The 57,049-nt window shown below is 67.9% G+C and carries 49 protein-coding genes and 1 riboswitch (1 of these 50 cut by a window edge); of the genes, 28 read left to right on the plus strand and 21 right to left on the minus strand.

The annotated features are described in order from the left end of the window. The first annotated feature begins 171 nt into the window (after positions 1–171). Entirely contained in the window at positions 172–366 is a 195-nt protein-coding gene (locus HDC96_RS00005; RefSeq protein ID WP_179458228.1) for a hypothetical protein, read from the plus strand. Between the two features lie 345 nt (positions 367–711). Here the strand turns inward: HDC96_RS00005 and gcvP are convergent, their stop codons facing one another. Further along, a complete protein-coding gene (gene gcvP, locus HDC96_RS00010; protein ID WP_179458229.1) occupies positions 712–3,591 on the minus strand; it encodes an aminomethyl-transferring glycine dehydrogenase in 2,880 nt (959 codons plus the stop codon). 88 nt (positions 3,592–3,679) lie between these two features. Continuing rightward, positions 3,680–3,781, minus strand: a riboswitch (glycine riboswitch). A 280-nt stretch (positions 3,782–4,061) separates the two neighbouring features. Between gcvP and HDC96_RS00015 the strand changes: the two genes are divergently transcribed. Together HDC96_RS00015 and HDC96_RS00020 are read left to right on the plus strand one after the other, a co-directional pair. Continuing rightward, entirely contained in the window at positions 4,062–5,285 is a 1,224-nt protein-coding gene (locus HDC96_RS00015; protein ID WP_179458230.1) for a multidrug effflux MFS transporter, read from the plus strand. Between the two features lie 71 nt (positions 5,286–5,356). Continuing rightward, complete coding sequence (locus tag HDC96_RS00020) at positions 5,357–5,743, plus strand: hypothetical protein (RefSeq protein ID WP_176989172.1); 387 nt, start codon at positions 5,357–5,359, stop codon at positions 5,741–5,743. Between the two features lie 139 nt (positions 5,744–5,882). On the opposite strand, the gene HDC96_RS00025 is transcribed toward HDC96_RS00020, so the two are convergent. The 4 genes from HDC96_RS00025 to HDC96_RS00040 form a co-directional block, all read right to left on the minus strand. Next, entirely contained in the window at positions 5,883–7,865 is a 1,983-nt protein-coding gene (locus tag HDC96_RS00025; protein WP_179458231.1) for a M2 family metallopeptidase, read from the minus strand. Positions 7,866–8,425: 560 nt separating this feature from the next. Continuing rightward, entirely contained in the window at positions 8,426–10,078 is a 1,653-nt protein-coding gene (locus HDC96_RS00030) for a phosphoethanolamine--lipid A transferase (protein WP_179458232.1), read from the minus strand. Then, complete coding sequence (locus HDC96_RS00035) at positions 10,075–10,845, minus strand: phosphatase PAP2 family protein (RefSeq protein WP_179458233.1); 771 nt, start codon at positions 10,843–10,845, stop codon at positions 10,075–10,077. The genes HDC96_RS00030 and HDC96_RS00035 overlap by 4 nt, the downstream gene beginning before the upstream one ends. A 101-nt stretch (positions 10,846–10,946) precedes the next feature. Next, a complete protein-coding gene (locus HDC96_RS00040) occupies positions 10,947–12,656 on the minus strand; it encodes a glycosyltransferase family 39 protein (RefSeq protein ID WP_343202986.1) in 1,710 nt (569 codons plus the stop codon). Between the two features lie 130 nt (positions 12,657–12,786). On the opposite strand from HDC96_RS00040, the gene HDC96_RS00045 reads away from it, so the two are divergent. The 3 genes from HDC96_RS00045 (at position 12,787) to HDC96_RS00055 (ending at position 16,170) form a co-directional block, all read left to right on the plus strand. After that, entirely contained in the window at positions 12,787–13,488 is a 702-nt protein-coding gene (locus HDC96_RS00045; RefSeq protein ID WP_179458235.1) for a response regulator transcription factor, read from the plus strand. Continuing rightward, the gene (locus HDC96_RS00050; protein ID WP_179458236.1) at positions 13,475–14,806 is read left to right on the plus strand and encodes a HAMP domain-containing sensor histidine kinase; all 1,332 of its coding nucleotides are present in this window, start codon (positions 13,475–13,477) and stop codon (positions 14,804–14,806) included. Before HDC96_RS00045 ends, HDC96_RS00050 begins: the two co-directional genes overlap by 14 nt. A 113-nt stretch (positions 14,807–14,919) precedes the next feature. Next, complete coding sequence (locus HDC96_RS00055; RefSeq protein WP_179458237.1) at positions 14,920–16,170, plus strand: DUF819 family protein; 1,251 nt, start codon at positions 14,920–14,922, stop codon at positions 16,168–16,170. Positions 16,171–16,311: 141 nt separating this feature from the next. Here the strand turns inward: HDC96_RS00055 and HDC96_RS00060 are convergent, their stop codons facing one another. Then, positions 16,312–16,536 (minus strand): CstA-like transporter-associated (seleno)protein, encoded by a 225-nt coding sequence (locus HDC96_RS00060; RefSeq protein WP_019183464.1) that lies wholly within the window; start codon positions 16,534–16,536, stop codon positions 16,312–16,314. Next, a complete protein-coding gene (locus tag HDC96_RS00065) occupies positions 16,536–18,617 on the minus strand; it encodes a carbon starvation CstA family protein (protein ID WP_179458238.1) in 2,082 nt (693 codons plus the stop codon). The genes HDC96_RS00060 and HDC96_RS00065 overlap by 1 nt, the downstream gene beginning before the upstream one ends. A 227-nt stretch (positions 18,618–18,844) precedes the next feature. Here HDC96_RS00065 and HDC96_RS00070 point away from each other — a divergent pair, with 227 nt between their 5' ends. Then, positions 18,845–19,696: a pirin family protein gene (locus HDC96_RS00070; protein ID WP_179458239.1), complete on the plus strand. Its 852-nt coding sequence runs from the start codon at positions 18,845–18,847 to the stop codon at positions 19,694–19,696. A gap of 124 nt (positions 19,697–19,820) precedes the next feature. Here the strand turns inward: HDC96_RS00070 and HDC96_RS00075 are convergent, their stop codons facing one another. The 4 genes from HDC96_RS00075 to HDC96_RS00090 all read right to left on the minus strand — a co-directional run bounded on the left by HDC96_RS00075 (position 19,821) and on the right by HDC96_RS00090 (position 24,422). After that, positions 19,821–20,282 (minus strand): hypothetical protein, encoded by a 462-nt coding sequence (locus tag HDC96_RS00075; RefSeq protein WP_179459558.1) that lies wholly within the window; start codon positions 20,280–20,282, stop codon positions 19,821–19,823. Positions 20,283–20,512: 230 nt separating this feature from the next. Further along, complete coding sequence (gene aqpZ, locus HDC96_RS00080; protein ID WP_179458240.1) at positions 20,513–21,235, minus strand: aquaporin Z; 723 nt, start codon at positions 21,233–21,235, stop codon at positions 20,513–20,515. Between the two features lie 114 nt (positions 21,236–21,349). Further along, positions 21,350–22,213 (minus strand): pirin family protein, encoded by an 864-nt coding sequence (locus tag HDC96_RS00085; RefSeq protein WP_179458241.1) that lies wholly within the window; start codon positions 22,211–22,213, stop codon positions 21,350–21,352. A gap of 145 nt (positions 22,214–22,358) precedes the next feature. Continuing rightward, positions 22,359–24,422 (minus strand): 3-hydroxyacyl-CoA dehydrogenase NAD-binding domain-containing protein, encoded by a 2,064-nt coding sequence (locus HDC96_RS00090; protein WP_179458242.1) that lies wholly within the window; start codon positions 24,420–24,422, stop codon positions 22,359–22,361. A 238-nt stretch (positions 24,423–24,660) separates the two neighbouring features. Between HDC96_RS00090 and rpoE the strand changes: the two genes are divergently transcribed. From rpoE to recO, 9 genes are all read left to right on the plus strand, one after another. After that, positions 24,661–25,281, plus strand: a complete 621-nt coding sequence (rpoE, locus tag HDC96_RS00095; protein WP_176989186.1) for an RNA polymerase sigma factor RpoE — start codon at positions 24,661–24,663, stop codon at positions 25,279–25,281. Beyond that, a complete protein-coding gene (locus tag HDC96_RS00100; protein WP_179458243.1) occupies positions 25,278–26,171 on the plus strand; it encodes an RseA family anti-sigma factor in 894 nt (297 codons plus the stop codon). The genes rpoE and HDC96_RS00100 overlap by 4 nt, the downstream gene beginning before the upstream one ends. An 85-nt stretch (positions 26,172–26,256) precedes the next feature. Further along, positions 26,257–27,783 (plus strand): DegQ family serine endoprotease, encoded by a 1,527-nt coding sequence (locus HDC96_RS00105; protein ID WP_179458244.1) that lies wholly within the window; start codon positions 26,257–26,259, stop codon positions 27,781–27,783. 168 nt (positions 27,784–27,951) lie between these two features. Beyond that, entirely contained in the window at positions 27,952–29,742 is a 1,791-nt protein-coding gene (gene lepA, locus HDC96_RS00110; RefSeq protein ID WP_179459559.1) for a translation elongation factor 4, read from the plus strand. A gap of 100 nt (positions 29,743–29,842) precedes the next feature. Further along, positions 29,843–30,637 (plus strand): signal peptidase I, encoded by a 795-nt coding sequence (lepB, locus tag HDC96_RS00115; protein WP_179458245.1) that lies wholly within the window; start codon positions 29,843–29,845, stop codon positions 30,635–30,637. A 32-nt stretch (positions 30,638–30,669) separates the two neighbouring features. Next, positions 30,670–31,053 carry a DUF4845 domain-containing protein gene (locus HDC96_RS00120; RefSeq protein ID WP_179458246.1) on the plus strand — a complete coding sequence of 128 codons (384 nt, stop codon included), beginning with the start codon at positions 30,670–30,672 and terminating at the stop codon, positions 31,051–31,053. Beyond that, positions 31,043–31,723 (plus strand): ribonuclease III, encoded by a 681-nt coding sequence (gene rnc, locus HDC96_RS00125; RefSeq protein ID WP_179458247.1) that lies wholly within the window; start codon positions 31,043–31,045, stop codon positions 31,721–31,723. Before HDC96_RS00120 ends, rnc begins: the two co-directional genes overlap by 11 nt. After that, positions 31,720–32,616 (plus strand): GTPase Era, encoded by an 897-nt coding sequence (gene era / locus HDC96_RS00130; protein WP_121038751.1) that lies wholly within the window; start codon positions 31,720–31,722, stop codon positions 32,614–32,616. The genes rnc and era overlap by 4 nt, the downstream gene beginning before the upstream one ends. Positions 32,617–32,647: 31 nt before the next feature. Further along, positions 32,648–33,373, plus strand: a complete 726-nt coding sequence (gene recO, locus HDC96_RS00135) for a DNA repair protein RecO (protein ID WP_179458248.1) — start codon at positions 32,648–32,650, stop codon at positions 33,371–33,373. Between the two features lie 10 nt (positions 33,374–33,383). On the opposite strand, the gene HDC96_RS00140 is transcribed toward recO, so the two are convergent. After that, positions 33,384–34,118 carry a response regulator gene (locus tag HDC96_RS00140; protein ID WP_179459560.1) on the minus strand — a complete coding sequence of 245 codons (735 nt, stop codon included), beginning with the start codon at positions 34,116–34,118 and terminating at the stop codon, positions 33,384–33,386. A gap of 137 nt (positions 34,119–34,255) precedes the next feature. Here HDC96_RS00140 and rlmD point away from each other — a divergent pair, with 137 nt between their 5' ends. After that, positions 34,256–35,590, plus strand: coding sequence for a 23S rRNA (uracil(1939)-C(5))-methyltransferase RlmD (gene rlmD, locus HDC96_RS00145; RefSeq protein ID WP_179458249.1), 1,335 nt, complete (start codon positions 34,256–34,258; stop codon positions 35,588–35,590). Positions 35,591–35,602: 12 nt separating this feature from the next. Here the strand turns inward: rlmD and HDC96_RS00150 are convergent, their stop codons facing one another. After that, positions 35,603–36,214, minus strand: coding sequence for a hypothetical protein (locus tag HDC96_RS00150; protein WP_179458250.1), 612 nt, complete (start codon positions 36,212–36,214; stop codon positions 35,603–35,605). Positions 36,215–36,292: 78 nt separating this feature from the next. Here HDC96_RS00150 and HDC96_RS00155 point away from each other — a divergent pair, with 78 nt between their 5' ends. From HDC96_RS00155 to HDC96_RS00190, 8 genes are all read left to right on the plus strand, one after another. After that, positions 36,293–36,796, plus strand: coding sequence for a CYTH domain-containing protein (locus HDC96_RS00155; protein WP_179458251.1), 504 nt, complete (start codon positions 36,293–36,295; stop codon positions 36,794–36,796). Positions 36,797–36,841: 45 nt separating this feature from the next. Continuing rightward, positions 36,842–37,534 (plus strand): DsbA family oxidoreductase, encoded by a 693-nt coding sequence (locus HDC96_RS00160; protein WP_179458252.1) that lies wholly within the window; start codon positions 36,842–36,844, stop codon positions 37,532–37,534. A 67-nt stretch (positions 37,535–37,601) separates the two neighbouring features. After that, a complete protein-coding gene (gene nagZ, locus HDC96_RS00165) occupies positions 37,602–38,609 on the plus strand; it encodes a beta-N-acetylhexosaminidase (protein WP_179458253.1) in 1,008 nt (335 codons plus the stop codon). Then, positions 38,609–39,163 (plus strand): hypoxanthine-guanine phosphoribosyltransferase, encoded by a 555-nt coding sequence (locus HDC96_RS00170; RefSeq protein WP_019183441.1) that lies wholly within the window; start codon positions 38,609–38,611, stop codon positions 39,161–39,163. The genes nagZ and HDC96_RS00170 overlap by 1 nt, the downstream gene beginning before the upstream one ends. Then, positions 39,163–39,909: an S-methyl-5'-thioinosine phosphorylase gene (locus HDC96_RS00175; protein WP_179458254.1), complete on the plus strand. Its 747-nt coding sequence runs from the start codon at positions 39,163–39,165 to the stop codon at positions 39,907–39,909. The genes HDC96_RS00170 and HDC96_RS00175 overlap by 1 nt, the downstream gene beginning before the upstream one ends. 88 nt (positions 39,910–39,997) lie before the next feature. After that, positions 39,998–40,204 carry a cold-shock protein gene (locus tag HDC96_RS00180; protein WP_019183439.1) on the plus strand — a complete coding sequence of 69 codons (207 nt, stop codon included), beginning with the start codon at positions 39,998–40,000 and terminating at the stop codon, positions 40,202–40,204. 63 nt (positions 40,205–40,267) lie between these two features. Beyond that, the gene (locus tag HDC96_RS00185; protein ID WP_179458255.1) at positions 40,268–41,515 is read left to right on the plus strand and encodes an NAD(P)/FAD-dependent oxidoreductase; all 1,248 of its coding nucleotides are present in this window, start codon (positions 40,268–40,270) and stop codon (positions 41,513–41,515) included. A gap of 256 nt (positions 41,516–41,771) precedes the next feature. Then, positions 41,772–42,041 (plus strand): hypothetical protein, encoded by a 270-nt coding sequence (locus tag HDC96_RS00190; protein WP_176989201.1) that lies wholly within the window; start codon positions 41,772–41,774, stop codon positions 42,039–42,041. A gap of 44 nt (positions 42,042–42,085) precedes the next feature. Here the strand turns inward: HDC96_RS00190 and pdeM are convergent, their stop codons facing one another. From pdeM to HDC96_RS00210, 4 genes are read right to left on the minus strand one after another with little or no spacing between them, the layout of a single operon-like run. Further along, a complete protein-coding gene (pdeM, locus tag HDC96_RS00195) occupies positions 42,086–42,730 on the minus strand; it encodes a ligase-associated DNA damage response endonuclease PdeM (protein WP_179458256.1) in 645 nt (214 codons plus the stop codon). Next, positions 42,720–45,167 (minus strand): ligase-associated DNA damage response DEXH box helicase, encoded by a 2,448-nt coding sequence (locus tag HDC96_RS00200; protein WP_179458257.1) that lies wholly within the window; start codon positions 45,165–45,167, stop codon positions 42,720–42,722. Before HDC96_RS00200 ends, pdeM begins: the two co-directional genes overlap by 11 nt. 14 nt (positions 45,168–45,181) lie before the next feature. Beyond that, positions 45,182–46,786 carry an ATP-dependent DNA ligase gene (locus HDC96_RS00205; protein WP_179458258.1) on the minus strand — a complete coding sequence of 535 codons (1,605 nt, stop codon included), beginning with the start codon at positions 46,784–46,786 and terminating at the stop codon, positions 45,182–45,184. Next, positions 46,783–47,790, minus strand: a complete 1,008-nt coding sequence (locus HDC96_RS00210; RefSeq protein ID WP_176989205.1) for a ligase-associated DNA damage response exonuclease — start codon at positions 47,788–47,790, stop codon at positions 46,783–46,785. Before HDC96_RS00210 ends, HDC96_RS00205 begins: the two co-directional genes overlap by 4 nt. A 109-nt stretch (positions 47,791–47,899) precedes the next feature. Between HDC96_RS00210 and HDC96_RS00215 the strand changes: the two genes are divergently transcribed. Continuing rightward, a complete protein-coding gene (locus tag HDC96_RS00215; RefSeq protein WP_179458259.1) occupies positions 47,900–49,531 on the plus strand; it encodes an isovaleryl-CoA dehydrogenase in 1,632 nt (543 codons plus the stop codon). 67 nt (positions 49,532–49,598) lie between these two features. On the opposite strand, the gene HDC96_RS00220 is transcribed toward HDC96_RS00215, so the two are convergent. The 3 genes from HDC96_RS00220 to HDC96_RS00230 all read right to left on the minus strand — a co-directional run bounded on the left by HDC96_RS00220 (position 49,599) and on the right by HDC96_RS00230 (position 51,794). Then, positions 49,599–50,003: a hypothetical protein gene (locus tag HDC96_RS00220; protein WP_179458260.1), complete on the minus strand. Its 405-nt coding sequence runs from the start codon at positions 50,001–50,003 to the stop codon at positions 49,599–49,601. A 149-nt stretch (positions 50,004–50,152) separates the two neighbouring features. Next, positions 50,153–50,494, minus strand: a complete 342-nt coding sequence (locus tag HDC96_RS00225) for a hypothetical protein (protein ID WP_019183430.1) — start codon at positions 50,492–50,494, stop codon at positions 50,153–50,155. Positions 50,495–50,618: 124 nt separating this feature from the next. Then, the gene (locus HDC96_RS00230) at positions 50,619–51,794 is read right to left on the minus strand and encodes a thiolase family protein (protein ID WP_179458261.1); all 1,176 of its coding nucleotides are present in this window, start codon (positions 51,792–51,794) and stop codon (positions 50,619–50,621) included. Positions 51,795–51,970: 176 nt separating this feature from the next. On the opposite strand from HDC96_RS00230, the gene HDC96_RS00235 reads away from it, so the two are divergent. Continuing rightward, positions 51,971–54,838: an autotransporter serine protease gene (locus tag HDC96_RS00235; protein WP_179458262.1), complete on the plus strand. Its 2,868-nt coding sequence runs from the start codon at positions 51,971–51,973 to the stop codon at positions 54,836–54,838. A gap of 81 nt (positions 54,839–54,919) precedes the next feature. Here the strand turns inward: HDC96_RS00235 and HDC96_RS00240 are convergent, their stop codons facing one another. Further along, positions 54,920–56,017, minus strand: a complete 1,098-nt coding sequence (locus HDC96_RS00240; protein ID WP_179458263.1) for a Glu/Leu/Phe/Val dehydrogenase — start codon at positions 56,015–56,017, stop codon at positions 54,920–54,922. Between the two features lie 287 nt (positions 56,018–56,304). Between HDC96_RS00240 and HDC96_RS00245 the strand changes: the two genes are divergently transcribed. Next, positions 56,305–57,049, plus strand: partial view of an HDOD domain-containing protein gene (locus HDC96_RS00245; protein ID WP_179459561.1) — the 5' portion only. It continues 371 nt past the right edge of the window; the window shows 745 of its 1,116 coding nt (coding positions 1–745); its start codon is at positions 56,305–56,307; its stop codon lies beyond the right edge, outside the window.

Raw genomic sequence — 57,049 nt, forward strand, 5'->3', positions numbered from 1 at the left:
CCAAGCTACATGGCGATCGCTCAGATCCAGGCTCGTACGGCGGCCCACGCCGGCTCTCGGCACCTAAGCTGCCAGATTCCGAACAGATAAGGCTCGTGTGTTGCCATCCATGGCAACACACGGTCCCGCCAACCCACCCATGCCCACCCTTTGACAGGGGGCTGGTGGGCAATGGAAAGTCCAAAGCAGAAAGCAGAAAGCAGAAAGCAGAAAGCAGCCGAGCTGGCGCTGCGCTGCTCGCTTCTCGAATCTGATTGCTCACCGCTAGGCGCTCACCGCTCACCGCTCGGCACTCAGTACTCAACGCTCGACGTCAGCACCAGCACCGGTGCCGATGCCGATGCCGATGCCGATGCGATTGGCTGAAAAGCAATGCGACGACCGCAGGGCGTGCCGAGGCTCGTCTCCGTCGCGCGGCATCTGCGTTTGTTTTCTCATAGGCGACCGACCCATTGTCGAGGGGCGGGGGTGTGTGGGTTGGCGGGACCATGAGCGCCATGGATGGCGCGACATGAGCCTCCATGGATGGATTCACGGCGTGTCCCGCGAACCCACACACCCCCGCCCAGCCTGCAGAATCTGAGGGCCGCTCTCCTCCAAAGCGCGCGGGAACCGGGAGTCGGGAGGCGGGAGGCGGGGAGTCGGCAGCAGCCCATAACAAAAACGGCCCGCTTGCGCGGGCCGTCTGCTGTTGCATCCGGGCAGGAGGGCTTAGACCTCCACGCCCTCGTCTTCCTTGTACGCATCGACCGGGATGCAGGCGCACATCACGTTCTTGTCGCCGTAGACGTTGTCCACGCGCGCCACCGGCGGCCAGTACTTCTGCTGGCGCAGGCTGGCCAGCGGGAAGGCCGCCAGCTCGCGCGGGTAGGCGTGGGCCCACTCGCTGGCCGAGACCGCCGTGGCGGTGTGCGGCGCGTGCTTGAGCGGATTGTCTTCGCGGTCCAGTCGCCCGTCTTCGATCGCGGCGATTTCCTCGCGGATCTGGATCATCGCGTTGATGAAGCGATCCAGCTCGTGCAGCGATTCGCTCTCGGTCGGTTCCACCATCAGCGTGCCGGCGACCGGGAAGCTCAGGGTCGGGGCGTGGAAGCCGAAGTCGATCAGGCGCTTGGCCACGTCCTCGGCGCCGATGCCGGAGGTCTTCTCCAGCGGACGCACGTCCAGGATGCACTCGTGTGCCACCAGCCCGTTGCGGCCGGTGTACAGGGTCTTGAAGTGCGGGGCCAGGCGCTTGGCGATGTAGTTGGCGTTGAGCAGCGCGACCTGGGTCGCCTTGCGCAGGCCGGCGGTGCCCATCAGCGTGATGTACATCCAGCTGATCGGCAGGATCGAGGCGCTGCCGAAGCTGGCCGCGCTGACCATGCCGACATCGCCTTCGCCGCCCAGCACCTTAGGCAGGAACGGGGCGAGGTGCGACTTGACCGCGCACGGGCCGACGCCCGGGCCGCCGCCGCCGTGCGGGATGCAGAAGGTCTTGTGCAGGTTCAGGTGCGACACGTCCGAGCCCCACTTGCCGGGCTTGGCCACGCCGACCAGGGCGTTCATGTTGGCGCCGTCGGTGTACACCTGGCCGCCGTGCTTGTGCACGATCTCGCAGATCTCCACCACCTCTTCCTCGAACACGCCATGCGTGGACGGGTAGGTGATCATCAGCGCGGCCAGGCGGTCGCTGTACTTCTCCGCATTGACGCGGATGTCCTCCAGGTCGACGTTGCCGTTGGCATCGGTCTTGGTCACCACGACCTTCATGCCGCACATCTGCGCCGAGGCCGGGTTGGTGCCGTGCGCCGAATCCGGGATCAGGCAGACATCGCGGTGGCCTTCGCCGCGCGAACGGTGGTAGGCGCGGATCGCCAGCAGGCCGGCGTATTCGCCCTGCGCACCGGAGTTCGGCTGCAGGCTCACCGCGTCGTAGCCGGTGCACTCGACCAGCATCGCTTCGAGGCCGTCGATCAGTTCCTTGTAGCCGGTGGCCTGGTCGGCCGGGGCCAGCGGATGGATGTTGGCGAATTCCGGCCAGGTCACCGGGATCATCTCGGCGGTGGCGTTGAGCTTCATGGTGCAGCTGCCCAGCGGGATCATGGTGCGATCCATGGCCAGGTCCTTGTCCGCCAGCGAACGCAGGTAACGCAGCAGTTCGTGTTCGCTGTGGTGGGTGTTGAACACCGGGTGGGTCAGGAAGGCGCTGGTGCGCACCAGATCGGTCGGCAGCGCATCGGCGGTGGCCGCATCCAGTGCGTCCACGTCGACGGTTGCACCGAACAGCTGGCCGAGCGCGACGATATCGGCGCGGGTGGCGGTTTCATCCAGGCTGATGCCGACCGCGTCGCTGTCGATCGCACGCAGGTTGATGCGCGCTGCGGCGGCCTTGGCGTGGATCGCCTTGGCGTCGATGTCCTTGACGTGCAGGGTGTCGAAGAAGTGCTCGCCCACGTTGACGCCGGCGCTGCGCAGGGCAGCGGCCAGGATCGCGGCCAGGCGGTGGGTACGGCGGGCGATGCGGGTCAGGCCTTCCGGACCGTGGTACACGGCATACATCGAGGCCATCACCGCCAGCAGCACCTGGGCGGTACAGATGTTGGAGGTCGCCTTCTCGCGGCGGATGTGCTGCTCGCGGGTCTGCAGGGTCAGGCGGTAGGCGGCATTGCCCTGCGCATCGACCGAGACGCCGATCAGGCGGCCCGGCATCGAGCGCTTGTACGCATCGCGGCAGGCCATGAAGGCGGCGTGCGGGCCGCCGAAGCCGAACGGCACGCCGAAACGCTGCGAGTTGCCGACCACGATGTCCGCGCCCCATTCGCCGGGGGCGGCGATCAGGGTCAGCGCCAGCAGGTCGGTCGCCACCGCGACCAGGCCGCCGCGCGCGTGCACGGCATCGGCCAGCGCCTTGTAGTCGCCGATATGGCCGAAGGTATCCGGGTACTGCAGCAGCACGCCGTAGGCTTCGGCGTCCATCGCCTCGGCCGGGGTGCCCACGCGCAGCACGATGCCCATCGGCTCGGCGCGGGTGCGCAGCAGTTCCAGCGTCTGCGGGTGCACCGCGTCGTGCACGAAGAAGGTGTCGGACTTCGACTTGGCCGAGCGCTTGGCCAGCGTCATCGCTTCAGCGGCGGCGGTGGCTTCATCCAGCAGCGAGGCGTTGGCGATCTCCATGCCGGTCAGGTCGGCGCACAGGGTCTGGAAGTTGATCAGCGCTTCCATGCGGCCCTGCGAGATCTCGGCCTGGTACGGGGTGTAGGCCGTGTACCACGCCGGGTTTTCCAGCACGTTGCGCAGGATGACGTTCGGGGTCAGCGTGCCGTAGTAGCCCTGGCCGATGAAGGTGCGGAACACCTGGTTCTTGTCGGCGATGGCGCGGATCTTGGCCAGTGCCTGCACTTCGGTCAGCGACTCGGGCAGGTCCAGCGGTGCCGGCGACTTGATCCCGGCCGGGACGATCGCATCGGTCAGCGCGTCAAGCGAGGCGTGGCCGACCACGTCGAGCATCTGCGCGATTTCGGCGTCGTTGGGGCCGATGTGGCGTTCGACGAACGCGTGGCTGTGTTCAAGCTCGCGCAGGGAGGGGGTGTTCTGGGACATGGCTGGCATCTCGGAGAGTGGGCACGCACGTTCGGAAGGCGGTCGGGCCAGGGCGCGTCGCGGGCGACAGCGATCCACCGGACCTTGCGGTCTTCCTGGGTGCCCCTCTGTCCTTTTGCCTGAGAGTTTAAAAGCGCGCATCTGCGTACTTCGTGCCCCTTCGGCGCCGGCATTCGCCGGTCTCTCCAGAGTTTTGATGCGGGTGGTATCGGGCCTGAGCGATTACGGGCGTTGCGCCTTCGGCAGCGGGTGTCCGCTTCTCCCACCATGTAGCCCGGCGAGTATAGCCCAGCGCTTTCGGCCGCTGGGCCTTTCCAATACATGAATACGGGGCCGTCCGGACCCCGGAAACGTGCCCCCGGGCATGGTGCCGGGCGCGGCAAAGGCCTATGATCGCTGGATCCTCGTATTCATCTGGCGCTGCCCGTACCGGGCTGGCGCCCGCCGCGCATTGCGCACGGCCGCTGACGGAAGCCCGCATGACGCCCGCCTCACCCTCGACCCGCCGCCTGGCCCTGCTGCTCGCAGGCCTGGCGATGTTCGGTCCGTTCTCGATCGACACCATTTTCCCGGCCTTCCTGCTGCTGGGCGACCGCATGCAGGTGGACCAGGTCGCGGTGCAGCAGACCATCAGCGTGTACCTGCTGTTCTACGGCCTGATGAGCCTGGCGCACGGCCCGCTCTCGGATGCGTTCGGCCGTCGGCGGGTGATCATCGGCGGGCTGGTGCTGTTCATCGGCGCCTCGATCGGTTGTGCGCTGTCGCGCGACATGACCACGCTGCTGGTGTTCCGCGCGCTGCAGGGCGTGACCGCCGGTGTCGGCGTGATCGTCGGCCGCGCGGTGATCCGTGATCTGTACCACGGCGCCGATGCGCAGCGGTTGATGAGCCAGGTCTCGATGATCTTCGGCGTCGCGCCGGCGATCGCGCCGATCATCGGTGGCTGGATCCTGCTGGGCGGCGGCGACTGGCCGTTGATCTTCTGGTTCCTGGTGCTGTTCGGCGTGGTGCTGCTGCTGGCCACCAGCAAGTGGCTGCCGGAAACCCACCCGGTGGAAGCACGCACGCCGCTGTCGATGCGCGAACTGCTGCGCAGCTACGCGCGCATGGGCTCCAACCCGCGCCTGCTGCGCCTGGCCGCGGCCGGTGCGTTCAATTTCTCCGGCATCTTCCTGTATATCGCCTCGGCGCCGGTGTTCGTGATGCAGCACCTGCAACTGGGCGAGGGCGGCTTTGCGTGGCTGTTCATTCCGACCATCGGCGGCATGACCGTGGGCTCGTTCCTGTCCGGTCGCATGGCCGGGCGGATCGTGCCGCAGCGGCAGATCGCGATCGGCTTCGCGCTGTGCGCGGTCTCGGCGCTGCTGAACTTCGGTTACGTGGTGTCGGTGCCGCAGATCGCATTGCCGTGGGCGGTGATGCCGATCTTCCTGGGTGGTGTCGGCATGGCGCTGATCTTCCCGATCCTGGCGCTGGCCGTGCTGGACATGTATCCGCATCAGCGCGGCCTGGCCTCGTCCATGCAGATGTTCATCCAGCTGATGATCAACACGGTGGTGGCCGGCGTGGTCTCGCCGATGCTCAGCAGCAACCCCCTGCATCTGGCCCTGGGCTACGCGGCGTTCTTCGCCATCGGTGGCAGCTTCTGGTACTGGGAGCGGCACGCCGAGCGCCGCCGTGAACTGCTGACGCCCATCGAGTGATCCCCCTGCCGCACAGGCCCGCCAAGGCCCGTGCGGTATCCTTGGCGCTTTGACGCAGTCCGGATTTTCCCATGTCGACCACCTCCAAACTGCGCCGCGACATCCGCCGGCGCCGCGAAACCCAGGCCGCCAACCGCGAGCAGGCCACCGCTACGCCGGTTGAGCCGCATGCCGAACTGCGCGACCAGCAGCGCACGCTGCTGGCCGGCATCGTCCGCCGGGACGGCGAGTGGGTGCTGGGCATGGATGGTCGCATCGCCGGCCAGACGCCGAGCGCGGCGCGGGTACTGGCCCTGATCATGCAGGCCGCCGAACTCCACGAACGCCAGGGCACCCCGGTGCGCCTGGTGTATTCGGATGCACTGAAGGACGCCGCGCATGCCGAGGCGAAAGCGGACGGCATGGATTTCGAGCAGTTCAAGGTCGAGCTGGCGGCAGCGCTTAAACCGAAATCGTAACGCCGCGCCCTGCGCGAATGCGTTGGGTGGTCGTGCCTGTCCCCCGGATGCAGCCCCCGATGTGCGCATCGAAAAAAACCGGCCTTTCGGCCGGTTTTTCGTTCTACCGCTGTCGCCGGGCGGGGCCCGGCGGCAGCCGTTACGGTGCCTTGGGGGCCACCGGTGCAGCTGCGGTAGTCGGGGGCTGCCAGCCACACATCTGGCCCTGGTTCTGCTGCTTGAGCCACTCGTTGACCGGGGTGAAGTACTCGATCATCGGGCCGGCATCGAGCTTGTCGCCGCCGGTGATTTCCTTCAGCGTGGCCTGCCACGGCTGGCTGGCGCCCTTGCTCAGCATCGCCCAGAACTTCTGGCCGGCTTCCTTGTTGCCGTAGAAGCTGCACTGGTGCAGCGGGCCCTTGTAGCCGGACGCATCGCACAGGCCCTTGTAGAACTGGAACTGCAGGATGCGCGCCAGGAAGTAACGGGTGTACGGAGTGTTGCCCGGCACGTGGTACTTGGCACCCGCGTCGAAGAATTCCTCGCCGCGCGCGCTGGCCGGAGCCACGCCCTGGTACTTGGCCTTCAGGTCCCACCAGGCCTGGTTGTAATGGTCCGGGGTGATCGAACCGTCGAACACGCCCCAGCGCCAGCGGTCGATCATCAGGCCGAACGGCAGGAACGACACGCCGCTCAGGGCCATGCGCATCTGCGCGTTGATGGTGGCTTCGCGGCTTTCCTGCGGCGTGTCGACCAGGCCGATCGAGTTGAGGTACTTCGGCGTCATCGCGAGCACGATGGTGTCGCCGATGGCTTCGTGGAAGCCGTCGTTGGCGCCGCCCTGGAACAACGGCGGCAGCGGGTTGTAGGCCAGGTCGTAATAGATATGGCCCAGCTCGTGGTAGATCGTGGTGAAGTTCTCTTCGTTGGGCTTGATGCACATCTTGGTGCGCACGTCGCCGTCCATGTTCATGTCCCACGCGCTGGCGTGGCAGACCACATCACGGTCCAGCGGCTTGATGAACTGCGTCTTGTCCCAGTACGACTTCGGCAGGGCCGGCATGCCCAGCGAGACGTAGAAGTCCTGCGCGCGCTCGGTCATCTGCTTGGCGGTGCGCAGTTCGGCCTCACGCTGCGCCTTGTACAGCGCCTCCACGTTCGCGCCGCTGCCGGCCTTGGCCAATGCGCCGCTGAGGTTGGTCTGGTACTGCTTTTCCAGTGCGGCGGTGATGTCCAGGTTGCCGGCGCCGGGGTACGGTTCCAGCTGGTCCCACAGGTTGGACCAGTCCTGCTGCCACATGTTGCCGGTCAGGTGCGCGGCGATCAGGCCGCCGTTGACCTCGGCTTTGTCCTTGCCATAGGTGGCGTCGAGCTTGGTACGTGCATAGCAGTGCAGCTGCTCGTACATCGGCTTGACCTGGTCCCACAGGCGGTCGGTTTCCGGCCCGATCTGGTCGGCGGGCATGTCGTAGCCGCTGCGCCACATCTGGCCGGCGTCGGCGAAGCCCATTTCCTTGGCACCTTCATTGACCAGGCTGACGAAGCGTTCGTAATCGGCGCGCATCGGCTTGGTGGTGCCGTGCCAGCCCTGCCAGGCGTCCAGCTGCTGGTCGTAGTCGCGGCTGCGGGCGAGTACCTGTTCCAGATCGCCGAGCTGGCGGCAGGTCTGCGGGTTGGCTTCGTCGGTGCAGTACTTGCCGGAGCCGTAGGCGCCTTCCATGCGGCTGGCGATGCGGGTCAGCTCGGAGAGCTTGGCCGGGTCGCGCGGGGCCGGCATGGAGGTCATCAGCTTGAGCAGGTGGATCTGGCGCTTGGTGTCTTCGCTCATGGGCTGGCCGTCGTATTGGCCGGCCTGGGTGATCCAGCCGTTGAGGACGGTGAGCCAGCGTTCGTTGGCCTTGGCCGCGACGCGCTCGGAATCGTCATTGATGTAGGTGGAGGACAGCCACTGCGCCGATGTCATTTCCGGGTACATGGCCTTGTACTCGGCGTTGACGCGGGCGATGAACTGGTCCGCGGTTTCCTTGGACTGGGTGGCGCCCGCAGCCGGTGCATCGGCGGGGGACGGTTCCTTCTGGCAGGCCGCCAGCGTCAGTGCGGCAGCACTGACTGCCAGGGCCAGCAGGAGCGGGCGGTGGTTCACGGGCACATCCTTGGGTGGTGACAGACCGGCGAAGGCTAGTGAAGCGCCGGGCGCACCGCAAGGGGCAGGGCAGCAGGGTTCGGTTCAATCGTCAACGTCAACGTCAACGGCGAGGAGTCATTGCATCGTGGTTTGGGTCGGTGCGGGTGGGTTGTCGGGACCCGCCGTGAACCCGTCCATGGGGGCTCGATATGCGCCATCCATGGCGCATAACGGTCCCGCCAACCCACCCACACCGCCCCGTCGACAGTGGGTCGGTGCTCATGGGAACAACAACGGCGTTCAGAGCGAAGGTTGGCTGTCTCAGCGAATGTTCTGTCTTTGCCTGCCTTTGCCTGCCTTTGCTTGCCTTTGCTTGCCGTTCCGACAACGCAATCTGTGGGGGCGAGGCAGGCCATACCGTGGCGGGACCGTCGGGCGCCATGGATGGCGCACGTCGAGCCCCCATGGATGGGTTTACGGCGCGTCCCGCCACGGTATGGCCTGCCTCGACCCAAACGGAAGACCGAAAAGCTGGGCAGCTCTTCGCTGAAGGCACCGGACCCTACGCGCCGAACGGATCAAACCTCGCACGACGCAAACAGATCCCGGTCACGTTCATACACCGACGTCTTGACCTGCATCAGTCCGAGTACCGACGGGAACAGATTGTCGTGGTCGGTGTATTTACCGGCGCGCTCCCGCACGCAGGCCAGGTTGAGCCCACGGTTGGCGGCGAAGGACGGCGAGAACCACATCGTCATCGGTACGCGGGTCTGCTCCTGTGGCGCGATCGCATACGGCACGCCGTGCAGGTACAGGCCCTTCTCGCCCAGCGACTCGCCGTGATCGGAGAGGTAGATCATCGCGGTGTCGTAGTCGTCCATGCCCTTGAGGGTGCCGATCGTGCGCGAGAGCAGGTGATCGGTGTACAGCAGCGCGTTGTCGTAACTGTTGGTGATCTGCGCGCGGCTGCATTTGCCGAGGTCCGGTGTGTCGCAGGTGGGGGTGAAGCGGCGGAAGCGTGCCGGATAGCGTTCGAAGTAGCTCGGCCCATGGTTGCCCAGCTGATGCAGCACCACCACGCGGTCACCGGGTCTGGCGCGGACCTGGGCGGCGAGGTCGTCGATCAGGATTTCATCCATGCAGCGCCCGTTGGTGCACAGGGTCGGATGCTTGGCATCGTCCAGTGCCTGCATCTCCAGGCCCTCGCAGACGCCCTTGCAACCGGACTGGTTGTCGCGCCACAACGTGGCGATGCCGGCGTGGTCCAGTACGTGCAGCAGCGATTGGTGCGCGCGGATCTTCTTTTCGTCGTAGTCGTGGCGTCCGTAGGGCGAGAACAGGCACGGCAGGGAAACTTCGGTGCTGGTGCCGCACGAATGCATGTCGGGGAAGTTGATCACCCCGGCCTGGGCCAGTTCCGGCGTGGTCTGCCTGGCGTAGCCGTTGAGGCCCCAGTTCTGCGCGCGCGCGGTCTCGCCCATGACGATCACCAGCAGGCGCGGGCGGCTGGCCGCAGCACGCGGAGTCGCCTTGGCATCCATGCCGATCGGCAGCTTGGGAGCGCGCTGGATCGGATTGTCACCGCGCAGTGCCTTGGGCAGGCCGAGCAGGACGTTGCCGGGCGTGGCCAGGTAACGCACTTCGCGCTGGTTGCGCATCAGCGATGACATTTCCTGGAAGGACAGCATCGCCCCACCGAAGGCGACCAACGCCGACACCACCAGAAAGCCAACACGCCACAGCAGCGCCCTGCCCAGCGTGCGCCGGCGCAGCTGCACGCGCCACAGCAGCAGCATGGGTGCGAAGGCCAACAGCAGCAGCGGCAGGATCAGGGTGGGGGTGATCAGTTCCCGGCTTTCCTTGTGGTCGGTCGCCAGCACGTTGCGCAGCATGTCCGCATCCAGGTAGATGTGGTAACTGCTCATGTAGTGCGCAGCCAGTGCGGTGCCGAGCAGCAGCACGCTGAGGACCACTTTGGCATTCCAGCGCCAGACCAGCAGCCCCATCAGCAGGCTGTGCGCGCCGACCAGGAACAGCAGCAGCGAGAGCGCGAAGCGGAGGCTACCCGGGTGGGTCGCCATCGCGCTGTGCCAGAACAAGCCATTGCAGGCCAGCGCGAAGAACACGCTGGTGAGCAGGATCAGGGTCTCGGTCGTGCACTGCGGGCGCCAGGCACGCAGCGCGGCCAGCGCCGGGAAGCGCGCGGCGCGCGGGAGGGCAGCGCTCATGTGGCCTCTCCCGGCGCGGCGACCACTGCAGCGCTGCGTTCGCCACGCCGTATACGCTGGACCAGCAGATACAGGCCGAGCGACACCGCCCAGCAGGTAGCCAGTGTCCACAGGTCATGCGACAGGAAGTGCGCGCCACGCAGTTGCTGCGACAACCCGAACACGCCGCCGGCCAACAGGCCCGCCGCCAGGCCGCGCCAGCGCCAGGCCGGGCGCACCATCCGGGCGAAGAAGTACAGGCTGACCCATGCGAAACCAGCGCTGGAGTGCCCGCCCGGGAAGCACACGCCACGCGGCATGCCCGGCGGGCGGGGCGAGAGGAGTCCGATGAACTCGCGGGTGCCGCCGTAGCGGGCCAGATCCCACGGGCAGTCCATGTTGGTCAGCGACTTGAGCAGCGAGACCAGGCCCGTGCCCAGCGCGACGGCCAGTACCAGGTACAGCAGCGGCCAGCGCCACGCGGCCGCGCGTTCGCTGCGCCAGGCGTGGGTGCACAGCACGATCGCCAGCAAGGCGGCGGCACTGCTGGCCCACTTGCCGGCCTGATGGATCAGGTGGGTGGTGAACCACGCGTTTTGAAGCGTCCACCGATGGCCTTCGAGCTGGTACAGGTTGTCCGCCAACCACTGGTCGCCGCCGGCACCCATCAGCGTCGCACTGACAAGCAGTGTCACCGCCAGGGGCGCCCAGAGATGGTCGCGAAGGAAGCGCGGCGTGCCCGTGGCGGCTCGCTCGGAGGAAAAGGCAACGGTGGGCGCTGGAAGCATGGACAGAGAGGCCGGCGGGAGATTCCGGCGCCATGGTCGTCAGCGGGGTGTCGGAGAGCGGTCGGAGCGATGTTGGCCGCCGGTTAAGCGCTGCCTCGCGTTCAGTCTTCCTCGTCCTGCGCGGTGTCGGTCGCGGTCACCGCCGCGTGGCAGTCCGGCTGCCACGCGGTGCCCGGGAACAGCAGCCAGCGGTTGCGGTTCGCGCTGCCGATCTCGATCACGGCCGCGGGGTCCACGCAGGGACTGATCGCCTCATCCAGCACCAGCAGCCAGCGCTGTGCGGGCGCCTGCGCCAGCCAGGGGCCGGCGGCCTGCCATTGCTGCTCCCACGGTGTCTTGAAACCGAAATCGGTCACCGGCCGGTCGGCCTGCAGCAGGTTCTGCTCGCGCCAGGCCACCACGCCCAGTTCGGCGCGCGGGCCGATCCGCGCGCCCACCTTCTGCATCACGGCGGAGGCGGAGCTGTACGGATCCAGCGTGGGCATCAGCACCCAGCCATACAGATTCCAGAGCAGGAATGACGTCGCCACCACCAGCGCGCCGACACGGCGTTGCCGCCACCACAGTGCCAAGGCCAGCAGCACCACGCCGAAGGCGAGCAGCCAGCCGCCGAGCACCGGCAGCAGGCTGTCGGGCATGGCGCGCCGCGCCAGTTGCGCGTGCGCCCACGCACTGCCATTCCAGAGTTGCAGGCCGATATACAACCCGGCCGCGCCCAGCACGGCGACATACGCCCACAGCAGCCAACGCAGCCCGGCACGACGCAGCAGCCCGGGCAGCAGGGGCGCGGCTGCCAGGCACAGCGCGGGCAGCATCGGGAAGATATAGACCTCGCGCTTGCCCGGGCTCGCGCTGAAGAACACCAGTACCAGCACGGCCCAGCCCAGCAGCAGCCACCAGCGCCCGTCCAGGCGCTTGAGGCGCCGCCACCATGCCGGGATCAGCGCGGGCAGCAGCAGGCTGCCAGGCAGCCATAGGGTCGCCATCACCTGCAGGTAGTACCAGGCCGGTTTCACGTGGTGCCAGGCATTGGCGTAGCGGGTGCCGGTCTGTTTGAACAGCAGTTCACGCGCATAGCCGTGCAGGGCCGGGTCGGACGAGTGCAGCAGGGCAATGCCCAGCGGTGCCAGCCAGACTGCGGTACCGAGCAGGAACGCCGGCAGCAGCCACCACAGGTCGCGCGCGGTGCCGGCCGGCAGCAGCGTGCCGCGGGCGCGCCACCGCCAGACGGCGAAAGGCAGCAGCACCAGCAGCGGCAGGAAGCCCACGCCCTTGGTGACCGTGCCGAGACCGGCCGCGAAGCCGGCCAGCCACAATGCAGGCCGGTTGCGGCCTTCAAGCAGATGCCGCAACAGGCCCCACAGTGACAGCGTGGTCATGGCGACCAGCACCATGTCGATCTGGGCCCGTTTGGCCATCAGGCCGAACTGCAGGCAGCTGAACAAGGCGAGCATCGCCCACCCGCCGACGCGCCGGGTCCACAGCCGCCGACCCAGATCCCAGGTCAGCCACAGGGTCAGCAGGGCAGCCAGCAGCGAGGGCACCAGGAAGGCAAGCGCCCAGCCGCCGAACAGCTGGTGGCTGGCCGCCTGCATCCACATGAAAACAGGCGGTTTTTCCGCATACAGTTCGCTGCCGCGGTGGGGCAGCAGCCACTGGTCGGAGTCGACCATGGCACGGGCCGCCAGCACGAAACGCGGCTCATCCGGCGGCGAGGGCTGACGCAGGCCGATGCCGGCCCCCAGCGCCAGCAGCAGGGCAACGCAGACCAGCACACGCGGCCAGCGCCGCAGGAGGGAGGATTCGGTCACGCCCAGGCTCATCGGCAAAACAGCCACTGTCTGCCCGACAGCGTAGGAAAAGCGTCGTAACCACCCCATTGCGACCGGATTCCGACATGGTTCCCGCTACCATGCGCGCAACCGGTCAAGAGAGTCTCCCATGCGGCTGCTGGTCATTGAAGACAACCGTCAGCTGGTTGCCAATCTTTTCGATTACTTCGAATCCCGTGGGCATGTGCTCGATGTTGCGCCCGATGGTGTCACCGGGCTGCACCTGGCCGTGTCCCAGCCCTACGACGCCCTGATCCTGGACTGGATGCTGCCGCGCATGGAAGGCCCGGAAGTGCTGCGGCGGCTGCGCGCCGACCACGGTTCGGAAGTGCCGGTGATCATGCTGACCGCCCGCGACGAGCTGCCGGACAAGATCGCCGGCTTCCGTGCCGGCGCCGATGATTACCTGACCAAGCCGTTTGCGCTGCCGGAGCTGGAAGTGCGCCTGGAAGCGCTGATGGTGCGCGCCAAAGGACGCAACCCGCGCAAGGTGCTGGAGGTGGCCGACCTCAAACTGGATCTGGCCACGCTGGAAGCGCAGCGCGACGGCAAGCCGCTGCATCTGTATCCGGCCTGCCGCAAACTGCTGGAAGTGCTGATGCGTGCCAGCCCGGGCGCGGTCACCCGCCAGCAGCTGGAGTTCGCGCTGTGGGGCGACGAGCTGCCCGATGGCGACCTGCTGCGCTCGCATGTCTACGAGCTGCGCCGCAGCGTGGATGGCCCGTTCCAGCAGAAGCTGATCCACACCCTGCCGCGGGTGGGGTACCGCCTGGGCGTGTCGGCTGCGGACAGTTCCGATGCAGTGGCGTAAGCGCACGCGCATGCCAGCGCCGATGCACCGGCGCATGGTGTGGTGGCTGCTGGGCTATCTGGCCCTGATCTCGCTGGCGGTGTTCAGCGTGGGCAACTATGTGCATGAACATGCCGAGCACTCGGCATGGCGCGCGTTGCTCAACTCGGAGCTGGACAGCATCGTCAACCACATCGAACACGAACCGCACTACCGCTGGCAGGATTCGGACACACTGCGGTTGTTCTACATCGATGGCAGCCCTGCGGTGCCGGAGAGCCTGCGCACGCTGCACCCGGGCCTGCATGACGGGGTGGTGGTCAATGACCGCCTGAGTGCCGTGATGATCCGCGAGACCCCTCAACTGGGGCGGCTGGCGCTGGTGCTGGACATCAACGATTTCCATGAGCTGGAACAGTTCGCCACGCGCTGGGTGTTGCTGGCCGGCGTGCTGATGATCATCGTCACCGTGCTGATGGCGTCCTTCGGCGTCGGCCGGTTGGTGCGCCCGCTGAGCTCGCTGGCCAGGCGCATCGATGAGCTGCACCCGGGTGTTCCCGGGCAGCGGGTGGAGGTGGACCCGCGTGCCAGCTCGGAGCTGTACGTGATCGCCAATGCGCTCAACGACTACCTGGCGCGCAACGAACAGTTCGTCGAGCGCGAGCGCGTCTTCATCAGTACCGCCAGCCATGAACTGCGTACGCCGATCGCGGTGATCACCGGGGCCTCGGAGCTGGCGCTCGGCCAGCCTGACATTCCCGAGCGTGCGCGACAGCAGATGCAGCGCGTGCACCGCACCGCGCAGGGCGTGGAGCAGCTGATCCAGCTGCTGCTGGTGCTCGCCCGCGATCCTGCGCGGTTGGCCGCACTGGGCGAACGCATTCCCTTGGACCTGCTGGTACCGGACATCATCGAAGACCATCGTCACCTGATGGGCGACAAGGACCTGCGCATCGAAGTCGACGGTCTGGCCCGGGTGGATATCGTCGCGCCACTGGGCGTGGTCCAGGCGGCGATCGGCAACCTGCTGCGCAATGCGATCGAAAACAGCGGCCGCGGCACGATCCACATCCAAGTGTCGGACCAGGCGGTGGTGACGCTGCAGGATCCCGGGTTGGGCATGAGCCCGGAGGAGATCGCGGCCGTCTACGCCCGCATGGCGCGGGGCGACCGCAACGAGCAGAGCGGGATCGGCCTGGAGCTCATCGCCCGGCTCTGTGAACACCTTGGCTGGGCGTTGCAGATCCAGCCCTGCGTGCCGCGTGGGACCTGCGTGATCCTGGATCTGGGGGCCTCGCTGCCGGAGCGCAGCCGCACGGGCTCGCTGCCTGCGTCGTGATCGCCCTGATCGCTGCACTGCAAAGTGTGGCCTCGTGACGACAATGTTAAGCTCCGGAGGCGCCGCTCTATGCGGCGCTTTTTTTATCCCTTCGATCGACAGAGGATGGCGTGATGCCGACCGAACCCAGTACTGCCCTGATCACCAATGACATCGTCGGCCTCGGCCTGATCGCCGCCACGCTCGCCGTGATTTTCTGGGCCGCCAGCGGCCCGACGCCGCTGCTGAAGAAGGTGTTCGCCTGGGTGCCGGCGCTGCTGCTGTGCTACTTCATCCCGGCCATCTACAACACCGCCGGCCTCATCGATGGCCACAACACCTCGCTCTACAACCCGATCGCCCGTGACGTGCTGCTGCCTGCCGCGCTGGTGCTGCTGACGCTCTCGATCGACCTGAAGGGCGTCATGAAGCTCGGCCCGAAGCTGCTGCTGGTGTTCTGCGCCGGCACGCTGGGCATCATCCTCGGCGCCATCGTGTCGTTCCAGACGATGTCCTGGATCCACCCGGCCACCGTGGCCGGCGATACCTGGAAGGGCATGGCCGCCCTGGCCGGCAGCTGGATCGGCGGCGGCGCCAACATGGTGGCGATGCGCGAAGTATTCGGCGCCGATGCGACCACGTTCGGCCAGTTCGCCGTGGTCGACGTGGCCTGCGCGAGCCTGTGGATGGCGGTGCTGCTGTTCCTGGCCAACCGCGCCCAGCAGATCGATGCGCGCAACGGAGCGGATACCCGTGCCATCGATGAGATGAAAGCCCGGATTTCTGCCTACGAAGCGCAGAACGCGCGCATTCCCAGCCTGACCGACCTGATGGTGATCGTGGGCGTGGCACTGGGTGGTGTCGGCCTGGCGCATGCCATCGCGGCGCCGCTGAGCGGCTGGTTCAAGGCGAACGTGAGCTGGGCCAGCCAGTTCAGCCTGGACAGCGCATTCGTCTGGGTGGTCCTGTTGTCCACCGCGCTCGGCCTGGCCCTAAGCTTCACCCGCGCGCGGCGGCTGGAATCGGCCGGTGCGTCGCGTCTTGGCACGATGTTCCTGTACTTCCTGATCGCCTGCATCGGCATGCAGATGGACCTGCTCTCGCTGCTCGACCGTCCGTGGCTGTTCGCGCTCGGTGCGATCTGGATGCTCACGCACATTCTGGTGCTGTGGATCGCCGCCAAGCTGCTGCGCGCACCGCTGTTCTTCTTCGCGATCGGCTCGCAGGGCAACATCGGTGCAGCGGCATCGGCCCCGGTGGTCGCCGCGGCATTCCATCCATCGCTGGCCCCGGTCGGCGTGCTGCTGGGCACCGTGGGCTATGCCACCGGGACCGGGCTGGCCTATGTGACCGGGCTGATCCTGAAGTGGATGGCCGGCGCCTAAGGCGGGATCGAGGCGCCACGACCCACGTCGTGGCCGGTCCAGGCCGCGGTGCGGCCCAATGAAAACGGCGGCGCTTTCGCGCCGCCGTTTTTTTGTATCGGTATCCCGGCCAACGGTCGGGACCGTGCCGATGCTGCGGCTTCAGCAGCACCGTCCTCCGTTCTTGCCGCTGTAACGCGCCTCCTGGCGCTCGCGGAAGAACGTCTTGTAGTCCATCGGCACGCGGTCCGGATGCTTCTCCAGCACATGCCGGACGTAGTTGTCGTAGTCGGGAATGCCACAGCACAGCCGCGCGGTCTGCACCAGGCGCCGCCAGATGCGGCGGTGGGCCTGGTACTGACCGGCGGGGACGAGTTCGGTACTCATCACAGGTCCGCCATCTGGTGCGGCTCCAGCGCCACGTACGGGGTTTCCCTGTCGGTCCGCTGCGCGGTGCGGCGGGCCATGAAGATGGTCTTGATCGCGTAGAACAGGATCGAGAACACCACGAACAGGAACAGCACGGTCAGGCCGGTGTTGACGTAGGCGTTGACCACGATCTGGTGCATCTGGCCGACGGTCTTGGCCGGCGCGGTCAGGGTGCCGGTGGCGATCGCATCCTGGTACTTGTGCGCCTGGGCCAGGAAGCCCTGTGCCGGGTTGCTGTCGAAGATCTTGATCAGGCCCGCATAGGTGGTGCAGATCAGCAGCCACACGGCCGGTACGCCGGTCACCCAGGCGAAGCGGTCACGCTTCATCTTGAACAGCACCACGGTGCCGAGCATCAGTGCGATACCCGCCAGCATCTGGTTGGAGATGCCGAACAGCGGCCACAGGGTCTGGATGCCGCCGAAGGGATCGACCACGCCCGTATAGAGCAGGTAGCCCCACAGCGCCACGCAGCCGGCGGTCGCGATGATGTTGGCGGTCCACGATTCGGTCTTCTTCAGGGCCGGGATGAAGTTGCCCAGCAGGTCCTGCAGCATGAAGCGACCGGCACGGGTACCGGCATCGACCGCGGTGAGGATGAACAGGGCTTCGAACAGGATCGCGAAGTGGTACCAGAACGCCATCATCGCGTTGCTGCCGCTGGGGATCGCCTCGTGCAGGATCTGCGCGATGCCCACCGCCAGCGTCGGTGCGCCACCGGCGCGGTGCAGGATGGTCGGCTCGCCGATGGCCGCGGCCGTCGCCTCCAGCTGCTCGGGGGTGATGATGAAGCCCCACGTATTGCTGATGTAGGCCGCGGCGGAGACCGCATCCGGACCGATCACGGCGGCCGGCGCGTTCATGGCGAAGTAGATGCCCGGATCGATGATCGAGGCGGCCACCAGCGCCATCACCGCGACGAACGATTCCATCAGCATGCCGCCGTAGCCGATGTAGCGCATGTGGCGCTCATTGGCGAGCAGCTTGGGCGTGGTGCCCGAGGCGATCAGCGCATGGAAACCGGACACCGCGCCGCAGGCGATGGTGATGAACAGGAACGGGAACATCCCGCCTTTCCAGACCGGGCCGTCGCCAGTGGCGGCGAACTGGGTCAGCGCCGGCATCTTCAGTTCCGGCATGACGATCAGGATGCCGATCGCCAGCGCCACGATGGTGCCGATCTTGAGGAAGGTGGACAGGTAGTCGCGCGGCGCCAGCAGCAGCCACACCGGCAGCACCGAGGCGACGAAGCCGTAGCCGATCAGCATCCAGGTGATCTGGATGCCGGTGAAGGTGAAGGCCGGGCCCCAGACCGGATCGGCAGCGACCTTGCCACCGAACCAGATCGCGGCCAGCAGCAGGATCAGGCCGACCACGGAAATCTCACCGATCTTGCCCGGGCGGATGTAGCGCATGTACACGCCCATCAGGATCGCGATCGGCATGGTCGCGATGACCGTGAACATGCCCCAGGGGCTTTCGGCCAGCGCCTTGACCACCACCATCGCCAGCACCGCGAGGATGATGATCATGATCAGGAAGGCGCCGAACAAGGCGATGGTGCCGGGCACCGGCCCCATTTCCTCGCGCACCAGATCGCCCAGCGAGCGGCCGTTGCGGCGGCTGGAGAGGAACAGGATCATGAAATCCTGCACCGCGCCGGCCACGACCACGCCCACCACCAGCCAGAGCAGGCCGGGCAGGTAGCCCATCTGCGCGGCCAGCACCGGCCCGACCAGCGGGCCTGCACCGGCGATGGCGGCGAAGTGGTGGCCGAACAGCACGTGCTTGTTGGTCGGGACGTAATCCAGGCCATCGTTGTTGATCACCGCGGGCGTGGCCCGGGTCGGATCGAGCTGCATCACCTTGTCGGCGATGAACAGGCTGTAGAAGCGATAGGCGATGAGATAGATGGAGACCGCAGCGACGACGATCCACAGCGCATTGATGGGTTCACCGCGGCGCAGCGCGACGGTGCCTAGACAGAATGCGCCAAGCAGTGCGATGACTGCCCAACCCAGTTTCGAAAAACCTTTCATGAGATTGCGTCTCCCTGGAGATCGTCGTAAGAGTCCGCCTTGGCACTGACGGGGTCAATGCAATGGCGGGGGCTTGCCGCTAGTACTTTGGTCGTAGGGTGGGTGGGGGGCGTGCCCGTGCACGTCATCGGAACATCACGCTTGGAACAATCGGTTGCGGGCATGACGGTTGGCCGGCGGGGCCGGCGAGGCCATCTTGTCGATAGATCACCGACCCTGGAGTCACCATGAGCAGCCCAACCCCGGTGCGCGTGCTGCGCACCATCCGTGGCATGGCCACCTCCGATGGCGCCGGCGTCCGCCTGACGCGGGTCATCGGTGGGCCGTCGCTGCCCGACCTGGATCCGTTCCTGCTGCTGGATGAATTCGGCACCGACCGTGCCGAGGACTACATCGCCGGCTTCCCCAGCCATCCGCACCGCGGGTTCGAGACCGTCACCTACATGCTCGAAGGCCGCATGCGGCACAAGGACAACCACGGCAACGAAGGTCTGCTCACACCGGGCAGCGTGCAGTGGATGACCGCCGGACGCGGCCTGATCCACTCGGAAATGCCCGAGCAGGAATCCGGCCAGATGCGCGGTTTCCAGCTGTGGGTGAACCTGCCGGCGCGCGACAAGATGACCGACCCGAAATACCAGGAGTTCGCGCCGGACCATATCCCGGTGACGGCGCCGGCCGAGGGCGTGCAGGTCAAGGTGATCGCCGGGCAGGTGGGTGACACCGTCGGGCCGATCGTGCAGCCGGCCACCGACCCGGTGTATCTGGACATAACCCTGGAGGCGCGCGCGGGCTGGAGCTACACGCTGCCCGATGGCCACAACGCGTTTGCCTACGTGTTCGAAGGGGGGCTGGAGATCGGCGAGGGCGACGATGCGCGCCCGGTGGCCAAGCAGGAAATGGCGGTGCTGGGCGGCGGTGAGCAGCTGACCCTGCGCGCGGGCGACACCGGTGTGCGCCTGATCCTGGTGGCGGGCCGCCCGCTGCGCGAGCCGGTGATGCGGCACGGGCCGTTCGTGATGAACACCAAGCAGGAGCTGATGCAGGCCTTCGTGGATTTCCAGGAAGGCCGCTTCTGAGGCACGGCAGTGCCGGCCGTTGGCCGGCAACCGCATGACACCTGACCGTGTGGGAGGCGCCGGCCAGCGGCCGGCGCTACCGTTGCTTCCGGGATGGGCGCGGCGCACCGTCCCGGCCTCTTCCTCAGCGCCCGGCGGCGACAGCCGAGGGCGTCAGGTTCATCCCCTGCGCCAGCGATTGCAGCGAACCGAGTTCATTGGGATCACCGGCATACAGTGCGATCTGGGCGAAGCGGTTCTTGTCGAACTTCACCACGGTAATGCGGCGGGTGTCGTAGCTTGGCGGTTTCTGGCCGCCCAGGTCGGGCTGATACCAGTACAGCGTTTCGCCCGCAAAACTGCCTTTTTCCTGTCGCAGCGCGCGGTTCAACGGCAGCTCGGGATTGCGGGCACTCAGGGTGAGGCTGAGTACTTCACGCCCATCGGCGGTGCTGGCCCTGCACAGGATCAGATCCCGCTGGGCCAGTTCCTGCCAGTGCAGGCCGCTGCTGGCGGGCAGGGACGGACATTCGGTGGTGGATTGCGCCGCAACGGCGCCGACAGACATCAGCAGACACACACACACGACAGCGCGCAGGACGTTCATGGTTCCCCCAGGGTCGATGATCGCGTCCGTCGCTGACAGGCATTCCGGCGGCCGTCGACAACCCAGGCCGTGGTGGCGCATTCCCCGCGCGCACCGGATGACTCGCTGCCGTCAGTGTCGGACGAGTGACCCGGACCTTAACGGAATGTGACTCAGTGTACAAATAATGGTTTCTGGTGAATCTTTCTCCACGGGAGGGCCGGGCAGCGCGCGGCCGCCCGGCCGGACCCTCAGCGCGGCGCTGCCCCCATCCATTTGTAGACGATGCCGCCGATCAGGCCGCCCAGCAGCGGCGCCAGCCAGAACAGCCAGAGCTGGCCCAGCGCACCGCTGCCGGCGAACAGGGCCACGGCGGTGGAGCGGGCCGGATTGACCGAGGTGTTGGTGACCGGAATGCTGATCAGGTGGATCAGGGTCAGGGCCAAGCCGATCGCGATCGGGGCAAAGCCCGCCGGTGCGTTGCCGTGGGTCGAGCCCATGATGACGACCAGGAAGAAGGCGGTCAGCACCACTTCGCACAGAAACGCGGCCGCGACGCTGTAGCCTCCCGGTGAGAGTGCGCCATACCCGTTGCTGGCGAACGCGCCGGCCTGGCTGCCATCGATCTGGAAGCCGGGCGCGCCGGAGGCGATCTGCAGCAGGATGAAGCCGGCCAGCGCACCGCCGAGCACCTGCGCGACGATGTAGGGGAGCAGGTCACGGGCCGGGAAGCGGCCGCCGGCCCACAGGCCGAGGCTGACGGCCGGATTGAAGTGCGCGCCGGAGACATGCCCGAACGCGTAGGCGCCGGTCAGCACGGTCAGGCCGAAGGCCAGCGCGACGCCCACGAAACCAATCCCCAGCGGATTGCCGTCGCCGCCGAACTTGGCGGCCAGCACCGCGCTGCCACACCCGCCCAACACCAACCAGAACGTGCCCAGAAACTCGGCGGCCAGACGCTTGCCCATGCTCATCGATGTGCTCCACGTTATGCCCGGGGTGGGCAGGCGCAACGTAGCTGAATCGGGGTTCATCGGGGTGACGGCCACGTCAAGACCCGACGAACGGTTGGCCGCCGGGTGTGCGGCTCAGTACGCGGGCAGCGGAATGAACTCTTTGTCGTCCCCCGGAATCGTGCCGAAGCGGCCGGATTCCCAGTCGTGCTTGGCCTGCTCGATGCGCTCGGTGGAGCTGGAGACGAAGTTCCACCAGAGGTGGCGCGGGCCATCAAGCGGTTCGCCGCCCATCAGCATCGCCTTGATCGGGGTCTTGGCGCGCAGGCGGCCGCGGGCGCCGGGCTCGGGGATGATCAGGTGCTGGGCGGGAACGTCCACGCCGTCGAGCTGGGCCTGGCCTTCGAGGATGTACAGCGAACGCTCGGCGTGGCCGGTATCCAGGTCGATTTCCGCATCGGCGTCGAGATCGATGGCGACGTTGAGGGTATCGGCGAACACCTTGACCGGGGATTCTTCGCCGTACGCGCGGCCGGCGATGACGCGCAGCCAGGCACCGTTGCGGCGCTGCTGGGGCAGGGTGTCGGCGGCATGGTGGTAGAACGCGGGATAGGTCTCTTCGGCACTCTTCGGCAGCGCCAGCCAGGTCTGCATGCCGTGCAGCGGATGGTCGTGTTCGCGCTCGATGGCGGGCGTGCGTTCGGAGTGGGCGATGCCGCGGCCGGCGGTCATCCAGTTGACGTCGCCGGGGCGGATGACCTGGTCCGAGCCGAGGGTGTCGCGGTGGCCGATGGCGCCGGACCACAGGAAGGTGACGGTGGCCAGGCCGATGTGGGGATGCGGGCGCACGTCGATGCCGGTGCCGGGGGAGAGCACGGCCGGGCCCATCTGGTCGACGAAAACGAAGGGACCGACGCTGCGCGCCTGCAGGGTCGGCACGGCACGGCGCACCTGCAGGCCGCCGATGTCATGGATGCGGGGGGCGATGATGGTCGTCATGCGGGCGGTCTCGCTGGCGGGGACAGAGCGGGAGGATCGCATGCGGGGTGTGGGGGTGGGAGGCCTGTATTGGTAACAGGGTGTTCTGGTTTCACGCGCGAGCGGACACAAAAAACGCCAGCTTGCGCTGGCGTTATCGCGATCCTCAGATCACCGGCTCACGCAGCACCGGCGAATCCCAGCCCGGGCGTGGCGCGAAACGGTCGCCATGGCGCTGCTGCAGGACCTTGAGGCGTTCGACCAGAGCGTCGGCGCCGGTGGCGCGGATGTACTGGATCGGGCCGCCGCGGAACGGGGCGAAACCGGTCCCGAAGATCACGCCGGCATCGAGCAGGTCGGCATCGGCGACGACGCCGTCGTGCAGGCAGGCCACCGCTTCGTTGAGCAGCGGCAGGATCAGGCGGTCTTCCAGATCGGCCGGCACCGCGTAGTTGGCGGGGACGTCCGGCTTCTGCGTGCGGCCGTTCTCCCACTTGTACAGGCCCTGGCCGTCCTTCTTGCCGCGCTTGCCCTGTTCCACGGTCGCCAGGGCAGCCGGCACCTGCAGCCCGAGGAAGGGCGCCAGTTCCTTGCCCACGCCGGCCGCCACATCCAGGCCGACGGTGTCGAGCAGTTCGATCGGGCCCATCGGCATGCCGAACTTGACCGCGGCCTTGTCCAGCACCGGGCCCGGGACGCCTTCGGCATACGCGGTGGCGGCTTCAAGCATGTACGGAAACAGCACGCGGTTGACCAGGAAGCCGGGCGTGCCGGCGACCGGTACCGGGAACTTGCCCAGCGCCTTGCAGAACGACGCCAGGCGGCGCTCGGTCTCCGGTGCCATGCCGTCGTGATGGATGATCTCCACCAGCGGCATCTGCGCGACCGGATTGAAGTAATGCAGGCCGGCGAACTGCGCCGGACGCTGGATGTGGTCGCGCAGTTCGTCCAGCGGGATCGACGAGGTGTTGGTGGTCAGCAGCGCATCGGCCTTCATCTTCGGCTCCAGCGACTGGTACAGCTCACGCTTGGCCTCCGGGTTCTCGATGATGGCTTCGATCACCAGATCCGCCTGGACCACGCCCTCGCCGGCAAGATCCGCCTTCAGGCGTGCCGCCACGGCCGGGCGCTTGCTGTCGTCCTTGACCCGCTTGGCGAACAGCGCCTGCGCGCGTTCCATGGCCGGGTCGATGAAGCGCTGCTCGCGATCCTGCAGGGTCACGTTGAAGCCCTTGTAGGCCGACCACGCGGCGATGTCACCGCCCATCACGCCGGCACCGACGACGTGCACGTGCTGGATGCCGTGGTCCTTGCCGCCGAGGGCCTTCAGGCGTTCGGTCAGGAAGAAAATGCGGATCAGGTTGCGTGCGGTCGGGGTGCCGGCCAGCTTGACCACGGCGCGGCGTTCGGCATCCAGTCGGGTCTGGATCGGGCTGCCACCGGTGCGTGCCCAGGTGTTGATCAGCGCGTACGGCGCCGGGTAATGCTCCTTGCGCGCCTTGCGGGCGACCTGCTTGGCCATCTGCGGGGCGAGCAGCCTGCGGGCCAGCCAGGTGTTGGTGATCCAGGCGGTCGCGCGCTGCTTGAACGGGCGGGTGGTGCCCTTCAGCGCGAGCGACACGGCGGTATCGAGCAGCACGGCCGGTGCGACGACCTTGTCGACCAGGCCGATGTTGCGTGCGGCCGAGGCCGACAGGTTGCGGCCGGTCAGCATCATGTCCATCGCGGCCGGTGCGCCGACCAGCTGCGGCAGGCGCGAGCTGCCGCCCCAGCCCGGGAAGATGCCCAGCTGAGTCTCCGGCAGGCCGATCCGGGTGGAGGGGTCGTTCGACGCCACGCGGTAACGACAGGCCAGGGCCAGCTCGGTGCCGCCGCCCAGGCAATGGCCGTGGATCGCGGCGACGGTCGGGCAGGGCAGCTCGGCCAGCTTCTGGTAGGTGCTCTGGCCACGGCGGATCGCGTCATTGACGGTGCCGCGGCGGTCGAATTCCTGGAATTCCTTCAAGTCCGCCCCGGCGATGAACCCGGCCGCCTTGATCGACTGGATCACCACCGCCTTGGGTGGGTCCATCGCGATCCGCTCGATCAGGTCGCCCAGTTCGAGCAGCACGTCCTGCGACATCGCATTGACGCTGCTGTCCTGGCGGTCGAGGCTGAGCACGACGACGCCATCGTCACGGATCTGCGGGTGCCAATGCGAGAAGCGGAGCCCATCGAAGCCTGAGAGCATGGGAGCGTTCCATCCGGTTGTGTATGGAGAAGGGGGCTATGATCCAGAGGTTGTTTCCTCCCCGTCAAATCCCTATAGCTGGGGGAGAGAAGCCGTCGATCCATTGCCTGGATCGGAAACCTTAACGGAACGGTGGTTAAAAGCTGGTGCGGCGCGGTGTGATCGCGCGCTGAACTTTTCCCGGGATTGGCAGTCTCATTGCCCGACGTCGGTTGGGCTGACAGGAGTGCGGCCCCCCATGGCCGAGGTTGAAACACCACAGGAGCTGGACCTGGAACTGGTCCGACGTGTGCAGCGTGGCGAAAGCGCGGCGTTTGATGTCCTGGTACGCAAGTACCAGCATCGGATCATCGCGCTGATCGGACGCTACATCGCGGACTGGAGTGAATGTCAGGACGTGGCCCAGGACACTTTCGTCCGCGCGTATCGCGCGATCGGCAGCTTCCGGGGCGACGCCCAGTTCTATACCTGGCTGCACAGGATCGCCGTGAACACTGCCAAGAACCATCTCGCCGCCCACAACCGCCGCCCGCCCACCGATGACATCGAGATCGGGGACGCCGAGCAGTACGACAGCGGCACGCGCCTGCGCGACACCGACACGCCCGAGCGCGAGTTGATGCGCCAGGAGCTGGAGCAGACGGTGATGAAGGCGGTCTCCGCGCTGCCGGAAGAACTGCGGTCGGCCATCACCATGCGCGAGGTGGAGGGCCTGAGTTATGACGAAATCGCGCAGAAGATGGGGTGCCCGATCGGCACCGTGCGGTCGCGGATCTTCCGTGCCCGCGAGGCGATCGACACTGAACTTCGGCCGCTGCTCGATGTGGGCAGCGCCACCCGCGAGAAGAGCCGCGCATGAGCCACGATATGTCCAATGATGCTTCCCGGGGCGCGTCCCCCGATAAATTCGACGCCCATTACCGGCAGCAGCTGTCGTCGTTGATCGACGGCGAGCTGTCGGCCGATGAAGCCCGTTTCATGCTGCGTCGGCTGGAACATGACGAGTCCCTGTCGAGCTGCAACGAACGCTGGCAGATGCTCGGCGATGTGCTGCGCGGGCAGGCCTGCGCACCGGCCCCGATGGATTTCGCCGAGCGTGTGCGTGCTTCCGTGGCAGCCGAACCGGCGCCGGCGATGCAGGTCAAGCCAGAGCGCGGCGTGCAGCGCCAGGAACGTCGTGGTGGATGGCGACGCTGGGGTGGCGGTGCGGCGTTGGCTGCCTCCGTCGCGGCCGTGGCGATGTTCATGACCCGCGAGCAGTTGCCGGCCCCGGCACCGCTGGACGCGCCGACCACCATCATCGCCAGCCAGGCCGAACTGCCTGCGGCACCGGTCACCGAGGCGTCGGCCGCTGGACAGGCACTCGCCGTGGCGGCAGTGCCGGCCGCGGCCGTCGCGGCGGCCAGCCGCCGCCAGGACGTGGCGACGGCACGCCGTGCCAGCGCCACCCGTACCCAGCAGGCCGCGCGCAGCGCCGCCGAGCGCAGCGTGGAACCGCAGCGGGCAGTCGCCAGCCAGGCGCCGTTGACCCCGGCCGTGCCGGCAGCCACCGCGCGGCAGTTCCCGTTCGGTGAGGTCGGCAGTCTGCAGGCCAAGCCCTGGCCACGGTCCAGCCTGGCCCCTGCCGCGGGTGGCGCGCTGAATGCGAGCTTCTCCACGCAGGCCCCGCAGGCCGCGTTCTATCCGTTCGAGCCGCGTCTGCAGGAGTCGGCCGAGTCGGCCGAGCCCGCGCGCCGGCACCGCGACTGAGCATCGTCGCCCTGACGTCCCGCTCCGGCCTGCGCGCCGGAGCGCTTCCCCCCGCTTTGTTCCCTGACCCGGAGGTTCGTGTCTGATGACCGCCCGTATCCGTACCCACGCCCTGGCGCTGATCGCCATGACGCTCCCGCTGGTGGCCTGCGCCCAGTCGCCGTCGCCGACCACCGCAGCCGCCCCGGCGGCGGCTGCCGCACCGCGCGCGCCTGCACCGCAGCTGGTCAGCGGCCTGCCGGACTTCACCAACCTGGTCGAACAGGTGGGCCCGGGCGTGGTCAATGTCGAGACCACCATCGTGCGCAGCAACCGCCAGGCCCGCATGGCCGGGCCGGCCGACCAGGATATGCCCGAGTTCTTCCGTCGTTTCTTCGGCCCGGACTTCCAGATGCCGGGGCAGGGCGCGGACGGCCCCGATGACGGCACCCCGAGCATCCGCGGTCGCGGCATGGGCTCGGGCTTCATCATCTCCGCCGACGGTTACGTGTTGACCAATCACCACGTCGTGGCCGATGCCAGCGAGGTGAAGGTCAAGCTCGGTGATCGTCGTGAGTTCACCGCCAAGGTGGTCGGCAGCGACCAGCAGTACGACGTGGCCCTGCTCAAGATCGACGGCAAGAACCTGCCGACGGTGCGGGTGGGGGATTCCAATACGCTCAAGCCGGGCCAGTGGGTGGTCGCGATCGGCTCGCCGTTCGGGCTGGACCATTCGGTCACCGCCGGCGTGGTCAGCGCGGTCGGCCGCAGCACCGGCGGTCCGGACCAGCGCTACGTGCCCTTCATCCAGACCGACGTGGCGATCAACCAGGGCAACTCCGGCGGCCCGCTGCTCAACACCCGCGGTGAAGTGGTCGGCATCAACTCGCAGATCTTCTCCGCTTCGGGCGGCTACATGGGCATCAGCTTCGCGATCCCGATCGACCTGGCCATGGGCGCGGTCGAACAGATCAAGAAGACCGGCCGGGTCAGCCGCGGCCAGCTCGGCGCGGCGGTCGGCCCGATCGATGGCCTCAAGGCCCAGGGGCTGGGCCTGCCGGACAGCCGCGGCGCGCTGGTCAACGAAGTGGTCGCGGGCAGCGCGGCGCTCAAGGCCGGCATCGAGCCGGGCGATGTGATCCGCTCGGTCAACGGCAGCCCGATCAACACCTTCAGCGATCTGCCGCCGGCCATCGGCGCGCTGCCGCCGGGCAGCAAGGTGCGCCTGAGCGTGCTGCGCGATGGCAAGGAGCGGGAGATCACCGCCACCCTGACCGAGCTGGCCGAAGACGCCGAGCGCGGTCCGGCCCGTCCGGCCGCGGAAGCGGCCAAGCCGGAGACCGGCGCCAATGCCCTGCTGGGGCTGGAGGTGGCCGATCTCACCGCCCCGCAGCGCCAGCAGCTGGGCCTGTCGGCGGGCGAGGGCGTGCGCATCACCCGGGTCAATGGCCAGTCGGCGCGTGACGCCGGCCTGTCGCCGGGCCTGGTGGTGCTGCAGGTCGGCCGGACCCCGGTCGGCAGCGTGGCCGCGCTGAACAAGGCGTTGGGCGGCTACTCCAAGGGCGATGTGGTCATGCTGCTGGTCCGCGCCAACGGCAACAGCGCCTTCGTGGCGGTCAAGGCCGGGCAGTAAGCCCCGCCCCGCCTGCGTTTCCGGGCCCGCTTCGGCGGGCCCGGTCGTTTCTGGCGGGCCGATCACGCCAATCGCGGGCGGCCGCACGCGGGACCGGGCCGGCCATGCGATAATCCGCAGTCATCCTGACGACGCGACGCGCCGCCGCCACCTATGTCTTCTGATTCGATGCGGTTCATCCGCAACTTCTCCATCATCGCCCACGTCGACCACGGCAAGTCCACGCTGGCCGATCGCATCATCCAGCTTTGCGGCGGCCTCCAGGCCCGTGAGATGGAGGCGCAGGTGCTCGACTCGAACCCGATCGAGCGCGAGCGTGGCATCACCATCAAGGCCCAGTCGGTCTCGCTGCCGTACGTCGCCAAAGACGGCCACACCTACCACCTGAACTTCATCGACACCCCCGGGCATGTCGACTTCTCCTATGAAGTCAGCCGCTCGCTGGCCGCCTGCGAAGGCGCGCTGCTGGTGGTCGATGCGGCCCAGGGCGTGGAAGCGCAGTCCGTGGCCAACTGCTACACGGCCGTCGAACAGGGGCTGGAAGTGGTGCCGGTGATCAACAAGATCGATCTGCCCACCGCCGACATCGACCGTGCCAAGGCCGAGATCGAGGCCGTGATCGGCATCGATGCCACCGACGCCGTGGCGGTCAGCGCCAAGACCGGCCTGAACGTGGGCGACGTGCTGGAGGCGATCGTGCATCGCATTCCGCCGCCGGTGCCGCGCGATACCGACAAGCTGCAGGCGCTGATCATCGACTCGTGGTTCGACAACTACCTGGGCGTGGTCTCGCTGGTGCGCGTGATGCAGGGCCAGATCAAGGCCGGCGACAAGCTGCAGGTGATGTCCACCGGCCGCAATCACCAGGTCGACAACGTCGGCGTGTTCACCCCCAAGCGCAAGGTGCTGCCGGCACTGAACGCCGGTGAGGTGGGCTGGGTGACGGCCAGCATCAAGGACGTGCACGGTGCGCCGGTCGGCGACACCCTGACCCTGGCCGCCGATCCGGCCGCCACGCCGCTGCCGGGCTTCCAGGAAATGCAGCCGCGCGTGTTCGCCGGCCTGTTCCCGGTCGATGCCGAGGATTACCCGGACCTGCGCGAAGCGCTGGACAAGCTGCGCCTGAACGATGCCGCGCTGCGCTTCGAGCCGGAAAGCTCCGAGGCCATGGGCTTCGGCTTCCGCTGCGGCTTCCTGGGCATGCTGCACATGGAAATCGTGCAGGAGCGCCTGGAGCGCGAGTACAACCTGGACCTGATCAGCACCGCGCCGACCGTGGTCTATGAAGTGCTCAAGACCGACGGCACCATCATCAACATGGACAACCCGGCCAAGCTGCCGCCGGTGAACATGGTCGATGAGATCCGCGAGCCGATCATCCGCGCCAACGTACTCACCCCCGAGGAGTACATCGGCAACATCATCAAGCTGTGCGAGGAAAAGCGCGGCAGCCAGATCGGCATCAACTACCTGGGCAGCCAGGTGCAGATCAGCTATGAGCTGCCGATGGCCGAAGTGGTGCTGGACTTCTTCGACAAGCTCAAGTCGGTCAGCCGTGGCTATGCCTCGCTGGACTATCACTTCGTGCGCTTCGATGCCGGCCCGTTCGTCCGCGTGGACGTGCTGATCAACGGCGACAAGGTCGATGCGCTGTCGCTGATCGTGCACCGCAGCCATGCCGACCGCCGCGGCCGCGAGCTGTGCGAGAAGATGAAGGAACTGATCCCGCGCCAGCAGTTCGACGTGGCGATCCAGGCCGCCGTCGGCTCGCAGATCATCTCGCGCACCACGGTCAAGGCGATGCGCAAGAACGTGCTGGCCAAGTGCTATGGTGGCGACGTTTCGCGCAAGAAGAAGCTGCTCGAGAAACAGAAGGAAGGCAAGAAGCGCATGAAGCAGGTCGGCCGCGTGGAAATCCCGCAGGAAGCCTTCCTGGCCGTGCTGCAGATGGACAAGTAAGGCCGGATGGCTTTCCCGGCAGCGGCGGGCGGCACCGGATCGGTGTCGCCGGACGCGCAGGGGCACACCACACCGCTGCAATCGTTCCCAAGGACACTGCATGAAATTGTTTGAGCTCCTCCTGGTCGTACTGACGTTGGCCTCGGGCCTGATCCTGCTGGCCGAAAAGCTGTACTTCGCCAAGCGCCGCGCCCAGCGCGCCGGCCTGCTGGACACCGAGCCGGTGATGGTCGACTACGCGCGGGCGTTCTTCCCGGTGCTGGCGATCGTGCTGGTGGTGCGCAGCTTCATCGCCGAACCGTACAAGATCCCGTCCAGCTCGATGATGCCCAACCTGCTGATCGGCGATTTCATCCTGGTCAACAAGTTCTCCTACGGCCTGCGCCTGCCGCTGAACAACGCGAAGGTGATCCCGTTCGACGAGCCCAAGCGCGGCGACGTGGTGGTGTTCCATTTCCCGGGCCATTCGGACAACGATCCGGCCAAGGGCGAGAACTTCATCAAGCGCGTGATCGGCGTGCCGGGCGACCAGATCGAGTTCCAGGGCAACGGCCTGATCCTCAATGGCGAGCCGGTCAAATACGACAACAAGGGCCTGTACGCCGGCCACAACGGCCAGGGCGAGGGCAGTTCGCTGCTGGTCGAGCACCTGCCGGGCCGCACGCATACCGTGCTGGAGACCGATTACGCCCGCGGCGAAGGGCAGTGGACCGTCCCCGCCGGCAAGTATCTGGTGATGGGCGACAATCGCGACAACAGTGACGACGGCCGTTTCTGGGGTCTGTTGCCGGAAGAGAACCTCCGGGGCAAGGCGTTCCTGATCTGGCTGAACTGCTCGGGCTGGTTCTGCAAGGACGGCTTCGAACCGTCGCGGATCGGCACGGCTATCCATTGATCCATGACACACGCGTATCTGGGGAGAACGCAATGAAGAACATGACATCGCAGCGCGGCATCACCTTGACCTCGTTCCTGGTGGTGCTGATCGTGGTCGCCTTCGGCCTGTATATCGGCATGAAGCTGTTCCCGATGTACCAGGAGTACTACGCCGTCCGTTCGGCGATGAAGAGCCTGGCCAAGGAGCCCGGCGTGGGCAACATGGAGCCGCGCCGCATCCAGGACATGTTCTTCAAGCGGCTGTACATCAACTACTCCGAAAACGTGAAACCCGCCGACGTGAAGTTCGATCGCATCGATGGCGGCTGGAACATGAAGGTCTACTACGAAGTGCGCCGTGAAATGATCGGCAACCTGGACGTGGTGGGCAAATTTGATTCAAACCAGGAATTGACCCGCAGCGGTGCCGACTAAGACCTTCCAACGCGGTGACCTGATCGGTCACGCCTTCAACGATCCGGGCCTGCTCCAGCAGGCGCTGACGCATCGCAGCGCCGGCACGCCCAACAATGAGCGGCTGGAATTCCTCGGCGACAGCATCGTCAACATGATGGTGGCCCAGGCGCTCTACGAACGCTGGCCCAAGGCCGACGAGGGCGCGCTGACCCGTGCCCGCGCCGAGCTGGTGCGTGAAGGCGCGCTGGCGGTGATCGCGCGTGAGCTGCAGCTGGGCGAGCGCCTGATCCTGGGCCCCGGCGAGATGAAGACCGGCGGCCATCGCCGCGACTCCATCCTGGCCGATGCACTGGAGGCGGTCGTCGCCGCGATCTACCTCGATGCCGGGTTTGCCGCCTGCGGCACGGTGGTGCTGCCCTGGTTCAGCGCCTCGATGCAGGCCCTGCCGGCCACCGGCAAGCCCGAGAAAGACCCCAAGACGCGGCTGCAGGAATGGCTGCAGGCCCGACAGAAGGCGCTGCCCCAGTACGAGCTGGTGTCAGAATCGGGTGACGATCATGCCAAGACCTTCCGGGTACGCTGCGGCGTAACCGACCCCGCTGTCAGCACCGAAGGCGAAGGTGCCTCGCGACGGCTGGCCGAACAACAAGCGGCTGCCGCCGCCCTTGAGCAACTGGATTCCAAGTGAACGAAGCAACCCCCCATCGTTCCGGCAGCGTGGCCGTCATCGGTCGCCCCAACGTCGGTAAATCCACCCTGACCAACGCCCTGGTGGGCGCCAAGGTCAGCATCGTCTCCAACCGCCCGCAGACCACGCGGCACCGGTTGCTGGGCATTGCCAGCTACCCGGAGGGCCAGATCGTCCTGGTCGACACCCCCGGCCTGCACCGCGCGCAGAAGCGCGCCATGAACCGGGTGATGAACCGCGCCGCGCGCGGCTCGCTCGAGGGCGTGGACGCCGGCATGCTGGTGATCGAGGCCGGCCGCTGGGATGACGAAGACACCCTGGCCTTCAACGTGCTCAGCGACTCGGGCATCCCGGTGGTGCTGGTGGTCAACAAGATCGACCGCCTCAAGGACAAGGGCGCCCTCCTGCCGTTCCTGCAGCAGGTCACCGAAGGCCGCACGTTCGCGGCCGTGCATCCGATCTCGGCGCAGAAGCGCAACGGCCTGGAGTCGCTGGTCCGCGACCTGATGAAGCTGTTGCCGGAAGCCCCGCCGATGTTCGGCGAGGACGAGATCACCGACCGCAGCCAGCGGTTCCTGGCCGGAGAACTGGTGCGCGAGCAGCTGATGCGCCAGCTCGGTGAGGAACTGCCGTATGCGACCACGGTCGAGATCGAGCGCTTCGTCGAAGACGGCAACCTGCTGCGCATCGGCGCGGTGATCTGGGTCGAGCGCGAAGGCCAGAAGGCGATCGTGATCGGCAAGGCCGGCACCCGCCTGAAGGAAATCGGGGCCAAGTCGCGCCTGCAGATGGAGCGCCTGTTCGGGGCCAAGGTCTTCCTGGAAACCTGGGTCCGCGTGCGCGAAGGCTGGTCCGACGACGAAGCCGCGCTCAAGGCATTCGGCTACGAATAAGCCGGCCATCCCGGCCCCGGGCGGTTGAGCCATGCGCATCGAGGATGAGCCGGCCTTCGTATTGCACGCCCGGGCGTGGCGGGAGACCAGCCTGCTGGTTGAAGTGCTGACCGAGCAGTACGGCCGGATCGGGGTGCTCGCCCGGGGTGTCTCCAGCCCGCGCAGCCAGGCGCTGCGCGCGGCCCTGCAGCCGTTGCAGTGGATCCGCCTGACCGCCGTGCAGCGGGGCGAACTGGCCCAGCTGCGTGGTGCTGAAGCGCTTGATGCCGCGCCGCGGCTGACCGGCGAGGCGATGCTGGCCGGGTTCTACATCAACGAGCTGATGATGCGGCTGGCGCCCCGCCAGGACCCGCTGCCCGAGCTCTATGACCACTACGCGCAGGTGCGTGCCCGGTTGCGCGATGGCGAGCCATTGGCCTGGACCCTGCGGCGTTTCGAGCGCGATCTGCTGGAAGCGCTGGGCTTCGGCTTCGATCTGCTGCACGGCAGCGATGACGAGCCGGTCGACCCGGCCGCGCGCTACGAACTGGACCCGCAGGAGGGGCCGCGTCGGCTGCTCAGCGACCGCGGTGTCGATCAGCGCCGTGGGACGGCGACCGGCAGCGCCTTGCTGGCGCTGGCCACCGATGCGATGCCCGGGCCCGAGGATCTGGGCAGCCTGCGCCGGCCGATGCGCGCGGTGCTGATGCACCATCTGGGCGGACGCGGCCTGAAATCCTGGGAAATGCTGGAGGACCTGGCCCGGCGGCGCACGTAGCGCCGGGAATCTACTGCAGCAGCGCGTCGACCGCCACGCGGAAGCGTCCCTGGGCACCGGTGGATTCCGGCGCCTGGTGCAGCTGGCGGACCGCCCGCGCCAGGCGTGCGGCGCCGACGAACCCGCAGCTCGCCTGCAGCCGATGCAGCTGCCCCCGCAGGGCCCGCACATCGTCCTCGCGCAGGGCCTGGGCCACGGCGTCGCGCACCCCCGGCAACTCGGCCAGGAACAGTTCGCGCAGGGCGATCAGGTGGTGGCGCTGCCCATTCAGTGCAGCCAGGGCGGTGGTCTCGTCCCAATCCTGGCGCGGGCTGTCGGCATCGTCCGCGTCCGGGTCGAGCGGGGCCGACAGGCTGCCCGCGGTATGCACCAGCGCACGGCGGACCGCCTTGAGCAGGTGTTCGCGGCTCAGCGGCTTGACCAGGGTTTCGCTGAAGCCGGCGTCGCGCAGGCGCGAGTGGATCGAGGTATCGCCGTCGGCAGTGTGCGCCAGCGCCGGGGTGTCCGGCCGCGAGCGGCGCAGCTCCTGCAGCAGTTGGGTGCCATTGCCGTCGGGCAGGTTGACGTCGATCAGCCACAGGTCATGCTGGCTGCCGCGGGCGCGGTCCATGGCCGTCGCCAGTGAATCGGCGGTATCGACCTGGGCCGGCAGGGTTTCCAGCGCGGCCTTGAAGAAGCCGCGGCTGATGGTGTCGTCCTCGACGAGCAGGAATCGGGGCATGGGATCCCTCGGGGTCATCTGCATATGGGCTGCCTCCATGTCAGCTGCCTCCATAGTAAACGCGAAGGCTCGGCCTGCAAGCGGTTTCAGCGGGCGGCAAGTCAGTTGGCAGTTGGTATCTGCGACAATACGCACCCTTTTTGCCCGCAGCCTGTTGCCACGTGGCCCGAACCCGCTCCCGCCTCGACCGTACCCCCTTCCAGACCGACATCCTCGACCTCAGCCATGATGGCCGTGGCGTTGCCCGCCGCGACGGCGAGGGTGGCAAGGTCACCTTCATCACCGGCGCGCTGCCGGGCGAGGTGGTGACCGCCGAACCGACCGCGCGCAACCGCCATTTCGATGAAGCCCGGACCCTCGAGGTGGTACAGGCCTCGCCGCAGCGGGTGACCCCGCGCTGCCCGCATTTCGGCGTCTGCGCCGGCTGCGTGCTGCAGCATCTGGAGGAGTCGCAGCAGATCGTGGCCAAGCAGCGCGTGCTGATCGACAACCTGACCCGGATCGGCCACGTCAGCCCTGGCACCGTGCTGCCACCGCTGGTCGGTGACAGCTGGGGCTACCGCCGCAAGGGCCGCTTCTCGGTGCGCCGCGTCGAGAAGAAGGACAAGACCCTGGTCGGCTTCCGCGAGCTCGATCCGCGCTTCGTCGCGGACCTGAGCCAGTGCCTGACCGTCATCCCGGAAATCGGCATGAAGGTCGGCGTGCTGTCCGAGTTCATCGAAACGCTGGATGGCAAACGCGATATCCCCCAGATCGAATTCATTGCCGGCGATGACGCGATCGTCCTGACCATCCGCCACATGCAGCCGCTCAGCGACGCTGACCGCGCGGCCTGGACCGCCTTCGGGCAGGAGCACGGCTTCGCGATCTCGCTGCAGCCCGGTGGCGTGGAGTCCGTGCATCCGCTGTGGCCGGCCGAGGTGCCGCTGTCGTTCAAGCTGGCGCCGTGGGATGTGGAGCTGGCGTTCCGCCCGCTGGACTTCATCCAGGTCAACGCCAAGCTCAACGTGCAGATGATCGCGCACGCGCTGGCGCTGCTCGATGCCGGCCCCGACGAGCGCGTGCTCGATCTGTTCTGCGGCCTGGGCAACTTCACCCTGCCGCTGGCGCGTACCGTTCGCAACGTCGTCGGCGTAGAAGGTGATGCCGGCCTGGTCGCGCGTGCGAAAGAGAACGCCGTGCGCAACGGCCTGGAGAATGCCGAGTTCCATGCCGCCGACCTGACCCAGGACCAGCGCCAGGCGTCGTGGATGCGCCAGGGCTTCGACAAGCTGCTGCTGGATCCGCCGCGCTCGGGCGCGATCGAAGTGCTGCAGCAGCTGCCGCTGAAGCAGTTCAAGCGGATCGTCTACGTGAGCTGCCATCCCGGCTCGCTGGCGCGCGACGCCGGCTACCTGGTCAACGAGCAGGGTTTCACCCTGGTCTCGGCCGGCGCGATGGACATGTTCCCGCACACCGCGCACGTGGAAAGCATCGCGGTGTTCGAAAAGCGCTGACCGCGTCCGGGCTCAGCGGCGGTCTTCCGCCGCGGCGTTCTGCCACTTGCCCTGTGCATCGAACACATAGGTCTGCGGGTCGGTACCGCGCTCGGTGCCGTCCCCGGCGGTGACATCGCAGCGGATCTCCGCTGCCTCCGTACTGCGCAGTTCGCAGTCCTCGATCGCCAGGATCTGCAGGCCCTGCTGGAAGGCGCGCAGTTCCTCGCGGGCAGCGGCATCGTCGATGGCCGCGGCACGATGATCGAGCTGCTCGACGAGCAGTTCGCGGACGCGCTCACGCGGAGGAACCGGCGCATCGACATCGGCGCGCTGCATCGCCCAGCCCATCCCCTGCGGGACGAAGCGCAGCATCCGGTAGCGGTTCTTGAGGCCGATCTCCATGCCGACCAGGCACTCGTACGCGCCGGTCACCGTCGTGCTGGCGAAGCACGGCCCGTGCTCGAATCCGCGCGGGGTGAACATCGACTGCAGCACCAGATCCTGGGCGGAGGCGGCCGGCTTCTTCTCGGCCTCGATCATGGCCATGATGGACGCTTCGATCTGCGCGTGCGAGGGCGGCGTTGCGGCCGACACGCCCAGCGGCAGCAACGACAGCAGCAGGGTGGGGAACAGGGGCTTCATCGGGCGTCCTTGCAGGGCAGCTGGCCAGTATAGAAGCAGCGCGTGGCCGCCGTGCCGGGATCGCCGCATACTGGGCGCATGGGCATCGAAATCGAACGCAAATACCTCGTCACCGGCGAAGGCTGGCGCACCGCCGCACACGCGGTGATCCCGATGGCGCAGGGCTATCTCAACGACACCGCCTCGCTCGACAGTGGCGCACAGAAGGCCTCCGTGCGCGTGCGCATCCAGGGCGAGCAGGCCTTCCTCAACATGAAATCGCGCGAGATCGGGCCTACCCGGCAGGAGTTCGATTACCCGATCCCGGTGGACGATGCGCGCGCGCTGCTGGCGCTGTGTGTCGGCGGGCTGATCGACAAGCGCCGGCATCTGGTCGAGCACGAGGGGCTGCTCTGGGAAGTGGATGAATTCCTGGGCGAGAACGCCGGGCTGGTGGTGGCCGAAGTCGAGCTCGAGCACGCCGATCAGTCGATCACGCTGCCCGACTGGGCCGGCGCTGAAGTGACCGACGAGGTCCGTTATTACAATCTGGCGCTGGCCGCGCACCCGTTTTCACGCTGGTCCAGCGCTGAACGCGGCTGACCGCCAGACCTTGTAAACGCCCCGCAGCACCCACAGTCTGGCCAGATGAAAATCGATATCTGGTCGGATGTGGTGTGCCCCTGGTGCTGGATCGGCAAGCACCGGTTCCAGCAGGGCCTGGCGTTGCTGGGCGATGACGCGCCCGACGTGGAGGTGCACTGGCACCCGTTCCTGCTCGACCCCGACGCGGGAACCACGCCCGTCCCGCTGCGCGAGGCCTACGCGGCCAAGTTCGGCAGCGCCGAGCGCACCGAACAGATCCTGACCCAGACCCAGACCACGGCGCGCGCCGAAGGCCTGCCGATGGACTTCGACCAGGGCCAGGTCCGGGTCACTACGCTGCCGGCGCACCGTCTGATGTGGCTGGCCGGGCGTGAAGGCGTCCAGGCCGCGGTCGGCGAGGCGCTGTTCCGCGCGCATTTCGTGGAGGGCCGCAACCTGGCCGACCCGCAGACCCTGATCGCCGCCGGCGCTGCCGGTGGTCTCGACGCCGGGCGCATCACCGCGCTGCTGGCGGGCGAGGAGGGGCTGGAGGAGATCCAGGCGCAGCTGGCACAGGCGCAGCGCTTTGGCATTCAGTCGGTGCCCACCTTTGTGATCGACGACACGTACGCCATCCAGGGTGCCCAGCCGCCGGAGGCCTTCGCCCAGGCACTGCGCCAGATCGCGGCGGAACGTTCGCCCGCAGGGGCTGCCGGGCAGGGCGACGGCTGCGGCCCGGACGGCTGCGAGGTCTGACGCTGCGCGCGGGTTCTGCGACAATGCGGCGGTGCGCCATGGTGGCGCCCCGTATTGGAGACACCCCATGCTCGTGATCGGCGTTGCCGGGACCGAACTCACCGCCCAGGAACGCGAATGGCTGCAGCACGACGCCGTGGCCGGCGTCATCCTGTTCAAGCGCAACTTCGCCTCGCGCGAGCAGGTGGCCGAGCTGTCGGCGGCGATCCGCGCCGCCGCGCCGCGCCCGCAGCTGATCTGCGTGGACCAGGAAGGCGGGCGCGTGCAGCGCTTCCGTGAGGGCTACAGCGCACTGCCGCCGCTGCAGGGCTTCGATGCCCTGTATGCCACCGATCCGGAGGCTGCGCTGGCCCTGGCCGAGCAGCACGCCTGGCTGATGGCCAGCGAAGTGCGCGCCAGCGGCGTGGACCTCAGCTTCGCGCCCGTGGTCGATCTGGGTCGCGGCAACCGGGCCATCGGCGATCGCGCCTTCAGCGCCGATCCGCAGGTGGTGGCTGCGTTCACCGCGGCCTATGTGCGCGGGATGCACAGCGTCGGCATGGCGGCCACGCTCAAGCATTTCCCGGGCCACGGCACCGTGCTGGAAGACACCCATGTCGACGATGCCAGCGACCCGCGCACGCTCGATGAACTGCGCGCGCTGGACCTGGTCCCGTTCGCGGCCGGCATCTGCGCCGGCGCCGATGCGGTGATGATGGCCCACGTGGTCTACCCGCAGGTCGCGCCGGAGCCGGCCGGCTACTCGCCGCGCTGGATCCAGCAGATCCTGCGCGAGGAGATGGGCTTCCGCGGCGTGGTCTTCTCCGATGACATCGGCATGGCGGCCTCGTTCTCGGCCGGTGGCGTCAAGGCGCGCGTGGATGCGCACCTGGACGCCGGCTGCGACGTGGTGCTGGTCTGCCACCCCGAACTGGTGGAAGAATCGCTGCGCGCGGTCGAAGGCCGCACCCTCAACACTGCTGCGCTGCTGGGCCTGATCGGTCGCGGCGCGCTGGGCTGGGACGGCCTGCTGGCCGATTCCCGCCATGGCACCACCCAATCCCGTTTGCTTGACACCCTTGGAAGAACCGTCTGATGCCCAACCTCACCATTTCCCAGGCCCTGGCCCAGGCCGACCTGCTGGTCGACCGTCCCACCATCGACAAGGCCATCGCTGGCATCGCCGACGCCATCGCGCGCGATTACAAGGGCGAGGTCCCGCTGTTCCTGTCGATCATGCACGGCGCGCTGCCGTTCGCCGGCCAGCTCGCGCTGGAACTGGGCGCACGCGGCCAGGATGTGCAGTTCGATTACCTGCACGCCACCCGCTACCGCGGTGAAACCACCGGCGGCGACCTGGTCTGGAAGCACAAGCCGGCCACCGCGCTGTTCGGCCGCCGCGTGCTGCTGGTCGATGACATCCTCGACGAGGGCTACACGCTGCAGGGCGTGCGCACCTGGTGCCTGGAGCAGGGCGCGACCGACGTGCGCATCGCCGCGCTGACGGTCAAGCTGCACGACCGCGCGCTGCCGGACGTCAAGGCCGACTACGCCGGCATCGACCTGCCGGACCGCTATGTGTTCGGTTTCGGCATGGACGTCAACGAGACGCTGCGCTGCGTGCCGGCCATCTACGCGATGAAGGAATGATGGAACACATTTCCCTCGCCGTCATCGGCGGCACCGGCGTCTACAAGCTGGCCCAGCTCGACGACGTGAGCAGCCACCAGGTCGAGACCCGTTACGGCACGCCGTCCGGTCCGATCCGGGTCGGCACGCTGCTGGGCCAGCGCGTGGCCTTCCTGGCGCGCCATGGCGAAGGCCATTCGCTGCCGCCGCACAAGATCAACTACCGCGCCAATCTCGCTGCGCTCCAGCAGATCGGCGCGCAGCGCGTGCTTGCGCTCAACACGGTCGGCGGGATCACCGAGCACTTCGGCCCGCGCGTGCTGGCCTGCCCGGACCAGCTGATCGACTACACCTGGGGGCGCATCTCGACCCTGTGCGAAGAACCGGATACCGACGTGCTGCACGTCGACTTCGGCCATCCGTACACGCCGATGCTGCGCAGCAAGGTACTGGCCGCGGCGAAAGTCACCGGCGTGCGCCTGCAGGACGGTGGCTGCTACGGCGCCACCCAGGGCCCGCGGCTGGAAACCAATGCGGAAATCGCGCGCATGCGCCGTGATGGCTGCGATCTGGTCGGCATGACCGGCATGCCCGAAGCCAGCCTGGCCCGTGAGCTTGGACTGGACTACGCCTGCCTGGCGATCGTGGCCAACTGGGCCGCCGGCTGTGGCGATGGCGATGAAATCACGATGGCCGAAGTGCTGGCCAATGTGGACGCTGCCTCCTCCGGCCTGCCCGAATTGATCGGTGAATTGGCACGGGGGTGATTGTCATTCCGGTACAAGGTTTGCATACTCCGCCAGTGCGCTGGTTGAGCGTACACCACCCATTCATAGAAGAAGGTCTCGCATCACCATGCCGAACGGTACCGTCAAGTGGTTCAACGACGCCAAGGGATTTGGCTTTATCTCGCCGGAGGACGGCAGCGCCGACGTCTTCGCGCACTTCTCCGCGATCAACTCCAAGGGCTTCCGCAGTCTGCAGGAAGGCCAGAAGGTCACCTATGACGTGACCCAGGGCCCGAAGGGCGCCCAAGCCTCGAACATCGTGCCGGCTGAGTGATTTTTTCAGCTGCGCATTGAAAACCCCGCTTCGGCGGGGTTTTTTTTATCAGTGAGTCCGCGCATGACCCCTCGTCGCACCATCGCCATCGTCGGCTACGGCACGGCTGGCCAAGCCTTGTCGATCCTGCTTTCACGTGACCATCACGACGTGCACGTGTTCGAGCGTGCCACCACGCCCGGTCCGGTCGGGGCGGGGTTCCTGCTCCAGCCCAGCGGGTTGGACGTGCTGTGGCAGATGGAGCTGCTGCCGGCGGTGCTCCGGCATGGGGCCGCCGTGCGCCGGCTGTACGGCGAGACCCCGTGCGGTCGCGCGGTGATGGACATGCGCTATGCCGATATGGATCCATCGCTGCACGGGATAGGCATGCAGCGCGGCGCGCTGTTCTCGCTGCTGGCCGATGCCTGGGAGCACCCGGGCAACCTGCAGGCCGACACCGCCATCGTCGCGGTGGACAGCGCACAGGGGCGCCTGCGCGACGCACGCGGGCACTGGCATGGCCCTTACGACCTGGTGATCGCCGCCGATGGCGCCGCCTCGTCGCTGCGCGCGCAGGTGCAGGGCACCACGCTGGACCGCGAGTACCCGTGGGGCGCGCTGTGGTGCCTGCTGCCGCGCGGCGATTGGCCGCACATCGATGAACTGCGGCAGCGCTACGTGGCCGCGCGCAGGATGATCGGCCTGCTGCCGGTGGGGACGCGACCGGGCAACGACACGCCGCAGCTGAGTTTCTTCTGGAGCCTGCCCCGCGACCGGTTCGCGCAGTGGGAGCGTGACGGCATGGCGCGCTGGCTCGATGAGGTTGCCGCGCTGTGGCCGCAGGCGCATGAGCGGCTCGCCGGCGTGACCGGACCGGCGCAACTGGCCCGCGCCGGCTATCGCGATGCGGTGCTCTCGCGTTGGCATCGCGAGCGGCTGGTGCTGGTCGGCGATGCCGCTCATGCGATGAGTCCCCAGCTGGGGCAGGGCGTGAACATGGCCCTGATGGACGCCATCGCGCTGCGCGATGCGCTGCGCACCCATGCGGATCGCGATGCCGCGCTGCAGGCCTACCAGGCGCAGCGCCGGGCCCATGTCGCGATCTACCAGTACTGGAGCCGCTGGCTGACGCCGTTGTTCCAGTCCGAGCGCGACGGCTGGGCGCGCGCACGCGATCTGCTGTTCCAGCCGATGGGCCGCGTGCCGGGCGGCCGCGGGCACATGCTCCGCGTGCTCAGCGGCACGCAGCACGGCTGGCTCGGCAGACTGCCGTTGTCGCCCGGCTTCGCGCAGGCGATGCGCGCCTTGCACGCACCCGATGGCATCCGCTGATAACGCGGCGTCGCGGTGCCTGCGCGCCGATGTGAGGACGGGAATAACATTCATTGACGGTGGACTCACCGTCGGCATGGGACAACAGCGTGGCAAACGCAGCGTACGCGGCTTTTCATCCCGCGCCCCGTGCTGCTCACGCCGAAGCGGTGTCCGATTCCTGATCGCTTGGAGGCCCGCGACTGACGGGTGGTAGGGTGGTGCTGCGTTTGCGACCTACGGTCCGGTGGACCGATCGCAACCCAAGGAGATTGAAATGCTGTTCTCGGCCGAAACTCTGGAAAGTGAAATCCGCAAACTGCGCGGACTACTGCAGATGCTGCATGAGGATCAGCCGGACGTGATGGAAGACGTATTCGAGTTCCATGTGACCAGCCTCATCACGCACGCCGCGCCGGAGCACCATCCGCGCATCCGTGCCGCCGCCCACGAGATGTTGACCGCGATCCAGCGCCAACCGGTGCGGCCCAATCCGCACGCGCCCGACATCCGGCTGATGCCGGACCTGCTGGTCTCGGCGGCCTGATCCACACACGTTGACTATGTGACAGCTGTCGCGCGCGGGTCGACCTAGCGCGCCGGCAACGCGATGGCCTGGTCTTCGACGCAGGCCACCAGTCTTTCTCCCGTACCCAGCACCGGCGCGATACCTGCGGTGAATCCTGAGAAGGCGGGCAGGATCGTCATTCCCTCGCGCAGCCAGAACGATGGCCAGCGCCGCTGCATGCCCGGCAGGCGGGCCAGTGGATGCAGGTGGCCGCACAGCACGTGCAGGCCGGGCTGACGCTGCGGTGCGTGACGCAGCAGGAACGGTCCCTCCTGGACACGTTCACCCAGCAGGTCGATGCCGAGATCGGCCTTGGGCAGCACCCGGTCATGATTGCCCTCCAGCGCGCCGATCCAGAGCCCGGGATGCTGTTCGCGCCAGCCCTGCCATTGCCGGTACCACGCGGCGCGGTGTGCAGCGCCATGCAGTACATCGCCGAGTATCCACAGCTGGCGCACCGCGTGCTGCTGCACCATCGCGCCCAACCGCTGCAGATCATCGGAGGTGCCCCCGCTGGGCAGGCCGATGCCCGAGCGCCGGAACAGGTCCGCCTTGCCCAGGTGCAGATCGGCGATCATCAGGCCCTGCCGCGCGGGCCAATGCAGCGCACGCGCGCCAAGCAGCTGGATGGTTTCGCCGGCGAGGGTGATCGGCAGTTCAGGCGCCATGGCGTTTCTCCAGTTGCTGTGCGGCGCGCAGGACGCGGGTTTTCCAGTCTTCGTTGCTGAGCTGGCCGCGCAGTCGTTCGGCCCACAGCGGGAAGGACAGCGGCCCCAGGCTGGTGGGGTGCTGCAGGCTCAATGTGCGTGCCTGGCAGGACGCCAGCGCACGCGCCAGGCTGCCGAGATCGAGTTGATCGTGCAGCACCTCGTGTTCGGCCAGCGTCAGCAGGATGTGATCCGGATCATGCTGGCGCAGCACGTCGTACAGCAGCCCGCTGGAGGCCTGCAGCTGGCGCAGGCTGCGTGGCGTACGGCCGGGCAGTGCCGGCACCAGCATGCCGGACACGCGCGCGATGTCGCGGAACTGGCGCCGCGCCAGTTCGCCCAGGTTGAGGCTCTCGCGCAGATCCGTGAGCAGTCCTTCCGGTTCCATCAGGGTGCGCACGCGCGCGGCATCGATCTCGACGGCACGGGCCGGCGCCAGCACGAACCCGTAGTCGTTGGCCGCGTAGCCGAACGTATTGGTCTGCACGCGCGTCCAGCGCATCGCCATCAAGGCGGCCAGCCCTTCATTGACCTGGCGGCCGGCGAAGGGATACACGAACACGAACTGACCTTCGCGGCGGCGGACGTGTTCCACCAGCAGCAGCTCGGGCGCGGGCAACGCCGACAGGCGCGCCTGCAGCGACAACAGCGGCGCCAGCCACTGCATCTCCGGACTCTCCGGCGGTCGGGCCAGCACCGCTTCCATTTCATGCCCCAGCGCCTCGGAGAGCGGCAGCCGCCCGCCCTGCCAACGCGGCACCACACCATCGCCGCCGCGTGCCAGCCGCACGTACGCGGTCAGATTCTCCAGGCGCACCAGTTCGAGCAGGCGCCCGGCGAACTGCAAGCGATCCCCCGGGCGCAACCGGCTGAGGAACTGTTCCTCCACCGCGCCGAGCCGGCCGCCGCGCAGGAACTGGACCATGACGCTGCCATCGCTGGTGATGGTGCCGATCGACAAACGATGTCGCAGCGCGACGCGACGGTCATGCACGCGGTAGATGCCATCGTCATCGCGCACGACTTTGTGGAAATCCGGATACTGCGACAGCGCGCGACCGCCCTGCACGATGAACTCCAGTACGCCCTCCCAGTGCGCGTGGTCCAGTGCGGCAAAGGCATGCGTGCGTCGGACCTGCGCGAACAGCGCATCGGGATCGAAGCCACCGCCGAGCGCGCAGCTCACCGCGTGCTGCGCCAGGACGTCCAGCGACAGCCGCAGTGGCCGGCGGGCTTCTATATGTCCCTGGGCCAGGGCACGTCGTGCCGCGGCGTACTCGACCAGCTCCAGCGCATGCGAGGGCACGCACACGATGTGCCCGGATTCGCCGGGGCGATGTCTGGCCCGCCCGGCACGTTGCAGCAGCCGGGCGATGCCCTTGGGGCTGCCGATCTGCAGGACCTGGTCGACACTGGGGAAATCGACGCCGAGATCGAGGCTGGACGTGGCAACCACGCAGCGCAGCCGGCCTTCGCGCAGGCCTTGTTCCGCGGCACGGCGCAGGGCCGGGTCGAGCGAGCCGTGATGCAGGGCGAGGGTGTCCGGCTCTTCCGGCCACACCGCCGACAGTGCCTGGTGCCACAGTTCGGCGTGGGCACGCGTGTTGGTGAACAGCAGGCTGGTGCGCACCGCCAGCAGTTTTTCCAGGACGCGCTGCAGCTGCGACAAGCCGAGGTGACCTGCCCATGGGAAACGCTCGCCCTGGGCCGGCAGCAGCGTCTCCACGCTGACCGGGCGCGGCCGCGCGCCGGCCACCAGCGGCGCGTCGGGCACGTCCGGCAACAGCACCTCGCGCGCCTCGTCCAGGTTGCCGAGCGTCGCCGAGAGTCCCCACACCTGCAGGGTGGGCAGGGCATCGCGCAGCCGGCGCAGGTTCAACTGCAGCAGTACGCCACGCTTGTTGCCCAGCAGTTCGTGCCACTCATCCACGACCACGCAGCGCAGGTGCTGCAGGCGCGCCATCGTGTCGGGATAGCTCAGCAACAACGCCAGCGACTCCGGGGTAGTCACCAGCACATCGAGCCGGCCCTCGCGCGCCAGGCGCTTGTCGCGCGCGCTGGCATCGCCGGTGCGCAGGCCCACCTGCCAGTCCAGCCCGAGCGCGTCCAGCGGCTCACGCAGCGCGCGCGCGGTGTCGGCGGCCAGCGCACGCAGCGGCGTGATCCACAAGACCTGCAGGACCGGCACCGGTGTCTTCGCACGGCCGCGGGTCGACCGTGGCGGCGGATCGTGCAGCGCCTGCAGCAGCGGACCGCCGAACATCGCCAGTGTCTTGCCGCTGCCGGTCGGTGTATGCAGCAGGCCGGACTCGCCGGCCAGATAGTGCCGCCACATCGCTTTCTGGAAGGGCAGCGGCGCCCAGCCCCGGCTGGCGAACCACGCCGTCAGGCGGGCCATGGCCTCCCGTCGCGTCACCGCGCCAGCGCCTGCAGCTGGGCCAGGCTGTCGGCCTCACTGGCCGGCTTGTCGTGCCGCCAGCGCAGGATGCGGGGGAAGCGCACCGCGATGCCGGACTTGTGGCGCTTGCTGCGGTTCACCGCTTCAAAGCCGAGTTCGAACACCTGTTCGCCACGGACACTGCGCACCGGCCCGAACCGTTCGATCGTGTTCGCGCGGATCCAGCGGTCCAGCGCGAGGATTTCCTTGTCGTCCAGGCCCGAGTACGCCTTGGCCACCGGCACCAGGGTTTCGCCATCCCACACCCCGAAGGTGTAATCGGTGTACAGCGTGCTGCGCCGGCCATGGCCGGACTGCGCATAGATCATCACCGCATCGATGGTCAGCGGATCGATTTTCCATTTCCACCAGTCGCCGCGCCGGCGTCCGGCCTGGTAGACCGAATCGCAGCGCTTGAGCATCAAGCCTTCCACACCACGCTCGCGGGCGAGATCGCGGTGAACGGCGGCGGCGCTCCAGTCCGCGACGCTGACCGCCGGCGACAGCATCAGGCGCGGGTCGTCCAGCGTGGCGAGGACGTCGGCCAGGCGCGCACGCCGCTGCGCGAGCGGCAGCGCGCGCAGGTCTTCACCGCCCAGCTCGAGCAGATCGTAGGCGAGCACGCGCACCGGCGTATCGCGCAGTGTCTTCGGCCCGGGCTTGAGCCGCTGGATGCGGGTCTGCAGCGCGGTGAACGGCAGCGGCAGTGCGTCGCCGTCGGCCCAGGCCAGCAGCTCGCCATCGATCACGCAGCCATCGGGCAACGCCATCGCCGCCGCGTCGATTTCGGGGAAGCGGCCATCCAGCCGCTCTTCGCCGCGCGACCACAGGGCGACCTCGCCCTGGCGACGCAGCACCTGCAGGCGGATACCGTCCCACTTCCATTCCAGCAACCAGTCCTCGATCGCACCGAGCGTGTCGACCTCCGCCTCCAGCGGCGAGGCCAGGAAGAACGGGTAGGGCTGCTGGCGATCTTCAGGGCGTTCTTTCGGTGACAGCAGGGCCGCCAGCAATCCGGGCGTCGGCACCCAGCTGCCGAGCATGCGCTGGGCGATGCGCGCGATATCGATCCCCGACCACTCCGCCAGTGCCTGCTGCACCAGCCGCTGCGACACGCCCACGCGCAGAGCACCCGTCAGCAGCTTGTTGAACACCAGACGCTCGTCGAAGGCGAGCTGTTGCCAGGCCCCGGTGATGGCTGCGTGGCGTACCGGTTCGGGCTGATTGGCGACCGGCAGCAGTTTCTGCTCGATCCAGTCGGCCAGCGCGATATCCGCGCCGACCTGCAGCGGATCGTCCATCAGCAGGGTCAGCGTCTCGGCCAGGTCGCCAACCTGGTCATAACTGTCGTCCACCAGCCAGGCGGGCGTGTCGGAGATCTCCGCGACCCACGCGCGCAGCTCGGCGTTGCCGGCGATCTTCCGGCGCGCGCTGGTGACCTTGCCGCCGGCCAGCAGGAACAGCGCCCACGCCGCGTCGTGCGGGGGCGCCTGCTGGAAGTAGCGCACCAGCGCGGCGCGCTTGTCGCCGGTGGCGGTGCTGCGGTCGAGTTCGCTGTAGAGCGCGGCGAAGCGTTTCATTCTTCGTCCCCGTAGCCGGTGGCGAAGGCCTCGGCGGCGACGCCGCGCTCGCGCAGGAACCGGATCAGCGCGTCGGTGTTGCCGTGGGTGGCGATGACGCGACGGGCACCGGTCTCGGCGATGGTGCGCAGCAGGTCGGGCCAGTCGGCATGATCGGAGACGACGAAGCCACGGTCGTAGTTGCGGCGGCGGCGGTTGCCACGCACCCGCATCCATCCGGACGCGAAACCAAGCTGCGCGCGCTTGAAGCGGCGCATCCACGCACTCCCCGCCGCCGAGGGCGGGGCCAGGATCAGCTTGCCGGCGAACTCCGCACCGCGGGCCTGCTCGCTGACCGGCTCGGTGGCAAGCATCGGAATCCCGGCCTCGCGGTAGACCGCCACGCCGGTGGCGATCGCGCCATGCAGCAGCGCCGGCTGCGTATCCAGCGGCAGCAGTTCGGCCAGGATCCGCTGTGCCTTGCCCAGCGCGTAGCAGAGCAGCACGGCCGCCTCGCCGCGCGCTTCGCATTCGCGCCGCCACGCCACGATGTCCGCCGCGACCTGCGACGTGTCCGGCCAGCGGTACACCGGCAGGCCGAAGGTCGCTTCGGTGATGAAGGTATCGCAGGGCACCACCTCGAACGGGTCGCAGCTTGGATCGTGCTGCCGCTTGTAGTCGCCCGAGGCGACCCAGACCCGTCCCGCATGCGCGATCCGCACCTGGGCCGAGCCGAGCACGTGCCCGGCCGAATGCAGGGAGACCTCGGTGTCGCCGAGGGTGAAGCGTTCACCGTATGCGTGCGCGCTGCAGTCCACGTCGCCCAGCCGCCAGCGCAGGATCGGCAGGGTCTGCGTGGTGCAGTGGTAGTGGCCCATGCCGTTGCGCGCGTGATCGCCATGGCCGTGCGTGATCACCGCCCGCGGCACCGGGCGCCACGGGTCGATGTGGAAATCACCGGCCGGGCAGTACAGCCCCTCGGGCCGGAGCACCACCAGGTCGTCGTTGTCGGCATCCGCGTTCATGCCTGCACTGTGCCGCCGCGCTCGTGCAGGAGGTGAGAATCCGCATGAACGGCGGCCTGCAGGGGGATGCGGCAGAATCGGTGCATCTGTCTGCAAGGAGCTCGCCGTGATGACGTCAGCATTGCCCGCGTTCGAAACGCACGCGGTGAGCAACCAGCCGCCCCCTTTCGGGGGGCGCAATCTGTGGGCCGACGACGTCGCACTGGCCGAGGCAGTGCAGCGCGAAGGAGCCGCCGCGTTCGCGGGCCAGCTGGCGCGCTATGGCGGCCTCGCCGGCGATGAGCTGTACCGGATCGGCTTCGATGCCAATCGCGATCGGCCGCGCCTGCGCACCCACGATGCGCAGGGCCATCGCATCGATACGGTCGAGTTCCATCCGGCGTACCACCAGCTGATGACGGCGGCGAAGACGCATGGCGTGGCCGGGCTGTCCTGGCACGACGGGCGGCCGGGTGCGCATGTCGCGCGCGCGGCATTGAGTTACCTGCATCACCAGGCCGAGGCGGGAACCAGTTGTCCGCTGACGATGACCCACGCCGCCGTCGCCGTGCTGCGCCAGGATCCGTCGCTCGCCGCCTGGGCGGACAAGGCGGCGGCCCCGCATTACGACCCGCGTGACGTGCCGATCGCGGACAAGGCCGGGATCACTCTGGGCATGGGCATGACCGAGAAGCAGGGCGGCTCGGACGTACGCAGCAACACCACGCGGGCCGAGCGCCAGGCCGATGGCAGCTATGCGCTGGTCGGCCACAAATGGTTCTTCTCCGCGCCGATGTCCGATGGTTTCCTGGTGCTGGCGCAGGCACCGGGAGGCCTGAGTTGCTTCCTGATGCCGCGGCGCCTGCCCGATGGCAACCGCAACGCGTTCCGGCTGATGCGTTTGAAAGACAAGCTTGGCGACTGGTCCAACGCCTCCAGCGAGGTGGAGCTGTGTGGGGCCTGGGCGCAGCGTGTCGGCGAGGAAGGGCGCGGGGTGGCCACCATCATCGGCATGGTCATGATGACGCGGCTGGACTGCATGCTCGGTGCCGCAGCCGAGATGCGCATGGCCCTGGCCCAGGCGCTGCACCACACACGGCACCGCAGCAGCTTCGGCACGCGGCTGAGCGAGCACCCGCTGATGGCCAACGTCCTGGCCGATCTGGCGATCGAATCCGAAGCGGCCACGGTGTTCGCCATGCGTGTGGCACGCGCGGTGGACCAGGCCGCGGCCGATCCGCAGCAGGCCGCGTTCGCGCGCATCGCCACGGCCGTGGGCAAGTACTGGGTGTGCAAGCGCGCGGCCGTGTTCGTCAATGAAGCGCAGGAGTGCCTCGGCGGCGCGGGCTATGTGGAGGAGTCGATGCTGCCGCGGCTGTACCGGCAGGCGCCGTTGAATTCGATCTGGGAAGGCAGCGGCAACATCCAGTGCCTGGACGTGCTGCGTGCCTTGTCACGCGAGCCGCAGGTGCTGCACGCACTGGATGCGGAATTGAATGCGGTGGCCGGTGCCGATGCGATCTATGACACCGCACTGCGGGCGTTGCGCGCCCAGCTCGCGGCCACGCCGGAGCAGGCACAGGCCCGCCGTGTCACCGAACGCCTGGCGCTGCTGCTGCAGGCTGCGGTCCTGCTGCGGGCGCAGAGTCCGAACGCATCCGCCTTCATCCGCTCACGGCTCGGCGCCGAGCATGGGATGGCGTTCGGCACGCTGCCGGCGGATATCGATGTCGGGGCCGTGCTGGACCGCGCACTCCCATAACGCAGACGCCCCCTCCCAGGGAGGGGGCGTTCTGACCCACGTGATGCACTTGAAGGGGCGGCCGGACTCAGCGCTTGGCTTCGTTGGCGTTCCTGTTGGCATCGTCGGCGACGTCGCGTGCCTTGTCGGCGACCTTCTGCGCGGCATCGGCGGTGGACTCGCTGGCGTGGGCAGCCGCATCCTTGGCGGCGACCTTGGCTTCGCCGGCAGCCTCGGAGGTGGCCGCTGCAGCACGGTCGAGCGCCTGCTGGGTATCGGCGGCAGCGCGCTCGGAGGCGGCCGCGGCATCATCGGCGGCATTGCGGGTGGCCGCAGCAGCCTTGTCGACGGCTTCGCGCGCGGCGGCATTGGTGCTGTCGGCGGCCTGCGCGGCGTCACGGCGGGCCTGTTCGGCCTCCGGGCCCTTGCACGCGGCCAGGCCGAGCAGCAGGGAAGCGGCCAGCAGGGAGGTGGTCAGCGGACGGATCTTCATGTGGCGCTCCAGAACGGCGATGGATGGGAGGCCAGCCTATTCATGCGCCTGTGAAGACGCGGTGCGCGCGGCAGCGCGCCACACAACACCAAAGAAAAAGCCGCTGGCGAACCAGCGGCTTCTTCAGACGTGCTTGAAGAAAGAAGTGATTACTTCTTGGCTTCTTCAGCAGCGTCCTTGGCCTGCTCAGCGGTGTTTTCCGCAGTCTTGGCAGCGTCCTTCGCCTGCTCAGCAGCAGCGTCGGTGGCAGCGCCAGCAGCCTGGGCAGCGGCATCAGCCGAAGCGTCAGCAGCGGTGGTGGCGGTGTCAGCAGCAGCCTGGGCAGCGTCAGCAGCCGGGGCGCCAGCAGCAGCGGCCTGGTCAGCAGCGGCCTGGGCGTCAGCGGCGGCTTCGTTGGCCGAAGCGGCGGCGTCAGCAGCCTGCTCCTGCTTCGAGCAGGCGGTCAGGGCCAGGCCCAGGGCCATTGCGATCAGCAGCTTGTTGATGCTCATTGTTGTGAATCCTCGTCGTTAGATTAGGCAACGCGCTATTGCGCGCCCGGCAACATGATGACAAGCCACGATTGGCTGTCAAGCGATCGCGCATTCAGTTTTGAGAAATGCGCGTTAAACCAAATCAAATCAATTCGATAGCGATGGCGGTTGCTTCGCCACCGCCGATGCACAGGGTAGCAATTCCGCGCTTGGCGTCACGCTTGCGCAATGCGTTCACCAGCGTGACCACCAAGCGTGCACCCGACGCACCGATGGGATGACCCAATGCGCAGGCACCGCCATTGACGTTGACCTTGTCATGCGGAATGCCCAGTTCGCGGATCGGCGCCATCGCAACCACGGCGAAGGCTTCGTTGATTTCGAACAGGTCCACCTGGTCCAGCGTCCAGCCGGTCTTCTCCAGCAGCTTCTGGATCGCACCGATCGGCGCGGTGGTGAACCACTCCGGCGCCTGCGAATGAGTGGCGTGGCCGACGATGCGGGCCAGCGGCTGCAGGCCGCGGGCGGCGGCGTCTTCCTCGGCGAGCAGCACGACCGCGGCGGCGCCGTCGGAGATGCTCGAGGAGCTGGCGGCGGTGACCGTGCCGTCCTTCTTGAACGCCGGGCGCAGGGTCGGGATCTTGGCGATGTCCGAGCGGCCCGGCTGTTCGTCCTGTGCGTACTCGACCTCACCCTTGCGGCTGCTGACCTTCACCGGCACGATTTCACCGTCGAAGGCGCCGTTGGCCTGCGCGGCCTGCGCGCGGCGGACCGATTCGATGGCGAAGGCATCCTGGTCCTCGCGGCTGACCTGGTACTTCTCCACCGTGCATTCGGCGAACTCGCCCATGGCCTTGCCGTCGTAGGCATTGACCAGGCCGTCGTGCGCCATGTGGTCGATCACCTGGAAGTTGCCGAAGCGGTTGCCGGTGCGCGAGTTGGGGATCATGTGCGGGGCGTTGGACATCGACTCCATGCCGCCGGCGACCACGATGCTGGCCGAGCCGGCCTTGATCAGGTCATGCCCCAGCATGATGGCCTTCATGCCCGAGCCGCACACCTTGTTGAGGGTGGTGGCGCCGGTGGAGACCGGAATCCCGGCGGCGATCGCGGCCTGGCGGGCCGGCGCCTGGCCGAGATTGGCCGGCAGCACGCAGCCCATGATCACTTCGGAAACGTCCGCAGCCGGTACTCCGGACTGCTCCAGGGCCGCGGCGATCACGGTGGCCCCCAGGGTCGGGGACGGCACGCCGTTGAACTGGCCCAGGAAGGAGCCGATGGCGGTGCGCTTGGCGGCGGCGATGACGATGTTGGACATGTGCAATCTCTTTGGTGCGTGAGCGAAGAGCGGAATGGGAACGCGGGCGTTGGAAGCCGGCGCATTTCCCGGCAGACTGCGTGGGGGTCGGTCCAGTATAGAGGGTCGGCATTGACCGCCGGTGTCTGCCCGGGAGGCAGGCAGGTGGGGAAGGTCCATTCACAAGGGGAGCAGGGATGAAGCAGGTTGTGATCGGCAGGTCGGCCTTGGCCGCGGCATTGGCGTTGGCACTGAGTGCCTGCGGAGGCGGAGGCAGCAATGTCCGCGGGGATCTGGAGCCTTCGCCGCCTCCGACCCAGCCCCCGTCGCCGCCCCCGACCACGCCACCTTCTCCACCGCCGACCACGGCGCCGACGCCGCAGCCGGCGATCGACGCGCACCTGGCCATCGTCCAGGCGGGGCCGGCGCAGTCCGCCGGCTGGACCGGTGCCGGCGTGCGCATCGGCATCGTCGACTCGGGCGTGAACCGTGAGCATCCCGCGCTCAATGGGCGGGTGCTGGCGAACTACACCTACGTCGATCCGCGCGTGAATAACATCAATGTGGACGACGTGGTCGGCCACGGCACCGTCGTCGCCGAACTGGCCGCCGGTCGCAGGGTCGGCAGCTGGCCGGGCGGCGTGGCCAGCGAAGCGCAGATCGTCTCGGCGCGGATCATCGCCGACAAGCGTCCTGTCGATGACGGCTCGGGCAGTGGCAACGAAGTGAACGGGGCGATCGGCCTGGACGGCGTGCATCAGGACCTGATCGCGGCCGGCGTCAAGATCATGAACAACTCGTGGGGCGGCCTGTACTGGACCAACCCGGCGGCCACCGCGCCGATCGCCCAGGAATACCGGCCCTTCATCATCAGCAACGGCGGCCTGGTGGTGTTCGCCACCGGCAACGAAAGCAAGCCCAATCCCTCCAGCATGGCGGCGCTGCCCAGCCAGGTTGGGCCGGGCGGCAGCCTGCCCGCGGCGGATCTGGAACGCGGCTGGCTGAGCGTGACCGCGGTCGATACCGCAGACCCGGGCAAGCTGGCTTCGTATGCCAACGCCTGCGGCGTCGCGGCGCAGTATTGCCTCGCCGCACCGGGCACGGTGGCCTATGTCGATCCGGCCAACAAGGGCGGCACGCCGGAGTACTACTATGGCTCGGGCACGTCCTATGCGGCGCCGCTGGTCTCCGGCGCGGCGGCCCTGGTGTGGCAGAAATATCCGTATTTCACCAACGACCTGGTGCGCCAGACGCTGCTGGGCACCGCGACCGATCTCGGCGCGGCCGGCGTGGACCGGACGTTCGGCTACGGCCTGCTCAACATCGCCAAGGCGATCAATGGTCCGGCCAGGCTGGACTGGGGCGATGTGACGGTAGACGTCGCCACGCTGGGGCTGGATTCGGTGTGGAGCAACGACATCAGCGGCAACGGCGGGCTGACCAAGCAGGGTGCGGGTGCGTTGACCCTGGCCGGCACCAATACCTACACCGGTGACACCCTCATCGAGCGCGGCACCCTCGCGCTGCGCGGCGGTGCGTCGCTGCGCTCCAACGTGCTCATCGCGCCGCAGGCGGGCGATCCCAATGCTGCGGCGCTGCAGTTCATGAACGGCACCACGCGGGTCAGCGGCAACGTGGACAACGGCGCCAGCGTGATCCTGCGCAGCGACAACATCGATGCGGTCATCGAAGGCAACTACATCCAGCGTGCCAGCGCGCAACTGGTGGTCGCACTGGGTGCCAACCCGCTCCTGGTGAACGGCACCGCCACGCTGGCCGGCACGGTGCGCGTGGACAGCATCATCAGCGGCTACGTTCCCCGGGACGGACGCACGCAGCCGCTGCTGCACGCCGATGGGGGGGTGACCGGCACGTTCGCCAGCGTCACCAACGGGCTGGCGGCCGGCACGCTGCTCCAGGCCAGCCTGTTGCATGCAAACAATGACGTCACCCTGGTCACCGACCGCATCAACGTGACCAGCGCGAGCCTGCAGGCCGGCCTCGGTGGAACGGCCCTGGCCTCGGCGGCGCGCGTGGAATCCGCGTTCGAGGTGCTCGATGGCAAGGGGGCGGCGCTGGACGGGTTCGCGGACGCGGCCGGCCAGCTGCAGCAGGTCGACGGGGCCAACGCCTTGCAGGCGAGCCTGGACAGCCTCTCCGGCAAGGCGCATGCGCTGGCGACGGCGGCGACCTTCGACAGTATCGACATGAACCGTCGTGCGCTGTCGGCACGGGTCGGTGACGTGCAGGCCGCGCCGCGCCTGCGCGGTGCCTGGCAGAGTGCGTTGGGCGAGGCGGGCCAGGGCAGCTTCGCCGGCAACGGGGTGGCGACCCGGGGCTGGATGATGGGCCAAGACATGGCGCTGGGCAGCCACGGCATGCTCGGTTTCGCGTTCGGCGAAACCCGCAGCTACGGCAGCCGCGAGTGGGGCAGTGACCGCGGCCGCGACCGTCAATCGCAGGCGCAGGTCTATGCGGGCTGGGGGACCGGCCGTGCGTATGCGATGGGCCAGATCGGCGCCGGCCAGTTCACCCGTGAGATCGATCGCCAGCTGCTGCTGGGGGCCGGCCAGTACGGCGTCAACGCGCGCTACGGCGGCAGCTTCAGCGCGGCCAGCGTGGAATCGGGCTACCGCTTCGGCAGCGCCACCGGCTCGCTGACGCCTTATCTCGGCGCCGAGTACGCCCGGGTGGACAGCGACGGTTTCAGTGAAGCCGGCGGCATGGGCTTTGGCCTGCGCGCGCACGATGCCGTGAGCACGCGCAGCCAGGCCCTGGCCGGTCTGCGTGCCGAGCGTCGCTGGGGCGGCTGGTCGCTGCGCGGCTATGCCGAGTGGCAACAGCATCTGTCCAGCGACGGCCTGGCCTTGGACGCCAGCTTCGTCGGGGTCGAGGCCTGGGCGCCGGTGGCCGGATTGCAGCCGGCCCGCTCGGGCGGGCTGTTCGGGCTCTCGGTGGAATCGTGGCTGAGCCGCACCAGCCGCCTGGCGTTCGGCTACGACCAGCGCTTCGGCCCGCGGGGCGATCTGCGCCAGGTGCAACTGCGCTATTCGGCCGGGTTCTGACGGCCGGTCTCACTGCGACGTGTGTAAAAAAAGAGGGCGCGATCGATGATCGCGCCCTCTTTCGTTGTATCGCCCAACGGCTCAGTTGCCGCGCAGGGTGCCCCGGCGCGGCGTGCTGGGACCCAGCGGCATCTTCAGTTTGCCGATCGACAGGATGCGCGATTCGGCGATCTGGTCGGCGGCGCGCTGCGGGGCGATGCCCTCGCTCTGCGACAGCGCGAAGATGCGGCCGAGGTTGTGGTAGATGCTGCGGATCAGGCGCATCGCACGCTCGCGGTTGTAGCCGTCGATTTCCAGCGAGACGTTCATGACACCGCCGGCGTTGACCGCGTAATCCGGTGCGTAGAGGATGCCGCGCGCATGCAGTTCGTCGCCTATTTCCAGGCTCGAGAGCTGGTTGTTGGCGGTGCCGCAGACGATCCTGCACTTCAGCCGCGGCAGCGTGTCCGGATTGATCGCCCCTTCCAGCGCGCATGGCGCGAAGATGTCCGCGTTGACGTCGTAGATGTCCTCCGGCCTGACCGCTTCGGCGCCGTATTCGGTGACCGCGCGGTCAACGCGCGCGCTGTCCAGGTCGCTGACGTACAGCTTGGCGCCGCGGTCGCGCAGCAGCTTCACCAGTTCCATGCCGATGTGGCCCAGGCCCTGCACCGCGATGCTGGCCTTGCCGACTTCCTCATGGCCCAGCTTGTGCTGCATCGACGCCATCAGCGCCTGCAGGGCGCCATACGCAGTGAACGGGGCCGGATCGCCGGAGCCGCCATGCACCTGGTGTACGCCGGTGACGTACTCGCTCTCCAGGTAGATGTTCTCCATGTCGTTGACATCGGTGCCGACGTCCTCGGCGGTGATGTAGCGGCCACCCAGCGAATCCACGTAACGGCCGAACGCGCGGAACAGTACCTCGGACTTGTCGCGCTTCGGGTCGCCGATGATCACCGCCTTGCCACCGCCCACGTTCAGACCGGCCAGCGCGTTCTTGTAGGTCATGGTGCGGCTCAGCCGCAGCGCGTCGGCGAGGGCCTCGTCGGTGCTGGCGTAGGGGCGCATGCGCACACCGCCCAAGGCCGGGCCGAGCGTGGTGTTGTGGATGGCGATGATCGCCCTCAGACCGGCGTCGCGGTTGTGGCAGAACACCACTTGTTCGTGACCGGTGGTTTCGAGGGTTTCAAATAACATGGTGGCTCCGATGGTGCGAACGGTGGCGAACAGCGGCGAACGCGCCAGCAAAAGGTGGGTTGTAAAACAAAAAAAGCGACGTCGTCGGGTCTCGGACGGGTCGCGCGGCGCCATTCTAGTGCATTCCGGCGGAGGGTGTTGTCAGGGCTCTCCCGTCGCGCCGCCATTAAAGTTGCTGAAGCGCAGGCCGATGCCGTGGCAACGGTGTGGATGGCCGGTCATCGCAGGAAGGATCACGTGGGCGCAGTCGCAACAAGGCAAGTGCGGGATCCGGCGTGTCCAGGGCCATGGGCGTGATCGGCGTGATGCTCGTTGGCGCCGCCGTGCTGGCGTTGCTGGGGGTGATCGGCCTGGTCCGCCACCGGCGTGCCGTGGCGCAGCCATCGAGGGCGCGTGCCGCCGCCGGGCAGGCGGGGGCGACGGCCGTGCCTGCCGCCGCTCTGTCGCCGGGCACTGATCCGGTCGCGGTGCTGCAGGCCGGGCTGCACACGCTCGCGCTGGTGCCCCGCAGTGGCGATGCCGCCGATGCCGCGGCGCCGCACACGGTGGAGCTGCGCGATGCCGTCACGGCGTCGCTGCTGGCCCGTGACTGGTCGGCCAAGCACCTGCCACGCCGGCCGCAGCTGCTGCCGCAGCTGATCCAGACCGTCAACGACAGCGATGCATCGGCACGTGCGATGGCCGCGATCATCAGCCAGGATCCGGTGCTGACCGGCAACCTGCTGCGCATCGCCAACAGCCCGGTCTACCGGGTGCAGGCGCGCCCGGTGGAGACGCTGCAGCGCGCGGTCACCCTGGTGGGGACCGATGGCATCCGCCAGATCATCAGTGCGGTGCTGGTACAGCCGGTGATGCAGCTGCAGTGCGATGCGTTTCCGCAGTTCAGTGCGGTGATCTGGGAGCACGCGCTGCTGGCCTCGCGCGCGGCCGCCGACCATGCCCGCACAGTGACCCACGAAGATGGCTTCGCCGCGCAGTGGCTGGGCCTGACCCAGGGCCTGGGCGCGGCGCTGGTGATGCGCCACCTGCTCG

This window comes from Stenotrophomonas sp. JAI102, assembly GCF_013409105.1.
Classification (GTDB): domain Bacteria; phylum Pseudomonadota; class Gammaproteobacteria; order Xanthomonadales; family Xanthomonadaceae; genus Stenotrophomonas; species Stenotrophomonas maltophilia_AA.

Coding starts and splice junctions, on each gene's coding strand:
- lepB (WP_179458245.1), top strand. CDS start 29,843: ATGAAATTGTTTGAGCTCCTCCTGGTCGTACTGACGTTGGCCTCGGGC.
- HDC96_RS00235 (WP_179458262.1), top strand. CDS start 51,971: ATGAAGCAGGTTGTGATCGGCAGGTCGGCCTTGGCCGCGGCATTGGCG.
- HDC96_RS00215 (WP_179458259.1), top strand. CDS start 47,900: ATGACGTCAGCATTGCCCGCGTTCGAAACGCACGCGGTGAGCAACCAG.
- recO (WP_179458248.1), top strand. CDS start 32,648: ATGCGCATCGAGGATGAGCCGGCCTTCGTATTGCACGCCCGGGCGTGG.
- HDC96_RS00030 (WP_179458232.1), bottom strand. CDS start 10,078: ATGAGCGCTGCCCTCCCGCGCGCCGCGCGCTTCCCGGCGCTGGCCGCG.
- HDC96_RS00150 (WP_179458250.1), bottom strand. CDS start 36,214: ATGAAGCCCCTGTTCCCCACCCTGCTGCTGTCGTTGCTGCCGCTGGGC.
- HDC96_RS00180 (WP_019183439.1), top strand. CDS start 39,998: ATGCCGAACGGTACCGTCAAGTGGTTCAACGACGCCAAGGGATTTGGC.
- nagZ (WP_179458253.1), top strand. CDS start 37,602: ATGCTCGTGATCGGCGTTGCCGGGACCGAACTCACCGCCCAGGAACGC.
- HDC96_RS00105 (WP_179458244.1), top strand. CDS start 26,257: ATGACCGCCCGTATCCGTACCCACGCCCTGGCGCTGATCGCCATGACG.
- pdeM (WP_179458256.1), bottom strand. CDS start 42,730: ATGGCGCCTGAACTGCCGATCACCCTCGCCGGCGAAACCATCCAGCTG.
- rpoE (WP_176989186.1), top strand. CDS start 24,661: ATGGCCGAGGTTGAAACACCACAGGAGCTGGACCTGGAACTGGTCCGA.
- HDC96_RS00160 (WP_179458252.1), top strand. CDS start 36,842: ATGAAAATCGATATCTGGTCGGATGTGGTGTGCCCCTGGTGCTGGATC.
- aqpZ (WP_179458240.1), bottom strand. CDS start 21,235: ATGAGCATGGGCAAGCGTCTGGCCGCCGAGTTTCTGGGCACGTTCTGG.
- HDC96_RS00155 (WP_179458251.1), top strand. CDS start 36,293: ATGGGCATCGAAATCGAACGCAAATACCTCGTCACCGGCGAAGGCTGG.
- HDC96_RS00240 (WP_179458263.1), bottom strand. CDS start 56,017: ATGTTATTTGAAACCCTCGAAACCACCGGTCACGAACAAGTGGTGTTC.
- HDC96_RS00205 (WP_179458258.1), bottom strand. CDS start 46,786: ATGAAACGCTTCGCCGCGCTCTACAGCGAACTCGACCGCAGCACCGCC.
- HDC96_RS00035 (WP_179458233.1), bottom strand. CDS start 10,845: ATGCTTCCAGCGCCCACCGTTGCCTTTTCCTCCGAGCGAGCCGCCACG.
- HDC96_RS00020 (WP_176989172.1), top strand. CDS start 5,357: ATGTCGACCACCTCCAAACTGCGCCGCGACATCCGCCGGCGCCGCGAA.
- HDC96_RS00045 (WP_179458235.1), top strand. CDS start 12,787: ATGCGGCTGCTGGTCATTGAAGACAACCGTCAGCTGGTTGCCAATCTT.
- HDC96_RS00190 (WP_176989201.1), top strand. CDS start 41,772: ATGCTGTTCTCGGCCGAAACTCTGGAAAGTGAAATCCGCAAACTGCGC.
- HDC96_RS00175 (WP_179458254.1), top strand. CDS start 39,163: ATGGAACACATTTCCCTCGCCGTCATCGGCGGCACCGGCGTCTACAAG.
- HDC96_RS00170 (WP_019183441.1), top strand. CDS start 38,609: ATGCCCAACCTCACCATTTCCCAGGCCCTGGCCCAGGCCGACCTGCTG.
- gcvP (WP_179458229.1), bottom strand. CDS start 3,591: ATGCCAGCCATGTCCCAGAACACCCCCTCCCTGCGCGAGCTTGAACAC.
- HDC96_RS00220 (WP_179458260.1), bottom strand. CDS start 50,003: ATGAAGATCCGTCCGCTGACCACCTCCCTGCTGGCCGCTTCCCTGCTG.
- HDC96_RS00050 (WP_179458236.1), top strand. CDS start 13,475: ATGCAGTGGCGTAAGCGCACGCGCATGCCAGCGCCGATGCACCGGCGC.
- HDC96_RS00225 (WP_019183430.1), bottom strand. CDS start 50,494: ATGAGCATCAACAAGCTGCTGATCGCAATGGCCCTGGGCCTGGCCCTG.
- HDC96_RS00230 (WP_179458261.1), bottom strand. CDS start 51,794: ATGTCCAACATCGTCATCGCCGCCGCCAAGCGCACCGCCATCGGCTCC.
- HDC96_RS00140 (WP_179459560.1), bottom strand. CDS start 34,118: ATGCAGATGACCCCGAGGGATCCCATGCCCCGATTCCTGCTCGTCGAG.
- lepA (WP_179459559.1), top strand. CDS start 27,952: ATGCGGTTCATCCGCAACTTCTCCATCATCGCCCACGTCGACCACGGC.
- HDC96_RS00015 (WP_179458230.1), top strand. CDS start 4,062: ATGACGCCCGCCTCACCCTCGACCCGCCGCCTGGCCCTGCTGCTCGCA.
- HDC96_RS00075 (WP_179459558.1), bottom strand. CDS start 20,282: ATGAACGTCCTGCGCGCTGTCGTGTGTGTGTGTCTGCTGATGTCTGTC.
- HDC96_RS00090 (WP_179458242.1), bottom strand. CDS start 24,422: ATGCTCTCAGGCTTCGATGGGCTCCGCTTCTCGCATTGGCACCCGCAG.
- HDC96_RS00070 (WP_179458239.1), top strand. CDS start 18,845: ATGAGCAGCCCAACCCCGGTGCGCGTGCTGCGCACCATCCGTGGCATG.
- HDC96_RS00185 (WP_179458255.1), top strand. CDS start 40,268: ATGACCCCTCGTCGCACCATCGCCATCGTCGGCTACGGCACGGCTGGC.
- HDC96_RS00005 (WP_179458228.1), top strand. CDS start 172: ATGGAAAGTCCAAAGCAGAAAGCAGAAAGCAGAAAGCAGAAAGCAGCC.
- HDC96_RS00100 (WP_179458243.1), top strand. CDS start 25,278: ATGAGCCACGATATGTCCAATGATGCTTCCCGGGGCGCGTCCCCCGAT.
- HDC96_RS00065 (WP_179458238.1), bottom strand. CDS start 18,617: ATGAAAGGTTTTTCGAAACTGGGTTGGGCAGTCATCGCACTGCTTGGC.
- HDC96_RS00055 (WP_179458237.1), top strand. CDS start 14,920: ATGCCGACCGAACCCAGTACTGCCCTGATCACCAATGACATCGTCGGC.
- HDC96_RS00200 (WP_179458257.1), bottom strand. CDS start 45,167: ATGGCCCGCCTGACGGCGTGGTTCGCCAGCCGGGGCTGGGCGCCGCTG.
- HDC96_RS00085 (WP_179458241.1), bottom strand. CDS start 22,213: ATGACGACCATCATCGCCCCCCGCATCCATGACATCGGCGGCCTGCAG.
- HDC96_RS00210 (WP_176989205.1), bottom strand. CDS start 47,790: ATGAACGCGGATGCCGACAACGACGACCTGGTGGTGCTCCGGCCCGAG.
- HDC96_RS00120 (WP_179458246.1), top strand. CDS start 30,670: ATGAAGAACATGACATCGCAGCGCGGCATCACCTTGACCTCGTTCCTG.
- HDC96_RS00060 (WP_019183464.1), bottom strand. CDS start 16,536: ATGAGTACCGAACTCGTCCCCGCCGGTCAGTACCAGGCCCACCGCCGC.